Annotated in this window: 62 protein-coding genes and 1 pseudogene (1 of these 63 cut by a window edge); 45 read left to right on the top strand and 18 right to left on the bottom strand. The window is 67.3% G+C overall.

Translation table 11 applies throughout. The features are described from left to right. The 10 genes and pseudogenes from H629_RS0104890 to H629_RS0104850 form a co-directional block, all read left to right on the top strand. On the top strand, nt 1–512 hold the 3' end of the coding sequence (locus tag H629_RS0104890) for a pyridoxal phosphate-dependent aminotransferase (RefSeq protein ID WP_024356185.1). The gene continues 715 nt to the left of window position 1, outside the view; the window shows 512 of its 1,227 coding nt (coding positions 716–1,227); its start codon lies beyond the left edge, outside the window; the stop codon is at nt 510–512. Beyond that, entirely contained in the window at nt 509–967 is a 459-nt protein-coding gene (gene rlmH, locus H629_RS0104885; protein ID WP_024356184.1) for a 23S rRNA (pseudouridine(1915)-N(3))-methyltransferase RlmH, read from the top strand. Before H629_RS0104890 ends, rlmH begins: the two co-directional genes overlap by 4 nt. 102 nt (nt 968–1,069) lie before the next feature. After that, the gene (locus tag H629_RS0104880; RefSeq protein ID WP_152485644.1) at nt 1,070–1,450 is read left to right on the top strand and encodes a hypothetical protein; all 381 of its coding nucleotides are present in this window, start codon (nt 1,070–1,072) and stop codon (nt 1,448–1,450) included. A 296-nt stretch (nt 1,451–1,746) separates the two neighbouring features. Further along, a complete protein-coding gene (gene nrdH / locus H629_RS0104875; RefSeq protein ID WP_024356182.1) occupies nt 1,747–1,980 on the top strand; it encodes a glutaredoxin-like protein NrdH in 234 nt (77 codons plus the stop codon). Between the two features lie 171 nt (nt 1,981–2,151). Beyond that, nucleotides 2,152–2,580 carry a class Ib ribonucleoside-diphosphate reductase assembly flavoprotein NrdI gene (gene nrdI, locus H629_RS0104870; RefSeq protein ID WP_024356181.1) on the top strand — a complete coding sequence of 143 codons (429 nt, stop codon included), beginning with the start codon at nt 2,152–2,154 and terminating at the stop codon, nt 2,578–2,580. Then, nucleotides 2,580–4,721 (top strand): class 1b ribonucleoside-diphosphate reductase subunit alpha, encoded by a 2,142-nt coding sequence (nrdE, locus tag H629_RS0104865; RefSeq protein ID WP_024356180.1) that lies wholly within the window; start codon nt 2,580–2,582, stop codon nt 4,719–4,721. Before nrdI ends, nrdE begins: the two co-directional genes overlap by 1 nt. A gap of 126 nt (nt 4,722–4,847) precedes the next feature. After that, nucleotides 4,848–5,816: a class 1b ribonucleoside-diphosphate reductase subunit beta gene (gene nrdF, locus H629_RS0104860; RefSeq protein ID WP_024356179.1), complete on the top strand. Its 969-nt coding sequence runs from the start codon at nt 4,848–4,850 to the stop codon at nt 5,814–5,816. A 361-nt stretch (nt 5,817–6,177) separates the two neighbouring features. Then, nucleotides 6,178–6,378 (top strand): annotated as a pseudogene (locus H629_RS15800) (hypothetical protein); the annotation flags it as partial. A gap of 120 nt (nt 6,379–6,498) precedes the next feature. Next, entirely contained in the window at nt 6,499–7,491 is a 993-nt protein-coding gene (locus H629_RS13975) for a tyrosine-type recombinase/integrase (RefSeq protein WP_017883934.1), read from the top strand. Nucleotides 7,492–7,543: 52 nt separating this feature from the next. Further along, on the top strand, nt 7,544–7,750 hold the full coding sequence (locus H629_RS0104850) for a helix-turn-helix domain-containing protein (protein WP_051066173.1): 207 nt from the start codon (nt 7,544–7,546) through the stop codon (nt 7,748–7,750). An 82-nt stretch (nt 7,751–7,832) separates the two neighbouring features. Here the strand turns inward: H629_RS0104850 and H629_RS0104845 are convergent, their stop codons facing one another. From H629_RS0104845 to H629_RS0104820, 6 genes are all read right to left on the bottom strand, one after another. Continuing rightward, nucleotides 7,833–8,426: a hypothetical protein gene (locus tag H629_RS0104845; RefSeq protein WP_024356177.1), complete on the bottom strand. Its 594-nt coding sequence runs from the start codon at nt 8,424–8,426 to the stop codon at nt 7,833–7,835. A 20-nt stretch (nt 8,427–8,446) separates the two neighbouring features. After that, the gene (locus H629_RS0104840) at nt 8,447–8,890 is read right to left on the bottom strand and encodes a single-stranded DNA-binding protein (RefSeq protein WP_024356176.1); all 444 of its coding nucleotides are present in this window, start codon (nt 8,888–8,890) and stop codon (nt 8,447–8,449) included. Between the two features lie 39 nt (nt 8,891–8,929). Further along, nucleotides 8,930–10,762, bottom strand: a complete 1,833-nt coding sequence (locus tag H629_RS0104835; protein ID WP_017883930.1) for a TraM recognition domain-containing protein — start codon at nt 10,760–10,762, stop codon at nt 8,930–8,932. Further along, complete coding sequence (locus H629_RS0104830) at nt 10,759–11,292, bottom strand: hypothetical protein (protein WP_017883929.1); 534 nt, start codon at nt 11,290–11,292, stop codon at nt 10,759–10,761. The genes H629_RS0104835 and H629_RS0104830 overlap by 4 nt, the downstream gene beginning before the upstream one ends. A gap of 119 nt (nt 11,293–11,411) precedes the next feature. Beyond that, nucleotides 11,412–12,419: a DNA-processing protein DprA gene (locus H629_RS0104825; RefSeq protein ID WP_017883928.1), complete on the bottom strand. Its 1,008-nt coding sequence runs from the start codon at nt 12,417–12,419 to the stop codon at nt 11,412–11,414. A 120-nt stretch (nt 12,420–12,539) separates the two neighbouring features. After that, a complete protein-coding gene (locus H629_RS0104820; protein WP_240471042.1) occupies nt 12,540–15,092 on the bottom strand; it encodes a hypothetical protein in 2,553 nt (850 codons plus the stop codon). 871 nt (nt 15,093–15,963) lie between these two features. On the opposite strand from H629_RS0104820, the gene H629_RS15360 reads away from it, so the two are divergent. Continuing rightward, a complete protein-coding gene (locus tag H629_RS15360) occupies nt 15,964–16,119 on the top strand; it encodes a hypothetical protein (RefSeq protein ID WP_017883926.1) in 156 nt (51 codons plus the stop codon). 86 nt (nt 16,120–16,205) lie between these two features. Here the strand turns inward: H629_RS15360 and H629_RS15550 are convergent, their stop codons facing one another. Beyond that, nucleotides 16,206–16,607 carry a hypothetical protein gene (locus H629_RS15550; protein WP_152424243.1) on the bottom strand — a complete coding sequence of 134 codons (402 nt, stop codon included), beginning with the start codon at nt 16,605–16,607 and terminating at the stop codon, nt 16,206–16,208. A 568-nt stretch (nt 16,608–17,175) separates the two neighbouring features. Here H629_RS15550 and H629_RS0104805 point away from each other — a divergent pair. The 17 genes from H629_RS0104805 to H629_RS0104720 all read left to right on the top strand — a co-directional run bounded on the left by H629_RS0104805 (nt 17,176) and on the right by H629_RS0104720 (nt 32,021). After that, nucleotides 17,176–17,604, top strand: a complete 429-nt coding sequence (locus H629_RS0104805; RefSeq protein ID WP_024356174.1) for a hypothetical protein — start codon at nt 17,176–17,178, stop codon at nt 17,602–17,604. Between the two features lie 439 nt (nt 17,605–18,043). Then, nucleotides 18,044–18,817 (top strand): M23 family metallopeptidase, encoded by a 774-nt coding sequence (locus H629_RS0104795; protein ID WP_017883923.1) that lies wholly within the window; start codon nt 18,044–18,046, stop codon nt 18,815–18,817. 62 nt (nt 18,818–18,879) lie between these two features. Next, the gene (locus tag H629_RS0104790; protein ID WP_233615402.1) at nt 18,880–19,788 is read left to right on the top strand and encodes a cytochrome c oxidase assembly protein; all 909 of its coding nucleotides are present in this window, start codon (nt 18,880–18,882) and stop codon (nt 19,786–19,788) included. After that, the gene (locus tag H629_RS0104785) at nt 19,788–20,165 is read left to right on the top strand and encodes a hypothetical protein (protein WP_024356173.1); all 378 of its coding nucleotides are present in this window, start codon (nt 19,788–19,790) and stop codon (nt 20,163–20,165) included. Before H629_RS0104790 ends, H629_RS0104785 begins: the two co-directional genes overlap by 1 nt. 116 nt (nt 20,166–20,281) lie before the next feature. Beyond that, on the top strand, nt 20,282–20,671 hold the full coding sequence (locus tag H629_RS0104780) for a hypothetical protein (protein ID WP_017883920.1): 390 nt from the start codon (nt 20,282–20,284) through the stop codon (nt 20,669–20,671). A 187-nt stretch (nt 20,672–20,858) separates the two neighbouring features. After that, a complete protein-coding gene (locus tag H629_RS0104775) occupies nt 20,859–21,374 on the top strand; it encodes a TlpA family protein disulfide reductase (RefSeq protein ID WP_017883919.1) in 516 nt (171 codons plus the stop codon). Beyond that, nucleotides 21,371–22,135, top strand: coding sequence for a cytochrome c biogenesis CcdA family protein (locus tag H629_RS0104770; protein ID WP_017883918.1), 765 nt, complete (start codon nt 21,371–21,373; stop codon nt 22,133–22,135). Before H629_RS0104775 ends, H629_RS0104770 begins: the two co-directional genes overlap by 4 nt. 118 nt (nt 22,136–22,253) lie before the next feature. Beyond that, nucleotides 22,254–23,837, top strand: coding sequence for a cytochrome c biogenesis protein ResB (gene resB / locus H629_RS0104765; protein ID WP_338034113.1), 1,584 nt, complete (start codon nt 22,254–22,256; stop codon nt 23,835–23,837). Next, entirely contained in the window at nt 23,834–24,574 is a 741-nt protein-coding gene (locus H629_RS0104760) for a DsbA family protein (protein ID WP_017883916.1), read from the top strand. Before resB ends, H629_RS0104760 begins: the two co-directional genes overlap by 4 nt. A 2-nt stretch (nt 24,575–24,576) precedes the next feature. Further along, complete coding sequence (gene ccsB, locus H629_RS0104755; RefSeq protein ID WP_017883915.1) at nt 24,577–25,584, top strand: c-type cytochrome biogenesis protein CcsB; 1,008 nt, start codon at nt 24,577–24,579, stop codon at nt 25,582–25,584. Between the two features lie 48 nt (nt 25,585–25,632). Further along, a complete protein-coding gene (gene lnt, locus H629_RS0104750; protein ID WP_017883914.1) occupies nt 25,633–27,294 on the top strand; it encodes an apolipoprotein N-acyltransferase in 1,662 nt (553 codons plus the stop codon). Next, nucleotides 27,291–27,932: a signal peptidase II gene (locus tag H629_RS0104745; RefSeq protein ID WP_017883913.1), complete on the top strand. Its 642-nt coding sequence runs from the start codon at nt 27,291–27,293 to the stop codon at nt 27,930–27,932. Before lnt ends, H629_RS0104745 begins: the two co-directional genes overlap by 4 nt. Next, the gene (locus H629_RS0104740) at nt 27,929–28,261 is read left to right on the top strand and encodes a DUF6804 family protein (RefSeq protein ID WP_017883912.1); all 333 of its coding nucleotides are present in this window, start codon (nt 27,929–27,931) and stop codon (nt 28,259–28,261) included. Before H629_RS0104745 ends, H629_RS0104740 begins: the two co-directional genes overlap by 4 nt. A gap of 49 nt (nt 28,262–28,310) precedes the next feature. Next, nucleotides 28,311–29,513 (top strand): M23 family metallopeptidase, encoded by a 1,203-nt coding sequence (locus tag H629_RS0104735; RefSeq protein ID WP_024356171.1) that lies wholly within the window; start codon nt 28,311–28,313, stop codon nt 29,511–29,513. Nucleotides 29,514–29,663: 150 nt separating this feature from the next. Then, nucleotides 29,664–30,704, top strand: a complete 1,041-nt coding sequence (locus H629_RS0104730) for a zinc-binding alcohol dehydrogenase family protein (protein WP_024356170.1) — start codon at nt 29,664–29,666, stop codon at nt 30,702–30,704. Nucleotides 30,705–30,812: 108 nt separating this feature from the next. After that, the gene (locus tag H629_RS0104725) at nt 30,813–31,742 is read left to right on the top strand and encodes an SURF1 family cytochrome oxidase biogenesis protein (RefSeq protein ID WP_017883908.1); all 930 of its coding nucleotides are present in this window, start codon (nt 30,813–30,815) and stop codon (nt 31,740–31,742) included. Between the two features lie 63 nt (nt 31,743–31,805). After that, nucleotides 31,806–32,021, top strand: coding sequence for a hypothetical protein (locus H629_RS0104720; RefSeq protein WP_017883907.1), 216 nt, complete (start codon nt 31,806–31,808; stop codon nt 32,019–32,021). Between the two features lie 118 nt (nt 32,022–32,139). On the opposite strand, the gene H629_RS0104715 is transcribed toward H629_RS0104720, so the two are convergent. The 4 genes from H629_RS0104715 to H629_RS0104700 form a co-directional block, all read right to left on the bottom strand. After that, nucleotides 32,140–32,832 (bottom strand): hypothetical protein, encoded by a 693-nt coding sequence (locus tag H629_RS0104715; protein WP_152485643.1) that lies wholly within the window; start codon nt 32,830–32,832, stop codon nt 32,140–32,142. Between the two features lie 78 nt (nt 32,833–32,910). Continuing rightward, nucleotides 32,911–33,267, bottom strand: coding sequence for a hypothetical protein (locus tag H629_RS0104710; protein ID WP_017883905.1), 357 nt, complete (start codon nt 33,265–33,267; stop codon nt 32,911–32,913). 22 nt (nt 33,268–33,289) lie between these two features. After that, entirely contained in the window at nt 33,290–34,447 is a 1,158-nt protein-coding gene (locus tag H629_RS0104705) for a heparan-alpha-glucosaminide N-acetyltransferase domain-containing protein (protein WP_024356168.1), read from the bottom strand. A 28-nt stretch (nt 34,448–34,475) separates the two neighbouring features. Further along, a complete protein-coding gene (locus tag H629_RS0104700; protein WP_024356167.1) occupies nt 34,476–35,417 on the bottom strand; it encodes a cation diffusion facilitator family transporter in 942 nt (313 codons plus the stop codon). 143 nt (nt 35,418–35,560) lie between these two features. On the opposite strand from H629_RS0104700, the gene H629_RS0104695 reads away from it, so the two are divergent. Beyond that, a complete protein-coding gene (locus tag H629_RS0104695; protein ID WP_017883902.1) occupies nt 35,561–35,941 on the top strand; it encodes an ArsR/SmtB family transcription factor in 381 nt (126 codons plus the stop codon). A 13-nt stretch (nt 35,942–35,954) separates the two neighbouring features. Here the strand turns inward: H629_RS0104695 and H629_RS0104690 are convergent, their stop codons facing one another. Then, nucleotides 35,955–36,188 (bottom strand): hypothetical protein, encoded by a 234-nt coding sequence (locus H629_RS0104690; RefSeq protein ID WP_017883901.1) that lies wholly within the window; start codon nt 36,186–36,188, stop codon nt 35,955–35,957. Nucleotides 36,189–36,275: 87 nt separating this feature from the next. Here H629_RS0104690 and H629_RS0104685 point away from each other — a divergent pair, with 87 nt between their 5' ends. The 6 genes from H629_RS0104685 (at nt 36,276) to H629_RS0104660 (ending at nt 42,920) form a co-directional block, all read left to right on the top strand. Beyond that, nucleotides 36,276–36,653, top strand: coding sequence for a BlaI/MecI/CopY family transcriptional regulator (locus tag H629_RS0104685; protein WP_017883900.1), 378 nt, complete (start codon nt 36,276–36,278; stop codon nt 36,651–36,653). A 6-nt stretch (nt 36,654–36,659) separates the two neighbouring features. Further along, nucleotides 36,660–37,475, top strand: a complete 816-nt coding sequence (locus tag H629_RS0104680; protein ID WP_017883899.1) for a M56 family metallopeptidase — start codon at nt 36,660–36,662, stop codon at nt 37,473–37,475. Between the two features lie 87 nt (nt 37,476–37,562). Continuing rightward, on the top strand, nt 37,563–37,796 hold the full coding sequence (locus H629_RS0104675) for a heavy-metal-associated domain-containing protein (protein ID WP_017883898.1): 234 nt from the start codon (nt 37,563–37,565) through the stop codon (nt 37,794–37,796). Further along, on the top strand, nt 37,793–39,853 hold the full coding sequence (locus H629_RS0104670) for a cytochrome c oxidase assembly protein (RefSeq protein WP_017883897.1): 2,061 nt from the start codon (nt 37,793–37,795) through the stop codon (nt 39,851–39,853). The genes H629_RS0104675 and H629_RS0104670 overlap by 4 nt, the downstream gene beginning before the upstream one ends. Further along, the gene (locus H629_RS0104665) at nt 39,850–42,090 is read left to right on the top strand and encodes a heavy metal translocating P-type ATPase (RefSeq protein WP_024356165.1); all 2,241 of its coding nucleotides are present in this window, start codon (nt 39,850–39,852) and stop codon (nt 42,088–42,090) included. Before H629_RS0104670 ends, H629_RS0104665 begins: the two co-directional genes overlap by 4 nt. 14 nt (nt 42,091–42,104) lie before the next feature. Continuing rightward, the gene (locus tag H629_RS0104660; protein ID WP_017883895.1) at nt 42,105–42,920 is read left to right on the top strand and encodes a CPBP family intramembrane glutamic endopeptidase; all 816 of its coding nucleotides are present in this window, start codon (nt 42,105–42,107) and stop codon (nt 42,918–42,920) included. Nucleotides 42,921–42,928: 8 nt separating this feature from the next. On the opposite strand, the gene H629_RS0104655 is transcribed toward H629_RS0104660, so the two are convergent. Further along, nucleotides 42,929–43,537, bottom strand: coding sequence for a DUF5134 domain-containing protein (locus H629_RS0104655; protein ID WP_024356164.1), 609 nt, complete (start codon nt 43,535–43,537; stop codon nt 42,929–42,931). 147 nt (nt 43,538–43,684) lie between these two features. On the opposite strand from H629_RS0104655, the gene H629_RS0104650 reads away from it, so the two are divergent. From H629_RS0104650 to H629_RS0104630, 5 genes are all read left to right on the top strand, one after another. Continuing rightward, nucleotides 43,685–44,074, top strand: coding sequence for a hypothetical protein (locus H629_RS0104650; RefSeq protein WP_024356163.1), 390 nt, complete (start codon nt 43,685–43,687; stop codon nt 44,072–44,074). Between the two features lie 21 nt (nt 44,075–44,095). Continuing rightward, on the top strand, nt 44,096–45,154 hold the full coding sequence (locus H629_RS0104645) for a CPBP family intramembrane glutamic endopeptidase (RefSeq protein WP_024356162.1): 1,059 nt from the start codon (nt 44,096–44,098) through the stop codon (nt 45,152–45,154). Between the two features lie 82 nt (nt 45,155–45,236). Beyond that, nucleotides 45,237–45,617, top strand: coding sequence for a cupredoxin domain-containing protein (locus tag H629_RS15710; RefSeq protein ID WP_017883892.1), 381 nt, complete (start codon nt 45,237–45,239; stop codon nt 45,615–45,617). Nucleotides 45,618–45,718: 101 nt separating this feature from the next. Beyond that, nucleotides 45,719–46,333 (top strand): vitamin K epoxide reductase family protein, encoded by a 615-nt coding sequence (locus tag H629_RS0104635; protein ID WP_024356161.1) that lies wholly within the window; start codon nt 45,719–45,721, stop codon nt 46,331–46,333. A gap of 82 nt (nt 46,334–46,415) precedes the next feature. Further along, the gene (locus tag H629_RS0104630; RefSeq protein ID WP_024356160.1) at nt 46,416–46,775 is read left to right on the top strand and encodes a TFIIB-type zinc ribbon-containing protein; all 360 of its coding nucleotides are present in this window, start codon (nt 46,416–46,418) and stop codon (nt 46,773–46,775) included. A gap of 39 nt (nt 46,776–46,814) precedes the next feature. Here H629_RS0104630 and H629_RS0104625 read toward each other — a convergent pair whose 3' ends face one another. Further along, nucleotides 46,815–47,831, bottom strand: a complete 1,017-nt coding sequence (locus H629_RS0104625; protein ID WP_017883889.1) for a DinB/UmuC family translesion DNA polymerase — start codon at nt 47,829–47,831, stop codon at nt 46,815–46,817. A 174-nt stretch (nt 47,832–48,005) separates the two neighbouring features. Here H629_RS0104625 and trxB point away from each other — a divergent pair, with 174 nt between their 5' ends. Genes trxB through H629_RS0104600 form a run of 5 tightly spaced genes read left to right on the top strand, consistent with a single transcriptional unit; the run spans nt 48,006 to nt 51,810 of the window. Further along, nucleotides 48,006–48,980, top strand: a complete 975-nt coding sequence (trxB, locus tag H629_RS0104620; protein WP_024356159.1) for a thioredoxin-disulfide reductase — start codon at nt 48,006–48,008, stop codon at nt 48,978–48,980. Continuing rightward, a complete protein-coding gene (gene trxA / locus H629_RS0104615) occupies nt 48,977–49,303 on the top strand; it encodes a thioredoxin (RefSeq protein ID WP_024356158.1) in 327 nt (108 codons plus the stop codon). Before trxB ends, trxA begins: the two co-directional genes overlap by 4 nt. Next, a complete protein-coding gene (gene arsB, locus H629_RS0104610; RefSeq protein WP_024356157.1) occupies nt 49,300–50,388 on the top strand; it encodes an ACR3 family arsenite efflux transporter in 1,089 nt (362 codons plus the stop codon). Before trxA ends, arsB begins: the two co-directional genes overlap by 4 nt. Then, nucleotides 50,385–51,389, top strand: coding sequence for a metalloregulator ArsR/SmtB family transcription factor (locus H629_RS0104605; RefSeq protein WP_024356156.1), 1,005 nt, complete (start codon nt 50,385–50,387; stop codon nt 51,387–51,389). Before arsB ends, H629_RS0104605 begins: the two co-directional genes overlap by 4 nt. Before the next feature lie 16 nt (nt 51,390–51,405). Then, nucleotides 51,406–51,810, top strand: coding sequence for an arsenate reductase ArsC (locus H629_RS0104600; RefSeq protein WP_024356155.1), 405 nt, complete (start codon nt 51,406–51,408; stop codon nt 51,808–51,810). Nucleotides 51,811–51,946: 136 nt separating this feature from the next. Here the strand turns inward: H629_RS0104600 and H629_RS0104595 are convergent, their stop codons facing one another. From H629_RS0104595 to cmtR, 4 genes are read right to left on the bottom strand one after another with little or no spacing between them, the layout of a single operon-like run. After that, nucleotides 51,947–52,255: a hypothetical protein gene (locus tag H629_RS0104595; RefSeq protein ID WP_010157044.1), complete on the bottom strand. Its 309-nt coding sequence runs from the start codon at nt 52,253–52,255 to the stop codon at nt 51,947–51,949. Continuing rightward, the gene (gene lspA, locus H629_RS0104590) at nt 52,252–52,806 is read right to left on the bottom strand and encodes a signal peptidase II (protein WP_024356154.1); all 555 of its coding nucleotides are present in this window, start codon (nt 52,804–52,806) and stop codon (nt 52,252–52,254) included. Before lspA ends, H629_RS0104595 begins: the two co-directional genes overlap by 4 nt. Further along, nucleotides 52,803–54,716 carry a heavy metal translocating P-type ATPase gene (locus H629_RS0104585; RefSeq protein ID WP_024356153.1) on the bottom strand — a complete coding sequence of 638 codons (1,914 nt, stop codon included), beginning with the start codon at nt 54,714–54,716 and terminating at the stop codon, nt 52,803–52,805. The genes lspA and H629_RS0104585 overlap by 4 nt, the downstream gene beginning before the upstream one ends. After that, complete coding sequence (gene cmtR / locus H629_RS0104580) at nt 54,713–55,072, bottom strand: Cd(II)/Pb(II)-sensing metalloregulatory transcriptional regulator CmtR (protein WP_024356152.1); 360 nt, start codon at nt 55,070–55,072, stop codon at nt 54,713–54,715. The genes H629_RS0104585 and cmtR overlap by 4 nt, the downstream gene beginning before the upstream one ends. Nucleotides 55,073–55,122: the final 50 nt, after the last annotated feature.

Raw genomic sequence — 55,122 nt, 5'->3', positions numbered from 1 at the left:
CGAAGGCGCAGCGCATCGCGGGCTACCGCTCGGGCTGGGTGGCCGTCTCAGGCGACCGCACGGCCGCGCACGATTTCCTCGAGGGGCTCACCCTGCTCGCGAACATGCGCATGTGCGCGAGCGTGCCCGCGCAGCACGCGATCCCGATCGCGCTCGCGGCCGAGTCGAACTGGTCGGGCGTCGCCGAGCTCTGCGCGCCCGGGGGTCGGCTCAGGGAGCAGCGCGATGTCGCTCATCGGCTGCTGACGGAGATCCCCGGTGTGAGCTGCGAGCGGCCGGGCGGCGCGCTCTATCTCTTCCCCCGACTCGACCCCGAGGTGTATCCGATCGATGACGACCAGCAGTTCGTGATCGAGCTGCTGCGCGCAACCCGGGTGCTCGTCACCAACGGGCGCGGCTTCAACCTGCCCACTCCCGATCACCTGCGCTTCGTGACGCTGCCGCCGGTGCCGGTGCTCACCGAGGCGATCGGGCGCATCGCCGATCATCTCGAGACGAGGCGCGCACGATGACGGTGCGGGTGCTCGCGGTGGGCAAGAAGCACGAGGCGTGGGTCGCGGAGGGCATTGACCGCTACGAGAAGCGCCTCCGCAAGCCCTTCGATGTGAGCTGGCAGCTGCTGCCCCATTCCTCGCGCGAGGGGGATGCGGCGCGGGCCGAGGAATCGGAGCGCATCCTCGCGAAGGTGGATCGCGACGCGTTCCTCGTGCTGCTCGATGAGCGCGGCCGCAACGTCGACTCGCCGGCGCTCGCCGCGACGCTGCAGGGCGCGTTCGCGGCGGGCCGGCCGGTGACGGTGGCGATCGGGGGCGCGTACGGGGTGGCGGATCGCGTGCGTGAGCGCGCCGACTTCGTGTGGAGCCTGTCGAAGCTCGTCTTCCCGCATCAGCTCGTGCGCCTGATCCTCGCCGAGCAGGTCTATCGCGCACAGGAGATCGCCGCCGGAAGGCCCTACCACCACGTGTAAGCGGATCGGTGCCGTCGGGGGAGAGGGCGCGGGCGAGGTCATCGAGGCGTGGCACCACGCGCGCAGTCCGTCAATGTCAGTGGTACGGCCTAGCGTGAGGACATGACCCCCTTCCGTTTGAGCACCCGGCTGCAGCCGCCCCCTCGGGGTCGGCCGTCGTCGACTCGGCACGCCGTGCCGACGGTGCGCGCAGAGGCGGGCGGCGCCGTCGAGGTGCCGTGGCGGGTGATCGCGCGTTCGGTGAGCGGGGTGATCGAGGTCGAGCAGTGCGGTCACGGGCCGCTGCATTCGGTGCGCTTCGCTCTCGCGGGCGACGGCATGCTGGGGCTGTCGCTGCCTCGCACCGTCTACCCGGAGGAGCGGCTGCGGGTCGTGGTGCGCGGCGCGACCGGATCCGCGGCTGCCGCGTCGGCCGACGCGATGCTGGTGCTGCGCTGGTTCCAGCCCGACGGAAGGGAGCTGCTGTGGCCGATCGCACTCTGAATCGAAGCCCGCCGGGGCGGTCGTGCGACGGCTCCGGGAGGCGGTCGCGAGGGTGCGGTGCGACACGCCGGGGCGGGGGTGTGTGGGAAAAAACTTCCGCGCCTCGCGGCTTGTGGATAACCGCCTGAGAGGGGCGGAACTCCGCCGAAAGTTCTCCCCAGATGCGCTGGCGCTCGGTGGAAATAAAGTGGAAAACTACAGCGTTGTAACTACTGCATCTTGTGGTCGGCGCGGGTGTGGTTCACTATATGTAGTGCCCCGGATGGGGCGACTGAGTTTTGGAAGAGGGGCGTGAAATGGCCATCACGGTGTACACCAAGCCGTCGTGCGTGCAGTGCACGGCGACCTACCGGGCGCTCGACAGCAAGGGGATCGAGTACGACGTGCTCGACCTCTCGCAGGACGAGGCCGCGCTGGAAACGGTGAAGGAGCTCGGCTACCTGCAGGCTCCCGTGGTGGTGACCGACGACGAGCACTGGTCGGGCTTCCGCCCCGACAAGATCTCGGAGCTCGCCGGCCGCCTCGCGTAGGCGATCCGGGCCGAGTCGGCATCGAGCGGGGGAGTGCTCGTGATCGGCTCGACCGCACTGACATCATTTCGAACCGCTGCGGCGGGCGGGGCCCGTAGGCCCGGCCCGCGGCGGCGGTTCAGCAGCGAGGGGGCTTCACAGCCCACGGGGGTTCGCGCGGAGGTGACGAGCATGACCGACCTGGTGTACTTCTCCAGCGTGTCGGGCAATACGCACCGCTTCGTGCAGAAGCTCGGACGCCCGGCACTGCGCATCCCCCTCCATTCGCGCGACGAACCGCTCGTGGCCACCGAGCCCTACGTGCTGCTCGTCCCCACCTATGGCGGCGGCCCCGAGACGCGGGCCGTTCCCAAGCAGGTGATCCGCTTTCTGAACGACGAGCGCAACCGCAAGCTGCTGCGGGGCGTGATGGCGGCGGGCAACACCAACTTCGGTGAGGCCTACGGAATCGCGGGCGACATCATCGCCCGGAAGTGCCACGTGCCTTTCCTCTATCGATTCGAACTCTTTGGAACCCCGGACGACGTCACCGCCGTCCACGAAGGATTGGAAAAGTTTTGGGCTCTGCAGGAACAGCCACTGCCGCCGGAGGCGCAGTGATGGAAGCCGGTCACGAGTCGTCGAAGATCAGCGAGATGGATTACCACTCGCTCAACGCGATGCTCAACCTCTACGACGCCGACGGCAAGATCCAGTTCGACAAGGATCGGGAAGCCGCGCGCCAGTACTTCCTGCAGCACGTGAACCAGAACACGGTGTTCTTCCACTCCTTCGAGGAGCGGATGCGCTACCTCCTCGACAACGACTACTACGAGCGCGAGCTCATCGAGCAGTACTCGCTCGACTTCATCGAGGCGCTGCGCGACGAGGCCTACGGCATGAAGTTCCGCTTCCCGACCTTCCTCGGGGCGTTCAAGTTCTTCACCTCGTACGCACTGAAGACGTTCGACGGCAAGCGCTACCTGGAGCGCTTCGAGGATCGCGTCGTGATGGTCGCCCTCGGCCTCGCCCGCGGCGACGAGGAGCTGGCGCGCGGCATCGTGCGCGAGATCATCTCCGGTCGCTTCCAGCCGGCGACCCCGACCTTCCTCAACCTCGGCAAGGCGCAGCGAGGCGAACTCGTCTCCTGCTTCCTCCTCCGCATCGAGGACAACATGGAGTCGATCTCACGCGGCATCAACTCCTCGCTGCAGCTCTCCAAGCGAGGCGGCGGAGTCGCGCTCCTCCTCTCGAACATCCGCGAGGCCGGCGCCCCGATCAAGAAGATCGAGAACCAGTCCTCCGGCATCATCCCCGTGATGAAGCTCCTCGAAGACAGCTTCAGCTACGCGAATCAGCTCGGCGCGCGTCAGGGCGCGGGTGCGGTGTACCTCTCGGCGCACCACCCCGACATCATGAAGTTCCTCGACACGAAGCGCGAGAACGCCGACGAGAAGATCCGCATCAAGACCCTCTCCCTCGGCGTCGTCATCCCCGACATCACCTTCGAGCTCGCGAAGAAGAACGAGGACATGTACCTCTTCTCGCCCTACGACGTCGAGAAGGTCTACGGTGTGCCCTTCGGCGACATCTCCGTCTCGGAGAAGTACCACGAGATGGTCGACGACGCGCGCATCAAGAAGACGAAGATCAGCGCACGCCACTTCTTCCAGACCATCGCCGAGCTGCAGTTCGAGTCGGGCTACCCCTACATCGTGTTCGAGGACACGGTGAACCGGGCGAACCCGATCAAGGGCCGCATCAACATGTCGAACCTCTGCTCGGAGATCCTCCAGGTCAACACCCCGACCACTTACAACGAGGATCTCAGCTACGACCACATCGGCAAGGACATCAGCTGCAACCTCGGCTCGATGAACATCGCGAAGATGATGGACGGCGAGAACTTCGGCGAGAGCGTCGAGCTCGCGATCCGCGCCCTCTCCGCGGTGAGCGACATGAGCCACATCACCTCGGTGCGCTCCGTCGAGGACGGCAATGACAAGTCGCACGCCATCGGCCTCGGCCAGATGAACCTCCACGGCTACCTCGCGCGCGAGCACGTGCACTACGGCAGCGAAGAGGGCATCGACTTCACGAACATCTACTTCTACACGATCCTGTTCCATGCGCTGCGCGCCTCGAACGCCATCGCGATCGAGCGCGGCACCACCTTCGAGGGCTTCGCCGACTCGAAGTACGCGTCGGGCGAGTTCTTCGACAAGTACACCGACGCCGTGTGGGCGCCCGAGACCGAGCGCGTGCGCGCGCTCTTCGCCGACGCCGGCGTGACGATCCCCACGCAGGACGACTGGCGCGAGCTCAAGGCGAGCGTGCAGCAGCACGGCATCTACAACCAGAACCTCCAGGCGGTGCCGCCGACCGGCTCGATCTCCTACATCAACAACTCCACCTCGTCGATCCACCCGATCGCGTCGAAGATCGAGATCCGCAAGGAAGGCAAGCTGGGCCGCGTGTACTACCCGGCTCCGTACCTCACGAACGAGAACCTCGAATACTACGAGGACGCCTACGAGATCGGCGCCGAGAAGATCATCGACACCTACGCCGCGGCCACGCAGCACGTCGATCAGGGCCTGTCGCTCACCCTGTTCTTCAAGGACACCGCGTCGACGCGCGACATCAACAAGGCGCAGATCTACGCGTGGCGCAAGGGCATCAAGACGATCTACTACATCCGCTTGCGTCAGCTCGCGCTCGAGGGCACCGAGCTCGAGCAGTGCGTGAGCTGCATGCTGTGATCGTTCGGAGGCCCGCGTGACGCGGGCCTCCGGTATCCTGCGGGTGATGCGAGCCGCGGGATCCGCACCCTTGGATCGAAGAGATCCTGCAACTCTCGGCAGGATGACGGAGAAGAAAGAACACCGATGAACTTCAAGCTGGGCCACGCAGTGCAGGCAATCAACTGGAACCGCATCGAGGACGAGAAAGACCTCGAGGTCTGGAACCGTCTCGTCAACAACTTCTGGCTTCCCGAGAAGGTGCCGCTCTCGAACGATGTGCAGTCGTGGGCGACGCTCACGGCCGAGGAGCAGCTGCTCACCATGCGCGTGTTCACCGGTCTGACGCTGCTCGACACGATCCAGGGCACAGTCGGCGCGGTCTCGCTCATCCCCGATGCGATCACCCCGCACGAGGAGGCCGTCTACACGAACATCGCGTTCATGGAGTCGGTGCACGCGAAGAGCTACTCGTCGATCTTCTCGACGCTCTGCTCGACGCAGGAGATCGACGACGCGTTCCGCTGGTCGCTCGAGAACCCGTATCTGCAGAAGAAGGCGCAGATCATCGTCGACTACTACGAGGGCGACGACCCGCTCAAGCGCAAGATCGCGTCGACCCTGCTCGAGTCGTTCCTCTTCTACTCCGGTTTCTACCTGCCGATCTACTGGTCGTCGAAGGCGAAGCTCACGAACACCGCCGACCTCATCCGCCTCATCATCCGAGACGAGGCCGTGCACGGCTACTACATCGGCTACAAGTTCCAGAAGGGGCTCGAAGCCGAGACCGAAGAGCGCCGCCAGGAGCTCAAGGACTACACCTTCGCGCTGCTCTACGACCTCTACGAGAACGAGGTGCTCTACACGCAGGACCTCTACGACGGGGTCGGCCTCACCGAAGACGTCAAGAAGTTCCTGCACTACAACGCGAACAAGGCGCTCATGAACCTCGGCTTCGAGCCGATGTTCCCCAAGGAGATGACCGACGTGAACCCGGCGATCCTGTCGTCGCTCTCCCCGAACGCCGACGAGAACCATGACTTCTTCTCGGGCTCCGGCTCGAGCTACGTCATCGGCAAGGCCGTCGCCACCGAAGACGAGGACTGGGACTTCTGAGTCGTTGATGTAGCCCCAGGCCCGTGAGGGCTGATGAGAGGCCCGGAACTGCAGGATTCTGCAGTTCCGGGCCTCTTTTCATGCCACCTCCTGATGAACAGAGGAGGACGGAAATGCACATCAGTATCCAGTCGGAGTGGCACGGAGGTGGCACGGGCGCACCTGCCAGACCAGAGCGGGGTGGGTTCCCGGACGGAAAGCAGGTTCGAGAGGTCACCGAGGCCGTGCCACAACGTGCCAGCGAGGACGTTTCAGGCTCGCTCGGAACCGCAGAATCATGCGGATCTGGGCTGATCCAGGTGCCTAGTGGCACGAAGTGGCACGACCGTCCGCAACAGTCCGTTTGCGGCCACGGGAGGGCATGATGAGCGTCACGGAGCAGAAGAGGCCAACTACAAAGCGTGAGACCTGGGGAAGCCTGCGAAAGCTCCCTTCGGGGCGATGGCAGGCTCGCTATCCGGCGCCTGACGGGGAGATTTACACTGCGCGAACCGACGACGACAAACCGCTGACGTTCCTTACCAAGACGGATGCTCGCACCTGGCTCGCAGGCGCTCACACGAAGATTGCTCGCGGCGACTGGCAGCCTCCGTCCGCAGTGGCTGCACGTCGTCGCGCGGAAGCAGCTGCGGATCAGGCGCGCGCGGTCGGGTTCTCGGAGTACTCGGAGCGTTGGCTTGCAATGATCCGCACGGAGCCGAACCGCAGCGGTAAGAAGCGTGCCGTCGGCACCGTCCGCTCTTACCAGAGCAAAGTCACGGGCTATCTGGTGCCAGAGTTCGAGAACACTCCAATCCGTGACATCGACGAGGCCCGGATTCGCGTCATGACAGAACGCCTCGACAAGATCCCATCGCCGTTGAATCCGAGGTCGAAGTTCAACGGCGTCACGCGTCCGGTCTTGATCGTATTGATGATGATCTTGCGACAGGCGGCACGGGACGGCATCACTCCTGCGGCTCCGAACGTCTCGATTCCACGTCAAGAGCCGGTGCGACACGATGCCGACCACGATGCCAGCGAGGACGTGATCGCACCCGAACAGGTTGAAGCTTTGTATGCGGCGGCACCCCCTGAGTGGTCGATCATGGTGCTGCTGGCCGCGTGGTGCCAGTTGCGGCGAGGCGAGTGCCTCGGACTCCAACGCCGAGACGTTGAATGGTACCCAGACGGGAGCGCCACGCTGCACGTACGTCGACAGCTGAACGCGAACACCGGGGACTACACAGATCTGAAGAGCGACGCAGGCAAGCGATCGCTCAGCGTCCCAGATCTGATGGTTGATCGCCTGCGCGAGCACCTTCTGTCGCGCGTCGCGCCGGAGGCCAAAGCGCCCTTGGTGCCGGCAAGCCCTCGCGGAAGCATGCCCCTTTCCAACACTCGCTGGGGGTTCATCTGGGGTGACGTCCGTGACAACGTCGCTGGGCTGCCCCCAAGGTTTCGCTTCCACGATCTGCGCCACACCGGTCTGACGCTGTTCGCTCAAGAGGGTGCCACGTTGGCTGAGCTGATGCGTCGGGGCGGGCACTCGGATATGAGGATCGTGTTGCGATACCAGCACGCCACGATGACGAGAGATCGAGAACTCGCCTGTCGAATGAGTCGCCGTGTCGAGGCTGCCATCACCTCCGCACTGCCTGAGAACGGTAGTAGCGGTGCGGCCCGGGATTCGTGAAGGGCACCTATGGGATGAACCCATGTGACGACAGAGAAGGAGAGGTGTTGACATGGTTCGTCAATCTCGAACAAAAGTGCCCGTCGAGAACCTGGTCCCGTTGGCAGAGGCCGCGGTGAGATTCGGGGTGTCCGTGAAGACGCTACGCCGGCGGATCTCGGACGGCACGGTTACTGGGTACCGTGTGGGACGCCTGATCCGAGTCGACATGAAGGAGCTGGAAGAACGATTGCTGGTCGAGATTCCATCGACGCGATAGAAGTGAAAAGGGAGGAACGGTCCTGGCGGACGTTCCTCCCTTTCGTGTTGGCCGGGAGTCCAACCACGGGTGCCGGCCGGGATCATTGAGACTTCGAACCCTTTGCGGCCGCGACCGCGGCGGCGATCGTTTCCTCTTCGATCTGGGCGCGACGGGCGGCGTCGGCAGAGACGAACGTGATGAAGTCAGCGTCCCGATCCGGGATTACCTCATCCTCAATCGGTGCCTGCGCAACCTCACCAGGCCAGGTGGTCTGCCGAGTTGGCCGGTCGCGATCCAGGCGGGTGCCGCAGGTGGCCACCCATTCGCGGAGCCGTTCGCGGGCGAGCGCGAAATCGGTGTGCCACGCGATCGGCCCCGACCCGTCCTGTTCGGGGTCGTAGCTGCACAGCCAATGCGTGTGCAGCGCAGAGAGCTCCCAGACGAGTTCGGGATGCCGATGCCAGAACGGCGGCACTACCGACGCGGGCAGCCCATAGGTCTCGCGGAGCTGGTTCACCCACTGGTTCAGATCGAGCCATTCTTGTTCGGCTTCGTGCGAGCGCAGGAGATGCCAGTTGATCGGCTTCGGGGTGATCGGCAGAGAGACAGTGCTGAGCGGGTCAGTGCCGTCGTCCTCCTCCTCGAGTTCTTCGGGGTCGAAGCCTTCCTCGTCGGCGGGCGCGTCGATGTTCATGGCGGGGTCCCCTTCCCGGTTCACATGGCCCTGGCGAACACCGGCGACGTGCTCCGCTCAGTGCCTCGGGCAGCGGTGCTGGTGCGTTCGACGGTTCGGCTGGCGCGCTGGCTGCGATCCATCGTGAAGGTGGTGCGGGCGGCGTCGGGGCCGATCTTCGAGACGATGAACTGCTCGATCTCGGTCGGCACACCGTCTCGCTCGATGGTTCGGCGATTCACGCGCCCCTCGGCGACGAAGTTGTCGTGCTTCTGCAGCGTCGACAGTGCGCGCACGGCGCTCTCCCCGAACGCGACGAGGTCATGGAACGAGGGTTCGAGCTCCGTGAATGTGCCGTCCTCCTCACGCCGGTAGCGGGGCTTGCCCACGCGGGCGAACATGCGCGGCACCCCGCTCTTCGTGGAAGAGGGATGCGGGGTGGTTGCGATGAACCCTGACAACGAGGTCTTGGTCGGGATCGACACGATTTCGCCTCCTGCTTCACGGCCGCGCCCATCACGGCTCTACGAAACAGGTGCACCTTCTCTGCCTGACGGATCGTCCGCGCCCGGCTGGGTGTTGGCCTGCCGGTAATGGAGTTTTGCTTCGACCGCGCGGCGGTCGGCTACGAGTTGTTTCCCGTCGGCGCGCTGGTTCCAGGAGCGCAGGCGTGCCACGATCGGCGGTGCCGCGCGCAGCAGCACGAGGCCGGTGCCGAACGGGAGTCGGCGGATCGCGTCGGGCGGCATGATCGGTACGCGGCGGATCGAGCGTTGCGCGGAGCGGGTGCCGTGGTCGCCGACGGTGGTGGAGTCGGTGATCTCATCGCGTTCCCCAATCAGGGTTGAGAGGTCTTGGAGGTCGCGGCTGTTGGAGGCGCCGCCGAGGACGATCTTCACGATCGCGGCATCCCAGATCGCGGAGGCCGCGTGCTCCGACCACTGCTCCCGCGCCTGCGCAAGCGACTGCAAGACCGGCATGGTCGTGATCCCTGTGCCGCCGCCTTCGGCCATGAGCGTCGGCAACGACGGCAACGGGCTGAGGTTCGCGACCTCGTCCAAGCAGAGCAGCAGGGGCGGATCGAGTCGTGCGCCTGCGGAGCGTGCGGCGAGGCGGCGGGCTGCCTCGACTACGTCTTCGATGAGCGCTGCGACCAGCGGGGCGCTGTTGTTCGCCCCGGCCGCGGTCGCCAGCAGGTACAGGGTGCCCTTCTTCGCGAGGAAGTCTTCGGGGTTGAATACCTCGTCGGGGCCGGGGGTGACGGCATCGAGCACGCGGGGGTCGGCGAGGGCGGCGAGGGCGAGGGAGACGCCCTGCCAGATCGAATCCCTGGTACGCGGGTCCGCGTCGATCATCGCCTGCAACGCCTCCGCCCACCCGCCCGCGGCTTGCGGGTGGGTGGCGAGGATCGATACGGCGTCGCCGGCGGCTGCGGGGTCGAGCGTCCACCGGAACAGGTCGGCGGGCTGCCGCTGGTCGAGGGCGGCGGCGTGGAGCAGACATTGGAGCGCAACACGGGTTTTCGCTTCCCAGAAGTCTCCGCCCTCGACCCCGCCTTTCCCGAGCCCGGTGGCGGAGGCGAGCCCTGCGGCGCGAATCATCGCGGTGAGGGGATCGGTGCAGCCTCTGACGGGCGACCAGCGGAGCCCGGCGGGGATGCCGTCGGCGAGGTGCTGCGGATCGAACACCGCCACCGGCCCCACCTTCTCCCTGGCCCGGATCGTGGCGGTCACGTTGTCCGGACGAGTGGACGTGGTGACGACCGCGCCGGGGGCGGTGAGGATCGAGTTGATGACGATGTGCACGCCCTTCCCGGAGCGGGGCGGCCCGATCAGCAGGATCGAGTCTTCGACCGACGCCCACACCTCGACCCCGCGCGACACCCCGAGCCGGTACCCGACCTCTGAAGGCTCAGGGTTCTCGAGCGACGGGCGCAGGTTCCCCGCCCGAGCCAGGAGCGCGCGCGGAGATCCCGCTTTCGCGACTTCGGCGCGGGTGGCGATCCCGGCGATCCGGTACGGGTCCATCGCCTGCCGGCGGCCGTGCTGCCGGATCGCCGTCCACCCCCGCCAGGCCGCAGCCCCGGCGGTGAAGATCATGGTGCCGGCGATGACCCAGTACACGACCGGGTTCAGGCCCGGCGCGCCGAGTGCGGCGCCAGGGGCGCCGGGGTGCAGGAGCACCCCGGCCCCGGCGCCGAACCCGGTATCGGGTTGCGGGGTGCCGGTGAGGAACGCGGTGACACTGCCCGCAGCCCGGAGGATCACCGCGATGACGGCGAGGGTGGCGAGCCCTACGAGGGCGGCGTTGGTGAGTTCGTCGCCGAGGCTCCCCGTCGGGCGGATCGGGGAGGTCACTGCGGTGCCCCGATGCAGACGGTGGCAGAGATCCGGCCGAGGAGAATCACTTCATTGGTGGGCGCGTGGTCGAGGTAGCGGGAATCGATCAGGGCGCGGGCGATGCCGTCGGGCCCTGTCTCGGTGTGCGCGATGACGATCGCGACCGCGACATCCTCGCCCGGCACCATCCCCGACCCCGCGAACTGCACCAGACGCGGCACCACCGGCACCGGCACCGCGGCCACGGGCGGAACCTGTTGCACCGGCTGCGCCTCTGGTTGTGGGGTGCGGCGCGGGCGCGGGGTGTAGAAGTCGGTCATCGTGCGGCCGTCGGTTTCGATGACGTCGACGCGGATCGTGCAGTCGGTCTGCTCGCGGATCGCGTCCACGATCGCCGGGAACGATCCCCGCCGCCACGGCGGGGAGAACTCCGGCGGCAGAAACGGCGCCCCGTCGACCGTGACGGCCAGGGTGCCGTCCTCGGCGACGACGATGCGCACCATCACCACGGACGGATCAGCAGGGTTCGAGCGATCACGCTTCGACATACAGGGTCTCCTTCATAAGACGGGCAGGCAGAGATCGGCCCGAGGCAAGGGGTGCCATCGGGCCGGAAGACACACACCCAGGACGGCGCGACGTGGATGGCAGTGATGAGCGCCGGGGTTCAGAGCGCTGGCCGGCCCGCGCCGCGGCCTGGGTCTGGGGCGGTGCGGCGGGCGGCCGACTGATATGCCGGCGGGAGCTGGTACGCCGCTGGCGTCGGGTCGAGCATCGCTTCGACATCTCCGACGCTCGTGGTGACTTCTGCGAGGCCTTCGGCGAGGAGCCGGTGGCAGCCGGCTGAGTTCGCGGAGGTGATCGGCCCAGGGATCGCGCCGAGCTGGCGGCCGAGTTCGTAGGCGGCGACCGCGACCCGGAGGCTTCCCGACCGTGCCCCGGCTTCCGGGATCACCGTCGCGGCGGAGAGGGCAGCGAGCAGACGCGAACGTGCCTCGAACCGGCCCTTCGTCGGCGCATATCCTGGCGCGGCCTCGGAAAGGAGGAGGCCACCCTGATCGGTGATGCGGCGGAACAGGTCATCGTGCGCCTGCGGATACGGCCGATCCAGGCCACCCGCGAGCACCGCGATCGTAGATGCCGAACGCGCAGTGAGGGCGGCGCGGTGGGCTTCGGCGTCGATGCCGTAGGCGCCGCCCGAGACGAGGATGCGCGGCGACGCTGCGAGCTGCCACGCGAACTCACGAGTGACCTGCACCCCATAGCCGGTGGCGGCGCGGGCGCCGGTGATCGTCACCCGGGACGAGAGCGAGGCGGTGAGCAGTTCCGGGTTGCCCTTCGCCCACAGCGCCAGCGGTGCGGCGTGGCCGAGGTCTGCGAGGGCTGTGGGCCAGCCGGGGCGGTGCGGGGTGAGGATGCGCAGGCCGTGGCGCTCGGTCAGGCCGATCAACTCATCGGTGAGCGCGTCCTTCTGCAACGAGGCGGCCTGCTGCCGCCACCTCACCCCGGCCACAGGGTCGACCTGTGACGGGATCGCTGCGCCTGGGTCGCGGATCAACGCGAGCGTCTCCGTGACGCCGATGGCCTGCACGAGCTGCCCGGTGACCGGATCACCGGGCTCGGTGAGCACGGCGAGCGTGATCCGCGCGATCGTGTCTGCCGTGTACTCGCTCATTACCGCCTCCTGCACCGCCGTCACTGTCAGAGGACAGGTGCGCCAGGCGGACACGCGAAAAGGGCGGGGCGCAGACCCTGGGGAATGGTCTGCGCCCCGCCCAGCATGGGGGTGCTGGGGTTACTGGTTCATGAGGTCTTCGATACCGGTGTCCTCCTCTCCGCTGTCTCCGCCTCGCTCCCGGTGGAGCGCGAGCCTGCGCCCGAACCACAGCGTCACTCCGGCCGCGAGGAGCGCGACCAGGCCGCCGGCGGCGATCAGCCACGGGAACCCGCCCCCAGTCGTAGCCAGCTCGGACGGCGTCTCCGGAAGCTCCGGCTGCTCCGGCGTCGGCGGCACCTCTTGCGGCGTCTCGGTCACGACCGTCGTCTCACCCGGTGCACCGCATTTCCCTTCCGCGATGACCTTGCCCGTGGCGTCGTAGAGGGTTTCGACCCAGTAGACGTGCCCGGCACGGTCGACGCTCGTCTTCCCGGAGCGGTAGATGCCAGCCTGGGTGACGGCGATCTTCTCGGAGGTGAAGAACGGCACCTCGCAGACCGGCTCGGCGTCGGGGTCGTGGGGGCCGTAGGCGCGGAACACGAGGTACGCGCCGTCGGGGATCTTCGTCCCCTGCACGAGTGCGGTATCGTCGAACTCCTCACCGACCCCCGCGACGGGGGTGGCCTGCGTGATGACCGACACCGGCTGCTCGTCATCGGGAACGTAGAACCGCTCCCAGATATCCGTCGGCGAGCTCGTGAAGGGCTGCACGCGGTCGTCGCCCGCGAACCGCGTGACGATGACGTAGTAGCCGGCCTCGGTCGGCTGGATGCGGTCCTCATTGGTGTAGCCGATGTCGTAGACCCCGTTCTTCGCGGGCGTCGTGATCCGCGTGAGCACCGGGGCATCCGACAGATCGAGATCGTCGGTGAGCTCCGCATCGGTCTGGAAGGGGCCGTAGACGGTGTGCTCGATCTCCTGCTCGTCGGGCCCCCAGTAGCCGTCACCTGTGAACTCGGGGTGATTCTCCGGGAACCCAGAGACGGTGATCCGGTCGAACGCGCGCCCGTTCTTGTGGACGTTGTATTCGCGGACTTCCGAGGTGATCGTGAGCGGCCACCTGACGGAGTGCGATTCGATGTTGATGCCGTACTCGTCCTGCCAATCGGCGGCGATGTACGGGCGCACCCACTCCGGCTGCGACGCCTTCTTCACCTGCCACACCCAGGCCACGAACCCCGCATCCGGCAACTCCACCTCGGGCGACTCGTACTCACCGGGCCCGGGCGCGGTTACCGTGACGGTGCCGATCGGCACCGCACCCGCCGGCGCCTCCGCACCCTGCACCGGCGGGAGGGTTCCGGGTGCCTGGTAGGCGGTGCCCTCGAAGACGACCGGGATCGGCTCGCCGTTGTGCTTCAGCCAGGCGCCATTGGTCGAGGAGACCGTGATCGTATCCGTCACCCGGTCGCCGGGCTTCACGAGCTTGCCGTTCGCCTTCGATACCGCCTCCGGCTGGAACGGCGTGACCGAGGTCTCGGCCACCCGCCCGAACCGATCCGTGAAGGAATCGGTGAGGTACTTCGCGTTCGCACCCTGCTTGGTCTTGTCGATCCTCCACACCCACGTGTAGAACCCCGACTCCGGGGCCGTGAGCGTGCCCGGCGACACGTAGTTCCCGGGGTGCGTGAGCGTCAGCGACTCGGTCCCGAGCACGGGCGCGCCCTCTGGCGGTGCGTTCGCTTCGACCGGCTGCGCGTCGAACGGCCCGTAGAGGGTGCCTTCGGCGAGCACCGGCACCGGGATACCGTTCACCTTGATCCAGGAGTGCTTCGTCACCGTGACGTTCAGCTTGTCGGAGAATACGTCGCCTGCCTGCACGAACTTCGCATCCACGACCGTCTCGATCACCGGCCGGAAGTCCAACGGAATCACCGCTGACTGCGCAGAGGCGAACAGCGGCTCGAACGAGGCCGCGCCGAGGATGCGTTGCTCGCCCGGAGTGTAGAACAGGTCCACGCCAGCCCCGTACCCAAGCGACGGAGCCTTGAGGCTCGCGGTGATCTGATAGTCCGGTGCGCCCTCGGGTGGGATACCGACGATCTCATGTGTCCCGACACCGAGTGTCGCGGAGGTGCTGCCGTTCGTGAAGTTGGCGTTGGTGAGCGTAACGGTGCCGGTTGCGCTCGTGGGGTTCGCCTGGACTTTGAGCTGCCCCTGGTACTGGTCGGTCATCGTGATCGACATCGACACCGACGGGTTCGCGACGGCGTTCGCCGCCGACTCGCTCCGCATCGTGGTGAGGTGCGACAGGATCGTGGCCTGCATGTTCCCGGGTGCCCGGGTGACGAACTGCCCGTCTCCGCCGGGTGCGGAGTAGTTGCCGCGGTCGGCGATATCCCAGACGTATAGCTGGACGGCGGAGGTGATGTTTGGATCGTTGCTCTCACCCCACCGCCCGAGTACGTAGTTCAGGCGGGCGAGCTCGGTCGCGCTGAGGCTGTCGAGCGTGGTCTTCAGCTCCGGGTGTTGCGTGTTGCCCCACGGGGCGAGCGCGTCGAGATCCATGCAGTACGCCTGACGGCCATGCGACGAGAAGGAACCGAGCCAGAGATCCTGATTGCCATACCCGACGCCCAGGGTCGCGGCCTGCGCCGGGGCTGCCGGGAAGAACAGGCTGCCAAGTAACATCAGCAGGATTGTGAGGGTCGTCGCAACGCTTGAGACAACGCGGCCGGGCAGCGGTGATTTGTCGGGTGGTACGAGAATGTGAGCAGACAAGTGGGATCTCCTTATTGATTGTGTCCGCCGTCGTCAGAACGGCAACAGCTACTAGTCAGGTGCGCACACTGCACCGGTAGGACTTGGACGAGCACTACATAGGTCTCTCCGGTTGCTCAGTGCAGCGCGACGGGGCTGCCGGGAATGCCGCGCCATAGTAGAAGTACCCCGCTTCATGGAATCTCGTGTCAAAGCAGGTCGCTGCCCGGCTCCGGCAGCGGGTGCCGTCGACGATCGCAACGAGGTCGAAGCCCTCGGTTCCGTACTCGGTGGTGATCCGAAGGCTGCCGTTCGGGTCGATCCGCGCGGCTGCGCCATACTGTACGGTGCCAGGACGAAGCAGATTGGTGAGTACTCGGTGCTGGTCGGTGCGGAGGGCGCTGCGCAGCGATGCGACCGAGGATTGGGGTTCGGTGAGTAACCAAATGCCCGAGGGCTTGCGCTACCCGGCGCCTTGACGCGATCTATCCACTCGATTCTGAACTGACCGCATTACCCAGACCAGAGCGTCGAGTGCTTGGAACGTGTTCCCGAAGAGCATCAGCGCTGCAACGTCGGGATCTTCATCATCAAGGCTCGAGAAGGAGACGCCATCGGCGGTACTGCTTTCGACGGCACATTCAGTATCGACGCCTCTGCTATCACGAGGGAGTCCATCCCGGTCTGGGGGAGGGGATGTGGCTACGGCAATCGCTGTCGACAGGTCCTGCGTGCTGTTCATCAAGTCCACCGCCTATGGCCGAGAAGACTCGCTCACGCACATCGGACCCTTATCGACCGAATGCACGCCCACGAGTGGGAACGTGCCAAGCTCACCGACCGAGGCGCCAAGCTGCTCGTGCCGACCGTACTCATCATCGCCGCTTCTCCGTGGGCGCCTGTGAACACCGTCTCCGCCACCGTGAAGGGCGCGATCGGCTCCGCCTCCAAGCACTGAAATGTGCCCAAGCTCCGTCAGGAGTTCGAAGAGCTGGGTACGATCCGCACCGTGGCCCTCAACGGTAAAGGCGCACTTACCCGCAACTAACCCCAAGTCGTCGAAGTCGTGAGCTTCGAATGCGCCGAACGCGAGGTGATCGGCTTCGCCAACGCACTCGAATCATCCAGCATGCACCCGCCGTCGTGACCGTGCCCGATGCGGCGACCAGGCGAGATGCTTAGTAGGATGAGCCGTAGCGCGGAATCACCGGCACCGCCTCCTGCCAGAGGATCCGAATCAGTATTGTCCGCTGGGTTGATCCCGGTAAGGACCGACTCGCCACCGAGTAGCTTGCCGAGCAGGGTATGATCATCGTCGTGATCGAAGCCGATTGGGAACTCCCCAATCTCATCGAGGTTCGCGACGAGTTGCGTGCGCGGGATTGGCTGAGACGATCCAAATGCTGCAGGAGACGGGATCTCTCGATCATGCTCACCGGTGGCCACGATTGCACTGCACAGGCTCTGGCGGCCGACTCCGGCATCTTGAGTATGCACGCCGGGCGGTCCCCGCAGACAAGGCCATGCCATCAGCGCCCTCGTCGCCGCTGATCCCACGGTGATAGTCGGCGATGGTTTTTACGACGTCCCGGCGCTCGCTCCGGTGACCGTCGCGATGAGCGTCAAGGTTCCGCGGCTGCCATTGAGTCTGCTGGCGTTGCCAATAGCCGTCACGATTCAGTCTTCATTCCGCAGAACCTTGTGCCAGCTCAGCGGGGCCGGCGCATCGTTATCCGGAATATAGCCCTAGCCCTCTACATCGTGATTGTCCCCTCGTGCTGTTCTGTGCACTCGGGTAACCCGGAGTCGTGCACGTTCTCAAACTCGCGTAGCGCTCGTGATCCTCAACGGCGTCCCTGCCCCATACCAGTGGGTGCGGCAGGATCAGCCCTGGCATGCGGAGCCGCGCCGACACTGGCAAAAGCGCCGACGTACGCCCACACGCAGTAGCATCCCCTGGCTGACCTCAGGTTCCGATGCTAAATTGTTACATGACAATGGAGGTTATGGAGTGATGAGTGCACGCGTTGCATCGCGACGACCGCTATCGCGGCGTGCGATCCTGACCCTCGTCTGGGTCGGCGCCTTCGTCATCCTCGGTCTCGTCGGACTGCGCGCGCACAGCGCCGAACTCAGCAGCGTGCCGGTAATCGCCGAGGCCTCGGCGAGCACCAGTGCGACCACCCCCTCAACAGCCTCGACCGTCACGCTCGTCGAGGGGGGCGAGCACGCCGCCCACGGCAGCGTGCAGAGCTGGCACCTCGATCTCATCGCGATCTGCATGCTCACCATGCTCGCCACTCTGATGCTGGTCGTGCTCTTCACCCGGCGACCGTGGCTACAGCTGCGGCTCGGCAGGATCCGCGAATGGGCGGTCGCCCTGCCGCGCGCACCCGCCCGCCCGCAGCCATTGCTGCTCCTTCACTCGATCTCGCGAACCTGATCTCCACCGGGAAACCCGTGCACGGGGATAGCCCGCGAAGCTCCGTGTGCCTCCAACCGGCACCACGTTCCCTCTGAGAGCTTCGCCGGCCCCTGCAAAAGCGCTGACATCGGCACGCCTTCCGGCATTGCGCACTCTCGAACATCACTCGGGCGCACGAGCGCCCCCGATCAGGAGCCAGCAGTTTGAACTCCACAGATTCACCGATCAAAGCTAAACACTTCCTCTTCGTCTTCGGCACCGTGCTCCTGAGCATCTGTTTCGCCGTCGTCTCGTTCTTCGTCCTCGGAGTCGTCTTTTGAGGCGGCGTCGGCACGCCGAGGAATCGGCGGGGCCGAGGCGGAGCACCTGGATCGAACCCACTGATACAGACGAACGCTCGACCGACGACTCGGCTCGGCCCCGCCGATCCAAGCATGCAGCCGCAGCACCGTCCACGGTGCCATACACCGATCTCCCGGCGCAGCCCGTCAGCGAGCGGCCTGCCGCCGAGGAGACGCCGACCGGGGGCGGAACGGAACCCGAGACCGGCACGGCACGGCGACGCTCACAACTGCGCAGCTTCGTCGCTGGCAGTACGGCGCTCGCGAGCGTCACCGTACTCGTGGCGGGTACCGTCTTCCCTGCGACCAGCGCCGCGACCGCCGATACCCCCGTCTTCGCGAGCCGACAGCAGGCCTTCGTCACGGGAGGCACAACCGACACTCCGACGCTGCTCGACGAGCTCTCGGTCTCCCCGACTGCGATCGCGCCCGAGATCGGGCTGAGCGGTGGGGCAGTGACCGTCAGCGGCCTCACCGACACCACATTGCAGTACCCCTTCGCCCAAGAGGTGCCGCTCACCGATGGCTTCGGATACCGCTCCGCACCAGTCGCAGGCTTCCACGACGCACAAGACATGGCCGCTGCCGGCGGCACTCCGATCCGCATCGTCGGTGACGGCGTGATCACTGAGGCTGGCTGGGCCTCCGACGGCTGCGGCTTCTCGCTGAAAGTCCAGCACCAGGTTGCCGGTCAAGAGGTCATCAGCCGGTACTGCCATATGCAGGAGAACTCCCACTCCTGGCAGGTTGGCCAAACCGTTCAGGGAGACGACCAAGCCGGACTCGTCGGAACCACCGGGATGTCCTTCGGCAACCACCTGCACCTGGTGGTGCGCGTCGAAGATGAGCCCGTCGACCCGCTGCCGTTCATCGCCGCGAACTCGAAGTAGCCCCCTCCCCGGCGAGCACTCGCCAGCGTCAGTAAGGACAACCCCCGACCGTGTACCCCGCGATGGCCAGCCTCGAGCTCGGCGACCTCTTCCAGTTCGATTTGCGCAGCATGTCGCCGCTCGCCTGGCTCGCCGTCGTCTGCCTCTCCATCTACCTGACCGGGGCGATCTCCCTCTGGGTACGGGGAAAACGATGGGGCGTCGGTTCGACGCTGCTGTTCACCGTCGGCTGCCTCCTCTGGTTCGCGGCCACCGGACTGCGCGCGAACGCCTACGCCGAGGAACTCGTCTCGGTGCTGCTCTTCCAGCAGATCACGCTCATGGTCGTCGCACCCCCGTTCCTGCTCATGGGCTCTCCCGGCCGTCTGCTCCTGCGCGCGACGCCGCGCCGGGGACTCGGGCGGCCGGTGATGCGCGCCGCGCTCAGCGCCTACCGCTCGCGCACCGCCCAGGTGCTCCTGCACCCGGCCACCGTGATCGTCATCGCCGTCGTCGCCTTCCCCACCCTGTACTTCACCGACACCCTGAGCTGGTTCCTCGAGCTCCCGTCCGGGCATCTCATCCTGCTCACCCTGTTCCTCGCCTTCGGCATGATCGGTGGCGCTCCGCTGTGGTCACTCGACCCGTTGCCGCGCGCCCCATCGTTCGTGGTACGCATCGTCGACGTGCTCCTCGAGATCCAGATCCACGCGATCTTCGGGCTCGTGCTGCTGCGCAGCACCGAGCCCATGTTCCGCTGGTACGCCACCGACCCCGAAGCGTGGGGGATCAGCCGCGCTCTCGACCAGGCCATCGCTGGCGGCCTGATCTGGTCATACGGCGAGCTGCCGCTGATCATCGTGCTCATCGTCACCATTTCCAAGTGGCGCACGAGCGATCTGCGGCAAGCGAAACGTCGAGAAGCTCAAGAGGACGCGGAACTCGACGCCTACAACGCCTACCTCGCCGCGAAGTTCGGAAAGGAGCAGTGATGGCGACGATCCTGATCTTCGCGCTCACCGCGATGCTCGGCGTGCTGGCCATCTTCCAGATCGCCCTGGCTGCCGGTGCACCGCTCGGCAAGTACGCGTGGGGCGGGGAACACATCACGCTCCCGCTCAACCTCCGCCTCGGCGCGATCTCCGCTGTGCTCCGCTACGCCTTCATCGCTTTCATCGCCCTCGATCGCAGCGGCACCATCGCTGTGCTGCCCGGGGAGTTCAGCTTCTGGGTGATGTGGCTCATCGTCGCTCACCTCGGGTTCAGTGTGATCCTCAGCCTGCTCTCCAAGAGCAAAGACGAGAAGATGACGCTCGCTCCCTACACCTTCGTGATGGGCCTGCTCAGCCTGCTCATCGCTCTTCAATAGGGTGCAGTATGCCGTGCGCGTCAGTCCACTCCCATGATCGCCTTGAACCCGCTCGGTATAATCGGGGTGTGTCCTCAGTTCCCCGCAGTGCCCGCATCACGCGGCGACGATTCACGATGAGAGCCGCGACGCTGCTCCTCGCCGCAATCGTCACCGTCGTGGGCTTGTGGGGCGTCTCCCACGCCGATGATGTCGGCTTCTCCGCGCCGGCGGCCGCCTCGAACACGGTCGCAGCCACCTCCTTCGACGCCGCAGTGGGACACTTCGCCGACACCGTGGGGGAGACCACCGCCAGCGACGACATCCTGATCGGTGTTGTCACCTGCCTGCTCGGGATACTCTGCGGCTTTGCCTTGGCGATCCTGATCGTCTTCGCGCTCCGCTGCAGGCAGATGCGGTTCCAACGCCAGCGCCCCCAGATCGCTCCGATCGCCGCAACTGCAGCGTTCAATCATCGCGGCAGGCATCGCTTCGGCCTGCACGACCTCAGCCTCCTGCGCATTTAAGCGCCCCTCACGCTGCCCCCTGAGGCAGGAACGGGCCGGCACGTCCGCCATGCCCGCGACCACGCGTTGAGGAATGAGGAGAACCAGGAACTTGAGGACGTCCAAACCGACGTACCTGCTGCTGACCGCACTCGTAGCGACCGCCGCAATCAGCATTGGGCTGATCGGCTGCACAGCCGCCGCGCCGATGTCGGAACAGTACCAGCAGGGCAGTGAACGAAGCGGCACTTCTGATGGCCGCATCGTCGAGATTCCGGTCGACGAGCGTGGCGCCGCCGTGAGCTTCAGCGGCACCACCGAATACGGCGACCCGGTTTCCAGCGACGACTACGCCGGAGAGGTGTACGTCGTGAACTTCTGGTACGCCGCCTGCGGCCCCTGCATCATCGAGGCCCCCATGCTCGAGGAGGTCTGGCTGAACTACCAGGATGAGGGCGTCGGGTTCCTCGGTGTGAACATCTACGACCAGCCCGCAACCGCCGTCGCCTTCGCCGAAGAGAACGGCATCACCTACCCGAGCATCATCGATGTGAACGACGGCCGCGTCAAGCAGGCCTTCGCCGGCGTCACCCCGATCCAGGCCACGCCCACCACGCTCGTGCTCGACCGCGAGGGGCGCGTCGCGGCCCGCATCATCGGGCAACTCGAGTCCGCCTCCATCCTCGACACGCTCGTCGCCGACGCACTCGCGGAGACGCCATGAACCCGAGCGATCTCGTTTTCGACGGCGCACTCTGGGCGGGTGTGCTCATCGCCGCACTCGCCGGCTTCGTCTCCTTCGCCTCCCCCTGCGTGCTTCCGCTCGTACCCGGTTACTTCGGCTACCTTGGCTCCGCCGTCGCCCCCGTCGAGCCGAGCTTTGCACCTGCCCGCGGCACCACCGCACAGCGCCGCCGCCTGCTCCTGGGTGTTCTCCTGTTCATCGCCGGATTCTCCATCGTGTTCGTCACTGTCACCGTGCTCGGAGGTGTCTTCGGCCAGGTCTTCCTCGCCTATGCCGACATCGCCACCCGTATCCTCGGCGTCGTCGTGATCGTCATGGGGCTCGCCTTCGTCGGGGTCTTCCGCAAGATGCAGCGCACTGTCCGACCCCGCTTCCGCTCACGCCTGGGCCTCGCCGGGGCGCCACTGCTCGGTCTCGCCCTCGGTATCGGCTGGACACCGTGCATCGGGCCCACCCTCGCCGCGATCATCTCCGTGTCGTGGAACCTCGGCGACCCCGTCCGTGCGGGGCTGCTCGGCGTCGCCTACTCGCTCGGCCTCGGTATCCCGTTCCTGCTGCTCGCCCTCGGGCTCGGCTGGGCCACCCGCTCGATGTCGTTCCTGCGGCGTCACATCCGCGCCATCAACATCGCCGGCGGAGTTGTCCTCGTCGTGCTCGGCCTGCTCATGGTAAGCGGGCTCTGGACGCGCCTCATGTCCTCCCTGCAGGGGGTGATGGCGAATGTCCAGCTCCCGCTCTGAGAACGATACACTCCCCGCACGCCCAAGCGATCACGTCGACTCCACCGAACGCGGCAGCGGCGACGTCGGCCTCGGGTGGCAGGGCTGGCTCCGATGGGGGTGGCGGCAGCTCACGAGCATGCGCACCGCGCTCATCCTGCTCCTGCTCATGGCGATTGCCGCGATCCCCGGCTCGCTCTTCCCACAGCGCCAAGCCGACCCCAACGGCGTCGTGAAGTACTTCGACGACAACCCCGAGCTCGCCCCCACCATCGACAAACTGCAGCTGTTCGACGTCTACAGCTCGGCCTGGTTCTCGGCCATCTACCTGCTGCTGTTCGTCTCCCTCATCGGCTGCATCATCCCGCGGATCAAGCATCATGCGAAAGCGCTCCGCGCGCCGGCGCCGAAGACCCCGGCCCGGCTGCAGCGCATGGTCGGCTATTCCTCCAACGATCTGCAACTCGTCGATGATCGCACCTCCGAAGCCGACGTCGCCCAGGCCATCGCGATCGCCGAGAGCGAGCTGCGACGCCGCGGATACCGCACCGCCCGCTACGACAGCGCGACTTCCTGGTCGGTATCCGCCGAACGCGGTTACCTGCGCGAAACCGGCAACCTCGTCTTCCACTCGGCACTCGTCGGGATCCTCGTGACCGTGCTGCTGAGCACCGGCCTCAACTACACCGGCGATCGCGTCATCGTCCAAGGCACCACCTTCGTGAACAGCGAGAGCGCCTACTCCTCGTTCTCGCCAGGACGGTACTTCGACCGAAGCTCACTCACCCCCTACGCACTGAGCCTCGACAGCTTCGACGTCGAGTACGTCGACCCTGGGAAGCCCGGTGCGGGGCAGGCAGGCAACTTCGCTGCCCACCTCTCCATCCGAGAGGCCGGGGACGACGACACCCGTGCCGAGACCGTGCGGGTGAACGCACCGATCGAGGTGAACGGCGACCGCATCTACCTCCTCGGTAACGGCTACGCGCCGATGATCACGATCCGCAACGCCGCCGGAGACGTCGTCTACCAGGAACCCCAGCCCTTCCTCCCGCAGGATTCCGCGATGACCTCGCTCGGCGTGATCAAAGTCCCCGACGGTCTGCCTGAGCAGGTCGGGCTCATCGGCTTCCTGTACCCGACGCAGAGCACCTTGGACACCGGCGCCTACTACTCGGTGTTCCCCGACCTCTACAACCCGATGATGACGTTCAACGTGTTCACAGGAGACCTCGGCATTGACGACGGCACTCCGCGCTCGGTGTACCAGCTCGACACCCAATCGATGACCCAGATCACCGGCGGCGACACCGGTATCGACTCGATCGAGCTCACCCCCGGCGACACCGCCGACCTCCCGAACGGGATGGGAACTATCACCTTCGAGGATCTCACCGTCACCGAGGGCGCCGAAGAGTCGATCAAGCGCTTCGTCTCGCTGCAGATCCAGCGCGACACCGGCGCCACCTGGGTGCTTGTCTTCTCCATCCTCGCCACGGTCGGCCTCATCACCGGCCTCCTCGTGCCGCGCCGTCGGCTCTGGGTGAAAGCCACCCTCACCCGACCAGTCGTCGGCGGCCGCAAGGTCAAGATCGAGTACGCCGGCCTCGCCCGCGGTGAGGATCCAGGCCTCGAGCGCGCCGTCGAACAGTTCCGCACCAGCCACCTCTCGGCCATCGCCGAGCAACTACCGTCACCGCTTTTCAAGAAGGGAACCCCATGAACTGGCCCCCGCACACCGTGCAGAAACCGAACAAGAAGCTGAGCACCTCGCAGAAGGCGGCACTCATCGCCATTCCCGCCGTGCTGCTCATCGCGCTCATCCTGATCCTCATCTCGGTGCTCAACCGGCCCGAAGTCCAGGCGCCCGGCGAGGCGTCGAACAGCGGCGGAACGGGCGGCGGAACCCCCACGCAGAGCGAAGTGCCGCTCGTGCAGGAGAACTCGCACGTCCTCGACGACGCCGGCGAGGGTGCACCCGTGCTCGTCGAGTTCCTCGACTTCGAATGCGAGGCCTGCGGCGCCGTCTACCCGGTGATCGAGGAGATCCGCAAACAGTACGACGGGCAGATCACCTATGTCGCCCGCTACTTCATCACCAACCACACGAACTCCATGAACGCCGCCATCGCGGTCGAGGCCGCGTCGCAGCAGGGCAAGTTCGAGGAGATGTACCAGAAGCTCTTCGAGTCGCAGTCCGAATGGGCGGAGCAGCAAGACTCGCAGGCCGACAAGATCCGCGGCTACGCCGAGGAGCTCGGACTCGACATGGACGCCTTCGATGCGGCCGTCGCCGACCCTGCAACCCAAGCGAGGGTCGAAGAAGACCACAACGCCGGCATGTCGCTCGGCGTGCGCGGCACCCCGACGTTCTTCCTGAACGGTGAGCTGCTGCAACCCCAGACCGTCACCGACATCACCGACGCCCTCGACGCGGCGATCGCGGAGAGCAAGGAGTAGCCATGGATCTGCAACTGCAGGCCGCGCTCGACGAGTTCTCCGTGCTCGCCGTCTGGTCAGCGATCACGATCTACGTCCTTGCGTTCCTCGCCTTCGCCTACGACCTCTCGCAGCGCGCCTCGGCCGCACCCATCAAACAGCGGGAGGCCGCGCTCGTCGGCGCGGCCGGAGGCCCCGCAGCCTCCCCGCAGAACGGGGGAGGGGAGGGGAGCCTCCGCGTGCCCGGTGCCGAACGGTCACGGCGCTACTTCGCGCGCCTCGGTATCGCGTTCACCGCCCTCGGCTTCGCGCTCCATCTCGCCGCCACGGTCACGCGCGGGATCGCGGCCGAACGGGTGCCGTGGGCGAATATGTACGAGTTCGCCCTCATCGGCACCCTGCTGATCGTCGCCGTCTACCTCGCCGCCTTGCGCTGGTACGACCTCCGGTTCCTCGGCGTCTTCATCGTCGGCATGGTGGTGTTCTTCCTCGGTGGATCGACGATCTCCTTCTACGTCGAAGTGACCCCGCTGATGGATCCGCTCAAGAGCATCTGGCTCATCATCCACGTCTTCGTCGCCTCGCTCGCCACCGCGCTGCTCGCGATCGCGGCGGGCCTATCGACGATGCAGCTGCTGCAGGCACGCCGCGAGCGGATCAAGGCCACCGGGGGCGAAGAGGTTGCCCCGGATCGCGGCTACCTGCGCACGCTCCCGAAGGCCGAGGTGCTCGAGACGCTCGCCTACCGCTTCGCGATTCTCGGCTTCATCTTCTGGACGTTCACGCTCATCGCCGGAGCGATCTGGGCGAACGAATCCTGGGGCCGCTATTGGGGCTTCGACGTCAAGGAGGTGTGGACGTTCGTGATCTGGGTGATCTACGCCGGGTACATCCACGCCCGCGCCACCCGCGGCTGGCGCGGCACGAAGTCGGCGTGGCTGTCGCTCATCGGCTTCGCCACGGTGATCTTCAACTTCACCATCGTCAACCTCTACTTCCAGGGCCTGCACGCCTACTCCGGCGTCAGCTGAGCCGCCCCCGACCACACCCGCGATTCGAGCACCAGGAAGGAGGCCGCTGTGACGACCACGGACACGCTCCCGCTGCGCGACGACCCCGACGTGCCCCGCACGGCACTCGGGCGCGGTGCGCGCGAGCAGCGCACCACCACCACGGTGCGTCGCCTGCCGTGGGGCGCGGCGATCCCGATCGCCGCCGTCTCGGGCCTGCTGCTCGACGCCGCGTTCCCGAGCCTCGGCTGGTGGCCGCTCGCCTTCCTCAGCATCGCCGGCGGGCTCTGGACGCTCATGGGCCGCAGCATCGGGGGAGCGTTTCTCGTGGGTCTCGCCTACGGCGCCGCGTTCTACTTCACGCACCTCATGTGGGTCGTGCAGTTCCTCGGCCCGATCCCGTGGGTCGCGCTCGCCGGGGTCGAATCGCTGCTCTTCGCGCTCGGCGCGATCCCGATCGCCCTCGCCTACCGCTGGGGCGCTCTCCTCGAACGCCGCGCCACCCGCCGATTCCTACTCCCGGTGCTCATCGCGGTGCTGTGGGCCGCACGCGAGCTCCTCCTCGGAACCTGGCCCTACAGCGGGTTCCCGTGGGGCAGAATCGGCATGTCCCAGGCTGGTGGCCCCTTCGCCGAAGCCGCTTCCTGGGTCGGCGTCGCCGGCCTCACCCTGCTCATCGTCTGGCTCTGCGCGTGCGTCGTCGACTGGGCCGCCCGGCCCGCACCCCGGAGACGCGCCGAGCTGCTGCCCGCAGCGGTGATCCTCGCCCTGCTGCTCGTGCCGGCGTTCCCCACGACTGCAGCGGGCAGCCTCCGCGTCGGTTGGGTGCAGGGTGATGGGCCTGCCGGCTACTTCGACACGCGCAGCCCCGGCGATGTGCTCGCCGCCCAGCGGCAAGCGAGCGACGCACTCCTCGGTGAACCGATGGATCTGCTCGTGTGGCCCGAGGGTGGGGTCGATTCCGATCCACTGAACACCCCGGCCACCGCCCGCATCCTCGACGAGCTCGTCGCAAACGCCGAGGCCCCGCTCCTCATGAATGCGGCCACCGCGCGAGGCGAGGACACCTACAACACGTCGATGCTCTGGGAGGCCGGCAGCGCCGAGCAGATGCATGACAAGGTGAACCCGGTGCCCTTTGGCGAATATGTGCCCGACCGGTGGTTCTACGAACGCATCGTCCCCGACCTGGTCGGCCTCATCCAGCGCGAGTACACGCCGGGTACGAACCCGCCGCTCGTCTCCGTCGACGGCATCCAAGTCGGGCTCGCAATCTGCTTCGATGTCATCTACGACTCGGTGATCTGGGACGGGGTGCGAGGCGGTGCGCAGTTCTACGCCTTCCAGACCAACAACGCCGACTTCCGGGGCACTGACGAGAACCTGCAGCAGCTCGAGTTCGCGCGTATGCGCGCCATCGAGACCGGACGTGCCGTCGTGAACGTATCGACCGTGGGCACCAGCCAGATCATCGCCCCCGACGGCACCATCATCGACGGCGCACCCGCCGATTCTCCGGCGGCCGCCGTCACCGCCGTACCACTGCGCACCGGGCTCACCCCGGCCGTGCTCGTCGGCCCGACCCTCACCCTCATCATCCCCATCGCCGCGCTCGGCGGGCTCCTCGCACTGGGCCTGCTCGAGCGACGGAGCCGCACGACCTCCCTCCCGCCCGCGCCTGCCTCCGCAAAGGGCGGCGCAGCAGCCGAACTCCCGCCGAAAGCATCATGACCTACGAACTCCCGCACGACCCGCCCGCCGATGAGCGCACCGGCCCGTCGGCGCAGCCCCGAAGCCGCCGTCCCTCCCGCCGACTGCTGTTCGTCTACAGCTGCGCCATCGCCGCCCTCACGATCGCTGTCGACGTGATCAGCAAACAACTCGCCTTGCACTTCCTCGACACGGAGAACCGCATCCCCGTGCTCGGCGACCTCTTCGGGCTGCAGCTCGCCTTCAACACCGGGGCCGCGTTCTCGATCGGTGCCCAGCTCACCCCCTTCATCACGCTGCTCGGCATCGTCGCCTCCGTGCTCCTTATCCGGGCCGCCCTCCGCACGAAGTACCGCATCTACGCCGCCTCGATCGGGCTGATCCTTGGCGGTGCCCTCGGCAACCTCGCCGATCGCATCTTCGCCCCGCCAGGATTCGGCAGCGGTGCGGTCACCGATTTCCTCGCCTACGGTCACCTGTTCATCGGCAACCTCGCCGACGTCGCGATCGGGGCCGGCGTCGTGCTCTATGCCCTCGGTGCTTGGCGCCTCCACGCAGCCTCCCGCGCTCGAGATACCGACGATTCGGTCGAGAGCGCCGAGGCCGAACTGCCGACCAGTAGTCCCGTAACCACCCGAGCAGAAACGACGGACTCATGAGTCAGAAACAGCAGCCCCCGTCCTACCAGCGCAACGCGCTGCTCCCGGGATTCATCGCACTCGCCCTACTCATCGTCGCGGTCGCCTTCATCGGCACCGACTGGTTCACCGTCTTCCGCTTCATCATCGCTATCCTCGCGCTCATCGTCGCCTGGTTCGCGGTGCAAGCCCGCCACTGGTGGTGGGTGCCAGTCTTCGTCGCGATCGCCGTGCTCTGGAACCCCGTCTATCCGTTCAACTTCAGCGGCATCTTCTGGATCCTCGCCCAGCCCATCGCCGGCAGCGTCTTCCTGATCGCCGGAGCACTCATCAAACGGCCTCGCGACTAGAGACCCAGGATCCGACCGTTCACACTCCGCAGACAGGAGGAGCAGACAGATGAATATCACCTCAAGCGTTCGGAGACGCCGGCTCGTCGGCGCTCTCGCGGCCGCCCTGGTCGGCCTCGCCCTCTTCCTCTCGGGAGGGGCGACGCCCGCCCACGGGGTCGAGCTGCCCACCTGGGACGACGTGCAGGCCGCGAAGCGGAACGAGGCGGCCGCCGCCGCGAAAGTCACGGAGATCGAAGGACTGCTCGAGCAGAGCCTGGCGGAGCTCGAGCTGCTCCGGGTCGCGACCGAACAAGCGAACGCGAGCTGGCAGGACGCCGAGACCGCAGCAGCCGACGCCGCGCTCCGCGCTGAGACGCTCCAAGCGAAGGCCGACAAGAGCCGTGAGGAAGCCAACGTCGCCGCAGACCAAGCGGGGGTCGTCGTCGGCCAGATGTATCGCTCCGGCGGTATCGACCGCAGTGCCGACATGTTCTTCGAGGCCGACGCAGCGACCACCGACGCCCTGCTGAACCGCCTCGCGATGATGGAGCAAGCCACCCGGCGCAACACCACCATCGCCGCGAGTGCTGAGCTCGCCCGCAACACGGCTTCCTCGCTGGGCGAGCAAGCCGACGCCGCGAGCACGGAGCGCGATCAGTTGCGAGCCGATGCCGAACAGCTGGCCCAGACCGCCGCTGAGAACCTCGACGCACAGCGCACTACGTTCCTCGCGCAAGAAGCGCAGCAGCGTGAGCTCGAGGCGCAGCTCGCCGCTCTGAAAGACGCGACCACCGACACGGTCGCCGGTTACGAGGAACGCCTCCGCGCCGAAGAGGAGGAGCGCAGAAAGCAACAGAGCGGCGGAGGTGGCGGCGGTGGGGGTGGCGGCGGTACCCCCGGCGGTGCCGGCTGGTACCAGCCGGTGCCGATCTCCTGGATCTCCACCTATTTCCGGCAACCACCGAGTCACACCGGGCTCGATCTCCCAGCCGGCTGCGGCACCCCCATCGTCGCGCCCTCCTCCGGCACCGTCGCCGTCGCCGGTTGGGTCGACAACTTCGGCGGATACATGACCTACCTCAACCAGGACAACGGCTATCAGACCCGTTTCGCGCATCAGATCGGCACACCGCCGGTGGTCTCCGGCCAATGGGTGCCCGCCGGAGCTGTCATCGGCTACGTCGGCAACACCGGGATGAGCTTCGGCTGCCATGTCCACTACGAAGTGCTCTCCGGCGGCAACTTCATCGATCCGACCCCGTTCATCTAGCACGATGTCACCTCTAGACACCGCATCCGCTCAAGACCCGCCTCTGGCACGCCGACGCCCCATGCCGTGCCGCGCGCAGAGGCCGCAACCGGTGACGCCGCACTCGTGCCGGAGCCCACGACTCATCTACATGCAGGAAAGGGGACAAACATGAAGGCCGTTGGATATACCCACCCAGGCCCCCTCGACGAAGACGGGGCTCTCCGCGACGTCGAGCTGCCGATACCCGAAGCCGAGGAACACGATCTGCTGGTGCAGGTGCACGCTGTCTCCGTGAACCCGGTGGACTGTGCGATTCGCGCCACCGAGCAACCCCGCGCCGGGCAGCCTCGCGTTCTCGGCTACGACGCCGTTGGCACAATCGTCGGACTCGGCGCGTCCGTCGAGGACGAACCGCTGCTTGAACACTTCGCCGTTGGCGACCGCGTCTTCTACGCGGGAGCGATCGACCGGCCGGGCAGCAACGCCGAATACCAGATCGTCGATGCCCACCTCGCTGCTCACGCTCCGGCCTCGCTGAGCGACACGCACGCGGCGGCGCTGCCGCTGACAGCGCTCACCGCGTGGGAGCTGCTCTTTGACCGGCTCGAGGTGACGCGGCCCGTCCCGGGAGCCGCATCCGCAGTCGTCATCATCGGCGGGGGCGGGGGAGTCGGGTCGATGGCCATTCAGCTGCTGCGCGCCCTCACCAACGTCACCGTGATCGCCACCGCCAGCCGCCCAGTCACGAAGGCGTGGTGTGCGAACCTTGGCGCCCACCACGTCCTCGACCACCGCCGGCCGCTCACCCCACAGGTGGCCGAGCTCGGCCTCGGGGCGCCCGGCTTCGTGCTCTCCACCGCGGGATCCGAGGAGAGACAGGGCGACATCCTCGAACTGCTCGCCCCGCAGGGGCGCTTCGGGTACACCGATCACCCCGAGCTCGACGTGCAGCCGTTCCAGTCGAAGTGCATCTCACTGCACCCCGAAGACGTGTTCATGCGCTCTCGCTTGCAGACCCTCGACCTGGCCGAGCAGGGCGAGATCCTCCGACAGGTCGGCGAGCTCGTCGACGCCGGGAAGCTCCGCAGCACGCTGACCAGCACGCTCGGCGAGATCGACGCCGCGACCGTCGCCGAAGCCCATCGCCTCATCGAGAGCGGCACGGCGGTCGGGAAGATCACACTCGAAGGCTTCAGCTCCCTGCCGTAGCAGCGAGGCCGCCCAGCTGCGGGCGGCTCAGGAAAGGATGACCGGCATGATGCTTGCCGCCCTCACACTCCGTGTCGACTCCGGCATGCTGCGCACCCCTTGAGCGGCATGACGACACACACCGCCACCTCCGGGCAGGGCCCAGTCCACGGAGGACATGAGCGACCCCAGGAGCCGCCCCAATCGCAACCGGGCTGGTCGTTCCTGCGATCGCGCCGCTGGCTCGGGTACTACGTCCTCCTCGTCATCTTCTGCATCGTCTGCGTCTGGCTCGCTGACTGGCAGTTCGACCGGCGAGCCGATGCCCGAGCGGAGATCGCGCGCATTGAGCAGAACTACGACGCCGCAGCTATCCCGCTCGATGACGCTGTGCCCGACCCTGCTGGCTTCGACGAAGACACACTGAAATGGCAGACCGCCACCGTGCGCGGCGAGTACCTCGGCAACCCCTTCCTCGCCCGCAACCGACCCGGCCCCGAAGGGGTCGGCTCACATCTCCTCCAAGCTCTGCGCACCGATCAGGGGTTGATGTTCATCGTCGACCGCGGCTGGGTGCCGGTCAATGGCAACGAGGCGAATGCGGGCGACGCCTGGCTCGACAGCATTCCTGCAGCCCCAACCGGGCCGGTCGAGGTCGACGTGCGACTTCGGGCGAGTGAACCGCAGATCGCCGGGCGCCTCGCTCAGGGCAGCACGGTCGCCAGTATCAACTTGCCCGAGATCGCCCGGATCGGCGGTTTCGATGAGGCCTACACCGGGGCGTACGGCATGCTCATCGGGGAAACCCCCAAGGCCGAAACCGGGGTGCTCCCCGAGCCACCGGAGCGCGATGAAGGCCCGCACCTCTCTTACGCGCTGCAATGGTATGTGTTCATCCTCATCGCCGCCTTCGGCGTCGTCTACGCCGCCCGGCAGGAGCATCGCGGTCTGAATGCGGGCAGCGAAGCCGTGCTGCGGCAGCAGCGACGAGCCGCAGCGCGCAAGGCCCGGCGCGGCACGACCGACGCCGAAGAGGAAGACGCCTTCCTCGAGCAGTAGCGGTCGCCACCGGCCGCATGCGCCGGAGCGTCTTCCCGACCCGGGCCATCGAAAGGAGCAGGCGTGGAGATCGCCCTCTGGATCACGCAGCTGCTCATCATGTCCGCCCTGATCGCCGTCATCGGTGTCGCCGGCGCACCCCCGCGCGACAGCCGCGAGGATCCGACCGTTCGCGAGGAGCTCGACGACTTCGTCTACCGCTCGCGTCGGCTCGGCTCACGGCTCAAGCGCCGATGGCAGCAGCGCGGCAGGCGGAAGAAACGCCCTCCGCGTCGCTGATCTGTCGTCTTGCCGGGTCTTGCCTACACTGGACGATGCGGCTACACTAGTGAGTGCAAACCGGAGCATTCCAGCCCAGCGCTCGATAGCTCCGGCGGCCCCCGGTCTCTTGCTTCGGCTACCGGGGGTTGCTTTTTTCCACGGGCACGACCCGCAGCAGCGGCGCCAGCGGCACGGCATAGCCCGCGTCGCTCCCACGCTCAAGGTGGCTCTGCGCGAACGCCACGATGTCGGGCACCCACAGCAGCGGCTCCACTGACGGTGAGGTGAAGGTCACCTGCATCTGGCCGATCACCTGCGCCTGTCGCATCGTCTTGATCGTCCGCAGATCACGGGCCCGCTGTCCTTGGTGGCGTCGCTCCTCGGCCACGACGAGCGACGGCCGAGGCGTCAGCTGCCCCTCGTGCAGGTTCCCCAGCAGTGCCGTCAAGCATGCCTCGCGAGCGAGTTCATCGCCGCCAGGAGCATCTTCGATCGGCGACTGCACCGCCAACAGGAACGCTTCGTCCTCCTCGGCTGCGGCGAGGTAGCGGCAGAGCTCGTGGATCGTCTCCGCATCGCCCGCCGCGTGTGCCTCGCTCGTATGCCAGTAGCTTCCGCCGACGATCGACCCGAGATCGTCACGCACCGGCTGATGGAGTCGAACCGGCGACACATACGCGGTCGCGATGTAGAACGTGCGTGCACCGTGTGCGACCTCGGGGACGACGTAGCTCTCATCGACGAACGCCACATGCGCATCCGGTCGGAGACGACGGTAGGACTCGGAGAGCAGCCGACGCCGAGTCTCATCCGTGTGCGAAGCTGCCATTCCGCCATTCTCTCAAACCTCAGCCGGGCGGCGGGCGATGTCACCGCGGCGCGGCGTGCCGGTCAGCGTCGAACTCACTCATCCCCAGATCACCATCATGCGGTAGAGCATGACGGCGACGGCGAAGTTCACGACGACCAGCACGAGGTTCGCCGTGCGGCGACGGTCGACGAGCGCCCAGAACGCCGCACCGAACGGGATGAGTAGCGCGACGATGAGATACATCCAGAACTCGAGCGGATCCCCCACGACGGGATTGCCTGCGACAGGCTGCACGATGCCGACGACTACCTGCGCGATGAGCAGCACCCCGACAAGCAGGGTCGCGCCGAGGGTGTAGTCGTTGGGGCCTCGCTTGCGGGAGAACTCAAGGATGCAGACGAGCGCCGCGAGCAGGGCGAGGACGATCTGGGCAATGCCGAACCAGACGATCATGCGGCGAGAGCGGGGTCGACAGTCACGGCTCAAGGATATGCTGGCGCCGCTGCGCATTGCCCCCGGAGGAGCCAGGCGGCCCGCCGAACGACGAGAGCCGACCGATCAGAGCTTCCAGCGGCCCTTGCCCGACCAGCAGACTCCACACCACGGAGAGCACAATCGTGGCGAGCGTCATCGGGAGAAACGGGTCGAGATCGCGGAACGCATGCTCATGCGCGGAGCCGAGCAGGATCGTCGAGGCGAGGGCCCAGCCCACGATCTGCAGCACATAGGCCGTCAACGGCATCGACCCTACCGCCCGGAGCGGGAAGGTGAGCCACGGCAGCCGTCCGGCAGAGCACAGCAGCAGGCACACGCCGATCACCGCGATCGCGAAGCCGCCGCTCCCGATCGCCTCGAGCACGCCGCTCGAGTGCGGATCCGCCGTCCACCAGGCCTCAAGGAACGGTCGATCAGCCGACTCCTCCGACGACTCCGCGCCGGGGGAGAGACTGTATCCGGCTACCGCCAGCAACATGCCAAGGCCGAGTGCCGCCCACTGCACCCGCCGCGACCACATCCCCGCGCGCGCCAGACCGAGGCCCGCGAGGGTGAACGCGACCCACAGCGGAAACGGATAGTTCCATCCGATGTAGAGCCCGGTGAGCCAGCCTTCGTAGCTCTCCCACCACGGCGAGGCATTCGCCCACACCACCACGGGCGAAGCCACGAGCACGACGATCGCGGCTGCGAGGAACAGCCGTGAGGCGCGCTGCGCGAGCAGGGGGAGCGCCAGGACGAAGATGACCGCATAAGTCGGCAAGATGATCGCCGCCGGTACGTCGAGGCTGATGAGCAGCACGCCGATAAGCCAGATCAACAGCGCCCGGATCACCACCCGCAGCCTCGCCCGGCCGAGCCCGGCACCGCTCGGAGGCCTCGGGCCGCCCGTGGAGAGGCCGAGCGAGACGCCAGCGAGCGTGGCGAAGAGGATCGAGGAGCGACCGTTCACGATCGCCCCCCATGTCGACGGCTCCGTCCACGACAGCGAGCCGAGCCAGAGCAGATGCGCCGCCAACATGCCCAGCACCGCGAGCCCGCGAGCGAGGTCGACCCCCGCGACCCGGGCGGGGCCGTTCAGCCGCCGCCAGTTTCGTTCGATGCGGCGGCGCAGCGGAGTCGTGGGGGCGCTCGTCATGCTCCGCCGCCGATCCCGCGCCACTCGCTCATGGGTGCTTGACGCCCACCGGCTCGTCGTCGCTGATGTGCGCCGTCTCGATCTGGAAGGTCGAGTGGTTGACCGACACCTCGAAGTGCTCCGCTACGCACTCCTTCACCGCATGGAGCACTTCGGCAGCATGCCCGTCGGTGAAGCATTCATCCTCGACGACGACATGCGCGGTGATCGTCGGCAGACCGGTCGCGACCGTCGAAGCGTGCAGGTCGTGCACATCCTTGACGTGCTCGAGCTCGAGGATGTGCGCACGCACCTCGTCGAGATTGAGGCCCTTGGGGGTGAACTCCATGAGCACGCTCGTCGTCTCGCGCATCAGCTTGAAGGCGCGGGGCACGATGAGCGCGGCGATGAAGAGGCCGGCGAGGGCGTCGGCGCGCTGGAAGCCCGTGGTGGCGATCACGATGGCGGCGACGATCACGCCCAGGGAGCCGAGCGCGTCGTTGAGCACCTCGAGGAATGCGGCGCGCATATTGAAGTTTGCGCCTCGGCTCGAGGAGAGAATGAGGATGGCGGTGATGTTCGCGGCGAGGCCGACGATACCGAAGACCAGCAGCTCGGTCGCAGGCACCTCCGGCGGTTCGAATAGGCGCCGGATGCCCTCGATGGCGGTGTAAAAGCCGACCACGAGCAGTAGCGTCGCCTGCCCGAGCGCGGCGATCACCTCGATCCGGCGGAACCCCCAGGTGCGCGTCGACGTCGCCGGCCGCAGCATCAGTGTCGCCGCGATCAGCGCGACCAGCAGCCCCGAGGCGTCGGTGATGGCATGCGCGGTGTCAGTGAGCAGTGCGAGGCTTCCGGTGACGACGGAACCCACGGCCTGCGCGACGACGATCGTTGCGGTGATGCCGAAGGCGATCCAGAGCTTACGGCGATAGTCGCCGGGCTGTCCCGCCTCGGCCACGCCCGGGCCGTGATCATGTCCTGCGCCCATTCGAGATCTCCGTTCTCATTCGGTACTGGTCAATACACTTCACTATATAGATAACATCGTCGTTTGGCGATGTTATCTTTCGCCAATAAGTCGCGGCTGCCTCCGACCTAGAGTGATTGCCGATTCGGAGATAACATCGTGATATGACGATGCAAGCCGAACGTTCTCATGAGCTGCCGACGATTGCCGAAGCCGAGGCGCTGACCTCTGCGGCAGCCCTCTTCCATAGCCTCGGCGATCCTTCCCGACTGGTGATCCTGCAGCATCTGCAACTCGGGGAGCACCGCGTGGTCGACCTGGTGAAGCACCTCGGTCTCTCCCAGAGCACCGTCTCCAAGCATCTCGCCTGCTTGAAAGACACCGGCATGGTCGTCTCGCGAGCCGAGGGGCGGGCCTCGATGTACTCGCTCGCGCATCCCGACGCCGTCGTTGCGATCCTCGCAGCAGCCGAGAAGATGCTAGCTCTCACCGGGGACGCCGTCCGCTTGTGCCCCATGCATCATGAGGGCATCACCGCTGACTGACCGGCCAGCGTGCTCACTCCGGCGTCTCTTCGACAGGCGCGGGCTCGGCAGCCGCCGGCGACTGCGCGGGAGGCTGCTGTTTCGGCGGGAGACCAGCTTTCGCGCGCTCCTCGGCCTCGATCTGCTTATAGACCCGGCGCTCCGTGCGATCGGCCCGAGAGATCGCGCGGATCACGAACCAGAAGAAGGCGCCGATGATCACCGACGGGGTGAGCGACCAGAGCGCGTTCGCCCACCAGTTCTCCATGCGCAGAGGCTACTGTTGCATGCTGTGAGAACAATGCAATAACTCGACGAGATGTAGAGTAAAAATCATCGACGAGGAGGGTACGACATGGCCGGGGTGCGCAAACGCGAATGGGGCGGTCTCGAAGACGAGGTCATGCAACGACTCCACGAACAGGAGCGCGCCGTGAGCGCGCGCGAACTGCAGACCATGTTCAGCGAACCCGTGCCGGCCTACACGACGCTCATGACGGCACTTACCCGCTTGGAAGGGAAAGGCCGCGTCGAACGGATCGGCGACTCGCCCCGGAAGATCAGCTTCCGACCGCTGCGATCAAGTGAGAAGGAGGCGAGCGAGACGATGACCTCCGCGCTCGAGCAGGCCGCCGACCGGCGGGCCGCCCTGCTCGCCTTCGCCGGGAATCTCGCCGAAGACGACGTCGCCGCGCTCATGGACGCCTTCGGCGAGGCGAAGCCCGAAGGATAACCGACCGTGCTGCTCCTTGCCCTAGTTCTCCTGGGCACGGCCCTCGCGCTCGCCGTGCTCTGCCCGCGCGTGCTCACCGCAGGACGCTGGCACCTCTTCCACCCGAGAGCCGCGCTGACGGTCTGGTTCGGGTCGTTCGGCGTGGGCATCGCGACCGCCCTCGCCGGCATCGCCCTCGGCATCGTCGCGGTCGAGTCGCTGCGGCACACCATCCCGCACACCACCAGCGTGACCGTATCAGCGGTGATCTGGGTCGCCGCCGGGATCTCCGGCGTCTTCCTCGTCTTCGCCTTCACCTTCGCCGGCTCGCTGCAGTCCCTGCGCCCGGCCTCCCACTCCCACGCTGTCGCCTATGCGAGAGACGAGCACATCGGATTCACCCTCGTCCGCTTCCACTCGGAGACGCCCGAAGCCTATGCTGTCCCCGGCAGACGTCCCGAGATCTTCGTCTCCTCAGCCATGGAGCAGCTCCTCACCCCGCCGCAGTTGCAAGCCGTGCTCGCCCACGAGTTCGCCCATCTGCGCCACCAGCACGGACTCGCCATCCGCATTGCCCAGCTCAACACGCTCGTCCTGCCGGGTACCCGAGCCAGCCGAGCGCTCGAACGCGCCACCCGCCTGCAGATTGAGCTCGCTGCCGACGATGCCGCCGCCCGTCAAGTCGGGGCCGCACACCTCGCGAATGCACTCATCGTCCTCGCAGCCGCGACGCACGATGTCGGCATGACCCTCCGAGCCGAGCGCCTCACCCGGAAACGCTGGCCTACCCCGCAGCGACGCCGCATCCCGCAGGGCCTGCACGCCGCCGCACAGTTGCGCTGACCTCGTCGCGCCGGCTGCCCGCGCCAAGCTCGCGTACGTCTACATCTTGTAGTCTTAAGCGAGTATCCCGAGGAGAGGACGACGGCGATGGACGTGACCAGCAAGCAGGAGCTCACCGTCAACGGCATGACCTGCAGCCACTGCGCTCAGACGTTGACCACGGTGCTCAGCGCGCTCAGCGGCGTCGAGAACGTCGACGTCGACGTGACCTCCGGCCGGGTGATCCTCGACGTCGCCCACCCCCTCAGCACCAACGCCCTCACGCAGGCCGTCAGCGAGGCCGGCTTCGAACTCACCGCCATCCGCGAGCGGGCACGATGAGCAGCAGCGCGGCCACGACCACGCCCGCTCAGGCCTCACGGGAGCGCTCGCCACGTCGCACCGCCGTCGCTCTGGCGATCGCGGCATTCGGTCTCCTTGCGATCATCGTCCCCCCGATCGTCGCCACGCTCCGCATCGGGCCGGCCGCCTATGAACAGATCTACCTCACCTTCCCTGGCTTCGACGTCGCCGTGCCGACCGCGCTCGGGCAGGGACTCGGCGATCTCGCCGCCATGCTCACCCTCGGCGCCCTGCTGTACCTCCTGTTCTTCCGTGACGCTCGCGGCAAACAGGCCAAACGGATCGAGCCATGCCTCGAACTCGCCCTGCTGCGTATCGCCTCGGTCGCCTGGGCGATGGTGTCGGCAGGCATGGTGGTCTTCGAATCGCTCGACAGCAGCGGCATGCCCCTCGCGCGTCTCACGGAGCCGGGCGCATTCGCCTTCCTCTACGAGACGAGCGCCTTCCCGCGAGCCTGGACGGTGTCGCTGGTCGCCGCCGTCATCACCTCACTCGTCTGCCAGTTCGTCACCCGGTGGACAGGACTCCTCATCCCGCTCTGGGTGACCTGCTTCGGCATCCTCGCCCCCGTGGTCGTCGGGCAGATCCTCGTCGGCCCGAATCACGACCTCGGCAGCGACGCCGGCACCTATCAAACCCTCGCCACCGGAGCAGTCTTCGGCGTCATCCTCATCGCCGCCATCCGCGCCGCGAGCGGCCGCACCCTCGACCCGGTCATCGTCACCCGCCTCACCAGCTTCGTGCTCGCGGGCATTGCGCTCATCATCGCCACCGACCTCGTTCTGACCTGGTTCAAGCTTGCCGGATCGAGCCTCCTCGAGTCCGAGACGGGCTGGCAGATCCTCGCACGCTGGGCATGCCTGGCACTCCTCACCGTCGCCCTGCTCGGCTGGCGCGCGGCCCAGCGCGCAAACCCGGCACAGCCCGCTGCCCTGCCGCCCGCCATCGCGACCCTAGCGATCACCGGATGGATCGGGATCACCGCGGCGATGACGAGGATCCCGCCACCCCACTACTTCCAGCCCACCAGCATCTCCCAGGTGTTCCTCGGCTTCGACGTCGACGAGGCACCCTCGATGCTCGTGTGGTTGACGCACTGGCGGCCCAATCTCCTCTTCATCGTGCTCGCGATCGCCGCCATCGCCGCCTACCTCTGGGCGGTGCGCGTGCTACGCACGCGCGGCGACCGGTGGCCGATCGGCCGCACGGTCTCCTGGATCGGCGGGTGGTGCGTCATCGTCTTCGCCACGAGCTCGGGCTTCGGCAAGTACTCCGCCCCCGACTTCGGCACGCACATGATCGTGCACATGAGCCTGAACATGCTCGCCCCGATCCTCCTGGTGATGGGCGGCATCATCACCCTGCTGCTGCGGGCGACCCGCGCAGACCCCACCAGACCAGCAGGCCTGCACCTCTGGATCACCTGGATGCTGCACTGGAAGGCGCTCCGCCTCGTCTACAACCCGCTGTTCGTGTTCGTGCTCTTCGTCGGCTCCTACTACGGGCTGTACTTCACCGGGATCTTCGAAGAGGGCATGCGGTTCCACTGGGCGCACCAGCTCATGAACGTCCACTTCATCATCGCCGGGTACCTCTTCTACGGGCTCGTAATCGGGGTCGACCGACCGCCGCGCCCCCTCCCGCACATCGGCAAGCTCGGCTTCGTGCTCGCCGCGATGCCGTTCCACGCGTTCTTCGGCGTGATCCTGATGATGGCTGATGGCGAGTGGATCGCGGAGAACTTCTACCTCTACTTCGGGCTGCCCTGGACAAACCTCCAAGCCTCCCAATACCTCGGCGGCGGCGTCGCCTGGGCTGGCGGCGAGCTGCCGCTGCTGCTCGTCATCATCGCGCTCGGCATCCAATGGTCGCGGCAGGACGCGAAAGAGGCCCGCCGCAAGGATCGACACCTGGACTCCGGCCGCGATGAGGAGTTCGACGACTACAACAAGATGCTCGAAACTCTCGCCAATCGACGGCAAGCCGCAGGCCCTGGACGACCCGCGCCCCGGAGCGAAGAGGAGCCCCAGTCGTGACCCTCGCCCCCGACGTCGTCGAGCCGTTGCAGCTCGACGTCTCAGGCATGACCTGCGCCGCCTGCGCGGGACGCGTCGAGCGCGCCCTGAACAAGATCGAGGGTGTCACCGCGAGCGTGAACTACGCGACCGAGCGCGCCATCGTCTCTGGCCTCGGCGCCGCTCGCGCGAGCGAAGCACTCGAGCGCGTCGAGAAAGCCGGCTACGGGGCGCGCATCCACGACGACGCCGACGACGCCTGGTCAAAGCGCGCTACCGAAGTGCGCATCACCTCGCTGCGCAGACGGCTCATCCTCGCCGCCGTGCTCACCGTGCCGCTCATGGATCTCACGATCGTGCTCGCCCTCGTCCCCGAGTGGCGCTTCCCCGGCTGGGAATGGCTCTGCGTCGCCCTCGCCGTGCCGATCGTCACCTGGGCGGCCTGGCCGTTCCACAAGGCCACCCTCAGAAACCTCCGCCACGGCGACGTCAGCATGGATACCCTCGTCTCCCTCGGCATCGCCGCGTCCTTCGGCTGGTCGGTTGTGACGCTGCTACTCGGTATCGAGGGGAGCGGGGCCGGATACTGGCTTGGCATCGGCGCCACTCCCGAGGGGGCAAACGCCATCTATCTGGACGTCGCCGCCGGCATGACCACCTTTCAGCTCGCCGGCCGCTACTTCGAAACCCGCTCACGCCGCAAAGCCGGCGACGTGCTCGGCGCTCTCAGCGAGCTTGCCGCCACGCACGTCCGCATCCAGCGCGACGGCACCGAGGAGATCAGGCCCGCCACGGAACTCCGCGTCGACGACGTGTTCGTCGTGCTCCCCGGCGAAACTCTCCCCGCCGACGGCACCATCATCGTCGGTAGCGCCGACATCGACGCCAGCATGCTCACCGGCGAACCGCTCCCCGTCACTGCCTCGAGCGGCGATGCGGTGATCGGCGGCACGATCAGCACCAACGGCCGCCTCGAAGTGCGCACGAGCTCGGTCGGCGCACACACCCAGCTCGCGCAGATGACCGCCCTCGCCGAACAAGCCCAGGCCCGCAAAGCCCGCGTGCAGACCCTCGTCGACCGCGTCACCCGCTACTTCGTACCCGGAGTGATCGTTCTCGCCATCCTCGTCACCACTGGGTGGATGCTCGCCGGCCGCTCCTTTGAAGAGGCCTTCGGGATCGGGATCTCCACCCTCATCATTGCCTGCCCATGCGCCCTCGGGCTCGCCACTCCGACCGCGCTCATGGTCGGCATCGGCCGGGGCGCCAGCCTCGGCATCCTCGTGAAGGGGCAGGACGCGCTCGAGGCGAGCGGCACGATCACCACCGTGGTGCTCGACAAGACCGGTACCCTCACCACCGGCGAGATGACCGTGCGCAGCATCGCCACCGTTCCCGGCGTCGCCGAGCACGAGCTGCTACGCGTCGCCGCCTCCGTGGAGCAGGGATCGGAGCACCTCATCGCCCGTGCCATCGTCGCGGCCGCGAAGCAGCAGATCGCCGACCTCGACCCCGTCAGAGACTTCATCGCCGTGCCCGGCCGGGGCGCCTCCGGCACCGTCGCCGGCGACACCGTCCACATCGGCAGCCTCGCCTACCTGGACGAGCAGGGCGTCTCGACCGGTGCCGCCCGCGTCTACCTCACCGAGGCCGACGCCACGGAATCGACCGTGTTCGTCTCCCAGGCAGGACGCCTGATCGGGCGCTTCGGACTCGCCGACACCATCAAGCCGAACGCCCGTGCTGCAATCCAAGCGCTGCAGCAACAGGGCCTCACCACCGTGCTGCTCACCGGCGACTCCCGAACGGCCGCAGAGGAGATCGCCGACACCCTCGGCATCGACCGCGTCTCCGCAGAAGTGCTGCCCGCCGAGAAAGGCGATGCGATTCGCGAGCTGCAAGCGGCGGGAGAGCGGGTCGCGATGGTCGGCGACGGCATCAACGACGCCGTCGCCCTCGCCGCCGCCGACCTCGGCCTCGCCGTCGTCTCCGGCACCGACATCGCCCTCAAATCGGCCGACGTCATCCTCGTTCGGGAAGACCTCGCCGTGATCCCCGAGGCGATCGAGCTCTCCCGTCGCACCCTTCGCACCATCCGCGTGAACCTCGGCTGGGCGTTCGGCTACAACCTCGCCGCGATCCCGATCGCCGCTGCCGGCTTACTGAATCCCCTCATCGCCGCCGGCGCCATGGCACTCTCCTCGGTGCTCGTCGTCTTCAACAGCCTTCGGCTGCAGAACTACCGCCGCCAGATATAGACGGGCTCTCAAAGGTGCGACCACCCCAATACGCGCGCTTCGACGTTGCCCCGATCTCGAAGCGTCGACTGCGCTGGGAGCTCGCGATCGTGCTCGCACTGTCTTTCGGCTACGCGGGCGTGCAGTCGATCATCACGATCCTGCGCCGCCTCAGCCAGGAGACCGCGCTCGCCTCCCAGACCGCCACCATCAACCGGCCGCTGGCCGAGCAGCCCCTCTTCGACCTCGCCTACCAGCTGCTCGGCTTCGTGGGGGAACTCGCACCCGTCGCGCTCGTGGCGTATCTGCTCTGGCGCACAGCGGCCCCGCACCTGGGAAACCTCGGCCTCGGACGGCTCCCCGGCAGGGGCGGCCGGTGGTGGCTGGCAGACACCGGCTGGGGTGTCGTGCTCGCGGCTGCGATCGGGATCCCGGGGCTCGCGTTCTACCTCTTCTCGCGCATCATCGGGATCAACGCGAACGTCGTACCGACCGCCCTCGACGCCTACTGGTGGACGGTGCCCGTGCTGATCCTCTCCGCCCTGCGTGCAGCTCTCGGCGAGGAACTCATCGTCGTCGCCTACTTCTTCGACCGTATGCGACGCCTCGGGGTCGGCCCGATCTCCACCATCGTCTCAAGCGCACTGCTGCGCGGCAGCTACCACCTCTACCAGGGCATCGGCGCATTCATCGGCAACGTGGTCATGGGGCTCCTCTTCGGCTGGGTCTACCACCGCTGGGGGAGGTCGTTGCCGCTCATCGTCGCGCACTGGCTGCTCAACATCGTCAGCTTCGTCGGCTACCCGCTCGCGCTGCTGCTCTGGCCCACTCTCTTCCAAGTCGCGCCATAGCAGGCCGACTACCCGTTCATGAGCAGCAGCATCGCCGTCATCCCCGCCGCCATCAGGCAGTGGCAGAGCGCGTGCAACCGATCCCCGCGAACCGTCGCCGCGCGGAAGGCCCACCACAGTGCGACCGCTGCGCTTCCAGCCACAAACACCACGTTGACGACGTCCACCCACACCGGGGTGGTCATCGCCAACATCATCGCCTCATCAGCGGCCTCTCCGTGGCCGCCACCGTGCTCCCCGCCGCCCATGTCCGCCATGAGCAGCGGCATCGCCGCGATCATCCACACCATCGCGCCAGCGAGCCAGATATGCCCGGCGAGATCGACGCGGCGGGCCGGCAACGGCGCCTTCCAGAGCCCCGGCACTAGGGCGAGCGCAAGTACGGTGAAGACCACGATCTGCGCCCAGTTCGACGCCGCCGGAATCGACATCATCCAGCACATCGCGATCATCCCGGCGCTCATCACCAGGTGCATGAGATGGATCGCCATCGACTCGAGCACCGGGCCGCGCCGCGCGCCGGGAGGGGGCCGGTGCGCGATGAGGCGCACGAGGCAGTACACCCCGGTGAACGCGAAGACGACGGTGAGAATCAGATTCCACGGGGAAGCCAGCATACCCACGAGCTTACATCTACATCATGTAGAGTACGGGCCAAGGCCCGCATCCCTCGAGGTTCCCCGAACCCGGGGGAGGGGAGGAGACATCCCGGGCGCCCGGCGCGGCCCAGAACCCCTGCGGCGTCTGCGAAAGGAATACTGACCATGACCGGACTCACCTTCGCCGTCGGCGGCATCCTCACCGCCACCGGCGTCGTCGCCTACTTCGCGTCCGACGCGAGCAGCATGACCGCACTCATCCCCTCCGCACTCGGCGTGCTCATCCTCGTCGCAGCCGTCATCTCACGCGCGCCGAAAGCCCGCCGCCACGCGATCCACGCCGCCCTCGCGATCGCCCTCCTCGGCATCGCCGGCACCGCGATGAACGTGATGAAGATCGGGGAACTCTTCGCCGGCACCGCCGAGCGACCGAACGCCGTGATCGCGAGCACCGTCACCTTCGTCGTGCTCCTCGTATTCCTCGCCGTCGGCATCGCCTCCTTCGTCCGCGCCCGCCGCTACCGCGCGCAGCAGCCGACGAACGCCCCCGCCTGAGCCGCAACCGCAGTTCCCCGCATGTCCAGCCCCGAGTCCGAGCCCCACGCGCCGTCTGCAGTGTCGCCGTCCTGGGGCTGGGCACGGGGCACGCCGCCGCAGCTGCGCATCATGGAGACCGAACCGCTCGACTACCACAGCCTGCTGCGCGGCACCTCCGCCTACCGATGGTGGAAACCGCTCGCCCTGCTCCTGCTGTCAGGGGCCTTCTTCGGCATCCTCACCGTGGTAGTCACCGTGGCCGTCATCCCAGTGCTCCTGCTCACGGATCCCGACTATCCGGCGCAGGTCGCCGCCGGCACTGCCGCGGCGCTCGACACCCAACGGCCCGTCTCGGTACTCGTGAGCATGGTGTCGATCATCATCATGCTCCCGGCGGTGCTGCTCGCGATGCTCGTCCTCGGCATGCGGCCCATCGGCCTGATCTGGTCAGTCGCGGCCCGCATGCGCTGGGGGCTGCTCGGGCGACTGTTCGTCATCTCCGTGCTCGCGATCGCCGTGATGAACCTCGTCGGTATCGCCGCAGGCGTGCTCCTCGAGCCCGCCACCGACCCTGCAGCGGCTGCGAACGAGACTGCCTTCGATGCACGCGCCGCGCTGCTATCGATGCTGCTCGTGCTGCTCCTGGTGCCGCTGCAATCCACTGCCGAAGAGATCGTCTTCCGGGGACTCTTCATGCAGGTGCTGGGAGCCTGGCTCAGAAACCCCTGGTTCGCGATCCTGATCCCCTCGATCGGCTTCGCGTCCCTCCACATCTACGACATCTGGGGACTCCTCGCCGTCGGGTTGCTTGGCGCAGTATCCGCCTGGCTCACCTGGCGCACCGGCGGCCTCGAGGCAGCGATCGCGATCCACGTCGTCAACAACTACGTCGCTTTCGGCATCATGGCGTCGGGCCTCACCGGGGAAACCGCGCAGACCACAGGCGACGGCAGCGCCGCCGGACTGATCGGCCAGATCGCCGGTCTTGCGCTCTTCGCCTGGCTCACGCTGCGCGTCTTCACACGGGGCGGGTACGGCCGGCAGCGCATCGACCTCATCCAGCACACCTCCGCGCCGAAGGAGCGGGGAACCCGGTAGAGCGCCGCCGAGTCGACACCGGGAGAGCAGTCCCGCGTCGCACGCCCACACTAACCCAGAAATCGAGAGTAAGAGAGACACCATGGACGCCGACACTCGCCGCATCCTCGTGCACGCCCTCGGAGCCGTCCTAACAGTCGGCCTGCTCGGAGGACTCGCCGCCTGTGCCGCCACGAAGCCCGAGGTCACCCCCTCTGCCGAGGACGCCGCCCCCGCCGTCACGGTACGGGCCTACGACAACGCCTACGACATAGCCGAGGTCGAGGTTGCCGAGGGCGAAGCGGTGCGCTGGGTGTTCGAGGGACAGAACGAGCACGATGTCGTCGCCCAGGATGCGAGCTTCGTGAGCGATCTCATGCGACAGGGCAGCTTCACCCATGTCTTCGACCAGGCCGGCAGCTACGAATACGACTGTTCCATTCACGCGGAGATGAAAGGCGTCGTCAACGTGACGGCCGACTGACCCGTGCCCAGGATCCCGCATGCAGAGCGCCTCTGCCCGGCCGCTGCATTCGTATCGAGCAGCCGTCATCCGTTCAGCCTCCCCTTGTGTAGATTCGAACCATGACCACGAGCGCTGAGACACCGCTACGCCGACGACGCATCGGCTTCGCCTGGTTCTCGATCGTGGCCGGCATCGTCGGCTGGTTCGCCTCCTTCGAACTGCTCACCGAGTACATCAAGACCCTGCAGGAACCCACCCACGCGCCCAACTGCAACATCTCGAAGCTCGTCACCTGCGGGCCGAACATGGACTCCTGGCAGGGTTCCCTCTTCGGGTTCTCCAACACCATCATCGGCGTCACCGCCTTCACCGCGCCGATCCTCGTCGGGGCCGCGATCCTCGCCGGAGCACACTTCGCCCAATGGTTCTGGCGGCTCTACTGCCTCGGCCTCCTCGGAGGCATCGTCTTCATCACCTGGCTGCAGCACCAGAGCTTCTACTCTCTCGGCACCCTCTGCCCCTGGTGCATGGTCGTCTGGACGGCCATGATCCCGCTCTGGTGGGTCACCGTCGCGAAAGCCGGCGCCGACGGCCTCCTCCTCCCGGGCGACTCCGCCATGCGCGCGCTCAAAGGATTCGCGTCCTGGGCATGGGTCGCGATCCTCCTCCACTTCGTCATTGTCGCCACCGTCGCGCAGCTCGCCGTCGACTGGCTCTTGGAGTTCCGACTCTGACTCGGCAACGCGCGACGAACTCCCAGGCTGCGGCAGTCAACTTCACAGCCAGGGAGCGACCCGGCTGCTTTACGCTGACATCATGAACTGCCCCAGCGATGGAACCACCCTGTTGATGAGCGAGCGACAGGGAGTCGAAGTCGACTACTGCCCGCAGTGCCGGGGCATCTGGCTCGACCGGGGCGAGCTAGACAAGATCCTCGAGCGTATGCAGGCCGAAAGCGACGCGGCGCCAGGCTCGCAGTATGCAGAACCCCGCTATGACGACTACGAGGCACCCCGGTACGACGATCGACGTCGCGACAGTCATCACGACGACCGCCGACGAGAAGGCCACCACGGTGACCGACGCGGCGGCTACTCCGACGATCGCCAACGCGACCCCCGCTACCGCAAAAAGAAGAGTCCCTTCGAGTTCCTCGGAGACATCTTCGACTCCTGAGAGCTTCAGCACAGTCGTAGCTGCAGACGGTAGTCGGCCCTACGCCCGGACGATCATGAGCTCGTCCCAATGAGTTGTCGCCCTGGGCGTCAGCAGTCCACGCTTCATCTGCCAGGCCGGGCCGGGCCGGAGACCGCCATAGCCGAGCCCGAGCACCTCTCGGCCGGCCTTCTTCTGCACCGCGTCCACGAGCGTCGCGATACTCGCATCCTCGTGGACGTGCCTGAACAACTCGAGGGCCTGGTGCGCCTCAGCCGCGTGCAGATCCGTAAGCAGGAGCCCGGCCCGCGCATACCGCGTTCCCTCCTGAATCTGCGGGAGCAGCAGATGTGCCGCTCGCGTCAGCATGACCGGATCGGCCGTCGGATAGGGGAGCGGCACCCGGACAGCCGGATAGTGCTGCTGCTCGTGCCAGTGACTCGTGCCGGCGAACGCCTGCACCGACTTCGCCACCTGCCGGTGCTTCACCAGGCGCGCCGCGGCCTGCTGCGCATAGATCGAGAGCGCCTGCCGCATCCCCTCAATCGTGGACACCTTCTCTGAGAAGGAACGCGACACGATCAGCTCGTCTTTCTTCCCCGTGCGATCCTCCTCCGGGCCGATGCACGCGACCCCGCGCAGCTCGAGCGCGGTACGCATGACGACCACGGAAAAGCAGCGTCGGATCTGCGCAGGATCCGCGGTGGCGAGATCCCACACGGAGGTGATGCCGTACCCTGCGAGCCGCCGCTCGAGGCGCCGCGCGATCCCCCAGACCTCCGAGACCGGCAGTCGGCGCATCAGCTGCTCGCGCCACGCCTCCCGCGTCGCCGGCCACACGCACACCCCTTCGAAGACCGGGATCTTCTTGGCCGCGCGGTTCGCGAGCTTCGCGAGGGTGCGGGTCGGCGCGATCCCGACGCAGACGGGCACGCCGACGAGCCGGCGCACCTCGTCTCTGATTGTGCGCCCGAGCACCGACATGGCCTCGGGATCGGCCGAAGTCCGACGATCCACCGCGGCGAACGCCTCGTCGATCGAATACACGTCGAGCTCGTGCGTGAAGCGCTCGAGCACCTCTACTGGTAGGTCCGATTGTTGAAGAGTGCACTTTTCATGCACTGTTCGTCGATGATGCGGAGGTCACGCGCGAAGGGCGTTGGCAGCCCTGCCTGAGCACGGTAGGTGAACATCCGGTGACAAAGCCGGCATGGGCTCGCGAACTGATTCGATAGATGTCAATATAGAAGTATGTCGAATCAAGAAGTCGAACTGGTCATCGTCGGGTCCGGTCCCGCCGGATACACCGCGGCGGTCTACGCGGCCCGCGCGGGTCTTGCGCCGAACGTGATCGCGGGCTCGGTCACCGCGGGCGGTGCGCTGATGACGACGACCGAGGTGGAGAACTTCCCCGGCTTCGTCGATGGCGTGCAGGGGCCGGAGCTGATGGAGTCGATGCGGGCGCAGGCTGAGCGGTTCGGCGCTCGGATCGTCTACGACGACGCGATTCGCCTCGAGCTCGACGGCGACGTGAAGACCCTCGAGACGGGTGCCGGGATGACGTACCGGGCGCGGGCGGTGATCCTGACGATGGGTTCCGCGTACCGCAAGCTCGGCCTCCCCGAGGAAGAGCGCCTGTCGGGGCACGGAGTGTCCTGGTGCGCGACCTGCGACGGGTTCTTCTTCCGCGACAAGGAGATCGCCGTGATCGGTGGCGGGGATTCCGCGATGGAGGAGGCGCTGTTCCTCACCCGGTTCGCATCGAAAGTCACCGTCGTGCACCGCCGGGACGAGTTCCGAGCGTCGAGAATCATGGCACAGCGCGTGCTGGACGATCCGAAGATCGAGGTCGCCTGGAACAGCGAGGTCGCCGCGATCCTCGGCGACGAGCAGGTCACCGGGCTCACGCTGCGCGACACGATCACCGGGGCCGAGCGGAGGCTCGACGCGACGGGGGTGTTCGTCGCGATCGGGCACGACCCGCGCTCCGAGCTCGTGACTGGGCAGGTCGACACCGACGCGGACGGGTACGTGCGGGTCGCGCACCCGTCGACGCGGACGAATCTGGCCGGGGTGTTCGCGGCCGGGGATCTCGTCGACCACACGTATCGGCAGGCGATCACCGCCGCGGGCACCGGCTGCGCGGCCGCGCAGGACGCCCAGCACTACCTGTCGCACCTCGCACCCGCCACCGTTTCCGAGCCTGTTCTGGAGGTCTCCGTATGAGCACCGTCACCCCCGTCACCGACGCCACCTTCCAGGCCGAGGTGCTCGAGTCCGAGCTGCCCGTCGTGGTCGACATCTGGGCGACCTGGTGCGGCCCGTGCAGGGCGATCGCCCCGATCCTGGACCAGCTCGCCGGCGAGTACGAGGGCCGGGTGAAGATCGTGAAGATCGACGCCGACCAGAACCCCGAGACCGTGACCGCGGCCGGCGTGACCTCGATCCCGACCCTCGGCTTCTACCGGAACGGGGAGCGCGTGGACGTGCTGATCGGCGCGCACCCGAAACCCGTCTACGCGGCGAAGATCGAGGAGCTAATCGCATGACCGACACCCTGACCCGCACCGCCCCGAGGCGGCTCTCCACGCTCGACAAGTGGCTGCCGCTCTGGATCGGCCTCGCGATGGTCGCGGGCCTCCTGCTCGGCCGTTTCGTGCCCGCCCTGTCGGACGCGCTCTCTGCGATGGAGGTCGGCGGGATCTCGATCCCGATCGGGCTGGGCCTGCTGGTGATGATGTACCCGGTGCTCGCGAAGGTCCGCTACGACAAGGTCGCAGCCGTCACCGGCGACAAGAAGCTCCTGGTCTCCTCGCTCGTGCTGAACTGGCTCGTGGGGCCCGCGGTCATGTTCGCGCTCGCGTGGATCTTCCTGCCCGACCTGCCGGAGTACCGGACCGGGCTGATCATCGTCGGGCTCGCCCGCTGCATCGCGATGGTGGTGATCTGGAACGATCTCGCCTGCGGTGACCGGGAGGCTACCGCGGTGCTGGTCGCGATCAACTCGGTCTTCCAGGTCGTGATGTTCTCGGTGCTGGGCTGGTTCTACCTGACCGTGCTGCCGGGCTGGCTCGGACTGGATGCGCAGGGGCTGGAGATCTCGGTCTGGCAGATCGCATTGAACGTGCTCGTGTTCCTCGGCATCCCGCTCGTCGCGGGCTTCGCGTCCCGGTTCATCGGCGAGAAGCGCAAGGGGCGCGACTGGTACGAGGAGAAGTTCCTTTCGAGGATCGGGCCGTGGGCGCTGTACGGTCTGCTGTTCACGATCGTGCTGCTGTTCGCCCTGCAGGGCGAACAGGTCACCTCCCACCCAATGGACGTCGCCCGTATCGCGCTGCCGCTGCTGGTCTACTTCGCGCTGATGTGGTTCGCCGGCATCCTGCTGGGCAAGGCTCTCGGCCTGGGCTACGCGCGGTCCACGACGCTCGCGTTCACCGCCGCGGGCAACAACTTCGAGCTCGCCATCGCGGTCGCGATCGGCACCTTCGGCGCGGCATCCGGCCAGGCCTTGGCCGGGGTCGTCGGCCCGCTCATCGAAGTGCCCGTGCTCGTGGGCTTGGTCTACGTCTCACTCTGGGCCGCGAAGGCCTGGTTCCACACCGATCCCTACGCCACCGAATCGAGGACATCATGACCGACACGACCGTCATCTCTGACGCCGACACGTGCGCACCGTCCACGGCGCACGCGATCGGCACCGAGGCCGCCACGACCGTGGCCGGGGCACTGAAAGCGCTCGCTGACCCGCTGCGGCTGCGGATGCTCTCCGCGATCGCGACCGACCCGCGCGGCGAGTCCTGCGTGTGCGACCTCGCGGACCTCGCCGAGGTGTCGCAGCCGACCGTTTCGCACCACTTGAAGGTGTTGAAGGAGACCGGGATGCTGCTGTCCGAGCGGCGCGGCACCTGGGTGTACTACCGCATCGCACCGGGCAAGCAGCGCGCCGTCGCGGCCCTCCTCGACGCGTTCGCTCCCGCCGCGGCCGTCACCGACGAGCCCGAAGACACCGCAGCACGGGCCCAGGCCCTGCAGCAGATGGACGCCCGCGTGACCCGCCTCGCCGATGAGCTCGCGGACGAGCTGACCCGGCTGAACCGGGACCTCGTGATCGCGATCGTGCGCGAGTCCTACGCCGGCCTCGTGCGTTCGGCGAAGCTGACGGCGCACATGATCCCGCTGACCGAACGGTTCGCCCGGCAGCGCCTCGCCGACCTGACGCGGGACCGCTCGGCCGGGGTGCCGCAGGTGTTGTTCGTCTGCGTGCAGAACGCGGGCCGCTCCCAGCTCGCCGCCGCGATCGTCAACCAGCTCGCCGACGGCCGCGTCGTCGCACGCTCCGCAGGATCCACCCCTGCGTCGGACGTGCACCCGCACGTGCGCTCGCTGCTCACCGAGATCGAGGGCGAGCAGGAGGCCGAGACGGCGTTCCCGAAGCCGCTCACCGATGACGCCGTGCGCGCGGCCGACGTGGTGGTCACGATGGGCTGCGGCGACGTCTGCCCGATCATCCCCGGCGTCCGCTACGAGGACTGGGCCGTGGGCGACCCGGCTCTCGCTTCCCCGGACGGGGTCGACGCGATCCGCCACGATATCGAGGGCCGCGTCCGCGAGCTCCTCGCCACGCTCACCGACTGAACGAAAGCGAACAACAATGACTGACCAGAAGCCTTCCGTCCTCTTCGTCTGCGTCCACAACGCCGGGCGCTCCCAGATGGCCGCCGGCTGGCTCCGCGAGCTCGCAGGCGACCGCGTCGAGGTCCGCTCCGCCGGATCCATACCCGCCGACCAGATCAACTCCGTCGCCGTCGAGGCGATGCGCGAAGTCGGCATCGACATCACCGCCGAACAGCCGAAAGTGCTCACCACCGAAGCGGTGCAGGACTCCGACATGGTGATCACCATGGGCTGCGGCGACGCGTGCCCGTTCTTCCCCGGCAAGCGCTACGAGGACTGGAAGCTCGACGACCCGGCCGGACAGGGCATCGATGCCGTGCGCCCGATCCGGGACGAGATCAAAGGTCGCGTCGAAACGCTGCTGGCGGAACTGCTCGTCTGAGGGACTGCGAGCACGGGAGGGGCAGCGGCCAATGGCCCTGCCTCTCCGCTGTGTTTCCGGGTTTCCTGGTCCCTGCGGCGAACACCGATGTGCCGTGAGGCGTGCGCCATCGATCGCGCTACAGCCCGTTCTTGCTCTACCGGGACGCGCCTCGCAGCGCTGCTTCGATCTGCTCCTGCGTAGGCGCTCCGGCGAACCCGTTCCTCGTCGCATAGACGCGGCACGCGAGCGAGCGGACCGGTGCTGTCGGGAACAGGTCGACGCCGTCGACGAGGATCGTGGGCGAGCCTCCGAACCGGGTGCTTACCGCCTCGGCCTCGGTCCGGATCGTGACCAGCTCGACAGGCACGGCCCTGAATCCAAGAGCGTCCAGTGCTGCGCGCGCGTTGGCTTCGGCCACGTCCGTGTTCGGGCAACCGACAATGTGCAGCAACTCGACCTTCATGCGGCATCCTCGAATCGCGCGTCGTTCGACGCCCGGTCCGGGCCTGGCGGGAGAAGGTTCAGGCAGACCAGGCCGACACCGGCGACGACGAAGACATCGGCGACGTTCCCGACGAACAGGTCGCCGTAGGCGAGGAAGTCCGTGACCTGCCCCTGTCCGAAGGAGGGCGGGTTCAGGAGCCGGTCGACGAGGTTGCCGACCGCGCCGCCGAGGACCAGGCCCAACGCGGCACCCCACCGCGCGCCACGCAGCCGCACAGCGAACACAACTACCGCGATGGCGGCGAGGAGGCCGACGAGGGTGAAGATCCAGGTGGACCCGGAGCCGAGCGAGAACGCGGCTCCGGGGTTGTAGACCAGGGACAGGCCGAACAGGTCGCCGACCAGCGGAACCCGCTCGCCAGAAGTCAACTGCGCCACAGCGAGGGCCTTCGACCCCTGATCGAGGGCCACGGCGAGCACGGCGACCGCGAGGGCGACGCCGAGTGCCCTCCGACCTTTCGGGGAGGGCGGGCTCGTCCCTTCGGCGACGACGGTGCCCTGCGCGGTCACGCGATCGACTTCCTGGTGCGCGCGGCGCGCAGCCCGTTGAGGATCACGATCACCTCGGCGATCTCGTGCACGAGCACCACGGCCGCGAGGCCTAGGACGCCGAACAGGGCCAGCGGCAGCAGGACGGTGATGATCAGCAGCGACAGGATGATGTTCTGGTTGATGATGTGCCGTCCCCGGCGGGCGTGGTCGAACGCGCGCGGGAGCAGGCGCAGGTCGTGGCCGGTGAAGGCGACGTCGGCGGACTCGATCGCGGCGTCGGAGCCGGTCGCGCCCATCGCGATCCCGATGTCCGCCGCGGCGAGGGCGGGGGCGTCGTTGATGCCGTCGCCGATCATCGCGACCGACCCGTGCTTCTCGCCGAGCTTGGCGATCGCTGAGGCCTTGTCCTCCGGGCGCAGCTCGGCGCGCACGTCCTCGATCCCGGCCTGCGCGGCCAGGGCGCGGGCGGTGCGGGCGTTGTCGCCGGTGAGCATGGTCGTCCCGATGCTCTGGGCGGCAAGCGTACGGACGACCTCGGGGACTTCGGGGCGCAGCTCGTCGCGGACGCCGGTCGCGGCGACCGCGGCGCTGTCGCGGTGCACGATCACGACGGTCATGCCCTGCTCCTCCAGGCCCGCGACCCGGTCCTTGAGCGGGCCGGCGTCGAGCCAGCGCGGGCTGCCGACCGTGATCCGCGCGCCGTCGAGGGTGCCCTCGATGCCGTGACCGGCCTGCTCCGTCACGGCCTCCGCCGCGGGCGCACCCGGCGCAGCGGCGGTGATCGCCGCAGCGAGCGGGTGGGTGCTGTGCTTTTCCAGCGCGGCCGCCCAGGCCAGAGCCTGCGACTCAGTGACGCCGTCGGCAGTGAGCACCGCGGTGACGGCGGGCTCGTTGCGGGTCAGGGTGCCGGTCTTGTCGACGGCGACGTGACGGATCACGCCGAACCGCTCGAACACCGCACCGGACTTGATGATCACGCCGAACTTGCTCGCCGCCCCGATCGCGGCGACCACCGTCAGGGGCACGGAGATCGCCAGCGCGCACGGCGACGCCGCGACGAGGACCACGAGGGCGCGGGTGACCCACAGCTCCGGGTCGCCGAACAGCGACCCGATGACCGCCACCAGGACGGCGAGGATCAGCACGCCGGGCACGAGCGGGCGGGCGATGCGGTCCGCGAGGCGGGCGCGGTCCCCCTTCTCCGCCTGCGCCTGCTCGACCAGCTCCACGATCGTGGTCAGCGAGTTGTCGGTGCCCGCCGCGGTCGTCTCGACCTCCAGCGCACCGGCGGTGTTGATCGCCCCGGCCGACACCGCGTCGCCGGGCTCGACCTCGACCGGGATCGACTCCCCGGTGATCGCCGACGTATCCAGGCTGGAGCGCCCCGTACGGACGATCCCGTCGGTCGCGATCCGCTCACCCGGACGCACCAGCATGACCTGGCCCACGGCGAGATCCTTGGCCGCGACCTCGACCGAGGCCCCGTCCTGGCGGATCGTCGCGGTCTCCGGGACGAGCTTGAGCAGCGCCCGCAGCCCGCCACGGGCCCGGTCCATCGCCTTGTCCTCCAGGGCCTCGGCGATCGAGTAGAGGAACGCCAGCGCGGCGGCCTCCTCGACGTAGCCGAGGATCACTGCGCCGACCGCGCTGATGGTCATCAGCAGGCCGATACCGAGCTTGCCCTGGAACAGCTTGCGGATCGCGCCGGGGGTGAACGTCGACGCGCCTAGTAACAGGCCGATCCAGAACGCCACCAGCGCCGGGAACTCGAGCCCGGACCACTCCAGGACGAGGCCGATCAGGAAGGCCACGCCGGAGAAGACCGGGACCATGATCCCGCGGTCCCGCCACCAGGGGCGCTCCGCCTCCTCGGACTCCTCGCCCACCATGCTCTCCGGCTCGTGCTCGCAGCCACACGCCGCGCTCACTCGCCCGCCCTCGTCGCGCAGCAGCCCGGCACCGTGCACTCGGCGTCCATGCACGGCGCGTGCTCGTCCACGGCCAGCGTCACGTCCACCAGCGCCGTGAGCGCCGCCGCGAGGTGCGGGTCGGCGATCTCGTAGCGCGTCTGCCGACCCTCGGGCTCGGCGACTACGATCCCGCAGTCGCGAAGACAGGTCAGATGGTTCGACACGTTGGAGCGCGTCAGCTCCAACTCGCGCGAGAGCACGGCCGGGTAGCTCGGGCCGTCCAGCAGGGTCATCAGGATCCGGGAGCGCGTCGGGTCCGCCATGGCCCGGCCCAGCCGGTTCATGACGTCGAGACGCGAAGCAATAGTCAGCATGCACTGAACTATACAGCAAGCACTGAACTATTGTCGATGATGGCGAACCA

It is taken from the genome of Leucobacter chironomi DSM 19883 (genome assembly GCF_000421845.1).
GTDB lineage: Bacteria > Actinomycetota > Actinomycetes > Actinomycetales > Microbacteriaceae > Leucobacter > Leucobacter chironomi.
Note: the sequence above shows the minus strand (reverse complement) of the source record. Positions and strands in the feature narration are given on the sequence as shown.

Excerpts from the sequence above, each read along its gene's own strand:
- rlmH (WP_024356184.1), top strand. The coding sequence starts at position 509 with ATGACGGTGCGGGTGCTCGCGGTGGGCAAGAAGCACGAGGCGTGGGTC.
- H629_RS0104880 (WP_152485644.1), top strand. The coding sequence starts at position 1,070 with ATGACCCCCTTCCGTTTGAGCACCCGGCTGCAGCCGCCCCCTCGGGGT.
- nrdH (WP_024356182.1), top strand. The coding sequence starts at position 1,747 with ATGGCCATCACGGTGTACACCAAGCCGTCGTGCGTGCAGTGCACGGCG.
- nrdI (WP_024356181.1), top strand. The coding sequence starts at position 2,152 with ATGACCGACCTGGTGTACTTCTCCAGCGTGTCGGGCAATACGCACCGC.
- nrdE (WP_024356180.1), top strand. The coding sequence starts at position 2,580 with ATGGAAGCCGGTCACGAGTCGTCGAAGATCAGCGAGATGGATTACCAC.
- nrdF (WP_024356179.1), top strand. The coding sequence starts at position 4,848 with ATGAACTTCAAGCTGGGCCACGCAGTGCAGGCAATCAACTGGAACCGC.
- H629_RS13975 (WP_017883934.1), top strand. The coding sequence starts at position 6,499 with ATGATCCGCACGGAGCCGAACCGCAGCGGTAAGAAGCGTGCCGTCGGC.
- H629_RS0104850 (WP_051066173.1), top strand. The coding sequence starts at position 7,544 with ATGGTTCGTCAATCTCGAACAAAAGTGCCCGTCGAGAACCTGGTCCCG.
- H629_RS0104845 (WP_024356177.1), bottom strand. The coding sequence starts at position 8,426 with ATGAACATCGACGCGCCCGCCGACGAGGAAGGCTTCGACCCCGAAGAA.
- H629_RS0104830 (WP_017883929.1), bottom strand. The coding sequence starts at position 11,292 with ATGTCGAAGCGTGATCGCTCGAACCCTGCTGATCCGTCCGTGGTGATG.
- H629_RS0104825 (WP_017883928.1), bottom strand. The coding sequence starts at position 12,419 with ATGAGCGAGTACACGGCAGACACGATCGCGCGGATCACGCTCGCCGTG.
- H629_RS0104820 (WP_240471042.1), bottom strand. The coding sequence starts at position 15,092 with ATGTTACTTGGCAGCCTGTTCTTCCCGGCAGCCCCGGCGCAGGCCGCG.
- H629_RS15360 (WP_017883926.1), top strand. The coding sequence starts at position 15,964 with ATGCACGCCCACGAGTGGGAACGTGCCAAGCTCACCGACCGAGGCGCC.
- H629_RS0104805 (WP_024356174.1), top strand. The coding sequence starts at position 17,176 with ATGAGTGCACGCGTTGCATCGCGACGACCGCTATCGCGGCGTGCGATC.
- H629_RS0104790 (WP_233615402.1), top strand. The coding sequence starts at position 18,880 with ATGGCCAGCCTCGAGCTCGGCGACCTCTTCCAGTTCGATTTGCGCAGC.
- H629_RS0104785 (WP_024356173.1), top strand. The coding sequence starts at position 19,788 with ATGGCGACGATCCTGATCTTCGCGCTCACCGCGATGCTCGGCGTGCTG.
- H629_RS0104780 (WP_017883920.1), top strand. The coding sequence starts at position 20,282 with ATGAGAGCCGCGACGCTGCTCCTCGCCGCAATCGTCACCGTCGTGGGC.
- H629_RS0104775 (WP_017883919.1), top strand. The coding sequence starts at position 20,859 with ATGTCGGAACAGTACCAGCAGGGCAGTGAACGAAGCGGCACTTCTGAT.
- H629_RS0104770 (WP_017883918.1), top strand. The coding sequence starts at position 21,371 with ATGAACCCGAGCGATCTCGTTTTCGACGGCGCACTCTGGGCGGGTGTG.
- resB (WP_338034113.1), top strand. The coding sequence starts at position 22,254 with ATGCGCACCGCGCTCATCCTGCTCCTGCTCATGGCGATTGCCGCGATC.
- H629_RS0104760 (WP_017883916.1), top strand. The coding sequence starts at position 23,834 with ATGAACTGGCCCCCGCACACCGTGCAGAAACCGAACAAGAAGCTGAGC.
- ccsB (WP_017883915.1), top strand. The coding sequence starts at position 24,577 with ATGGATCTGCAACTGCAGGCCGCGCTCGACGAGTTCTCCGTGCTCGCC.
- H629_RS0104745 (WP_017883913.1), top strand. The coding sequence starts at position 27,291 with ATGACCTACGAACTCCCGCACGACCCGCCCGCCGATGAGCGCACCGGC.
- H629_RS0104740 (WP_017883912.1), top strand. The coding sequence starts at position 27,929 with ATGAGTCAGAAACAGCAGCCCCCGTCCTACCAGCGCAACGCGCTGCTC.
- H629_RS0104735 (WP_024356171.1), top strand. The coding sequence starts at position 28,311 with ATGAATATCACCTCAAGCGTTCGGAGACGCCGGCTCGTCGGCGCTCTC.
- H629_RS0104730 (WP_024356170.1), top strand. The coding sequence starts at position 29,664 with ATGAAGGCCGTTGGATATACCCACCCAGGCCCCCTCGACGAAGACGGG.
- H629_RS0104725 (WP_017883908.1), top strand. The coding sequence starts at position 30,813 with ATGACGACACACACCGCCACCTCCGGGCAGGGCCCAGTCCACGGAGGA.
- H629_RS0104715 (WP_152485643.1), bottom strand. The coding sequence starts at position 32,832 with ATGGCAGCTTCGCACACGGATGAGACTCGGCGTCGGCTGCTCTCCGAG.
- H629_RS0104710 (WP_017883905.1), bottom strand. The coding sequence starts at position 33,267 with ATGATCGTCTGGTTCGGCATTGCCCAGATCGTCCTCGCCCTGCTCGCG.
- H629_RS0104705 (WP_024356168.1), bottom strand. The coding sequence starts at position 34,447 with ATGACGAGCGCCCCCACGACTCCGCTGCGCCGCCGCATCGAACGAAAC.
- H629_RS0104700 (WP_024356167.1), bottom strand. The coding sequence starts at position 35,417 with ATGGGCGCAGGACATGATCACGGCCCGGGCGTGGCCGAGGCGGGACAG.
- H629_RS0104695 (WP_017883902.1), top strand. The coding sequence starts at position 35,561 with ATGACGATGCAAGCCGAACGTTCTCATGAGCTGCCGACGATTGCCGAA.
- H629_RS0104690 (WP_017883901.1), bottom strand. The coding sequence starts at position 36,188 with ATGGAGAACTGGTGGGCGAACGCGCTCTGGTCGCTCACCCCGTCGGTG.
- H629_RS0104685 (WP_017883900.1), top strand. The coding sequence starts at position 36,276 with ATGGCCGGGGTGCGCAAACGCGAATGGGGCGGTCTCGAAGACGAGGTC.
- H629_RS0104675 (WP_017883898.1), top strand. The coding sequence starts at position 37,563 with ATGGACGTGACCAGCAAGCAGGAGCTCACCGTCAACGGCATGACCTGC.
- H629_RS0104670 (WP_017883897.1), top strand. The coding sequence starts at position 37,793 with ATGAGCAGCAGCGCGGCCACGACCACGCCCGCTCAGGCCTCACGGGAG.
- H629_RS0104655 (WP_024356164.1), bottom strand. The coding sequence starts at position 43,537 with ATGCTGGCTTCCCCGTGGAATCTGATTCTCACCGTCGTCTTCGCGTTC.
- H629_RS0104650 (WP_024356163.1), top strand. The coding sequence starts at position 43,685 with ATGACCGGACTCACCTTCGCCGTCGGCGGCATCCTCACCGCCACCGGC.
- H629_RS0104645 (WP_024356162.1), top strand. The coding sequence starts at position 44,096 with ATGTCCAGCCCCGAGTCCGAGCCCCACGCGCCGTCTGCAGTGTCGCCG.
- H629_RS15710 (WP_017883892.1), top strand. The coding sequence starts at position 45,237 with ATGGACGCCGACACTCGCCGCATCCTCGTGCACGCCCTCGGAGCCGTC.
- H629_RS0104635 (WP_024356161.1), top strand. The coding sequence starts at position 45,719 with ATGACCACGAGCGCTGAGACACCGCTACGCCGACGACGCATCGGCTTC.
- H629_RS0104630 (WP_024356160.1), top strand. The coding sequence starts at position 46,416 with ATGAACTGCCCCAGCGATGGAACCACCCTGTTGATGAGCGAGCGACAG.
- trxB (WP_024356159.1), top strand. The coding sequence starts at position 48,006 with ATGTCGAATCAAGAAGTCGAACTGGTCATCGTCGGGTCCGGTCCCGCC.
- trxA (WP_024356158.1), top strand. The coding sequence starts at position 48,977 with ATGAGCACCGTCACCCCCGTCACCGACGCCACCTTCCAGGCCGAGGTG.
- arsB (WP_024356157.1), top strand. The coding sequence starts at position 49,300 with ATGACCGACACCCTGACCCGCACCGCCCCGAGGCGGCTCTCCACGCTC.
- H629_RS0104605 (WP_024356156.1), top strand. The coding sequence starts at position 50,385 with ATGACCGACACGACCGTCATCTCTGACGCCGACACGTGCGCACCGTCC.
- H629_RS0104600 (WP_024356155.1), top strand. The coding sequence starts at position 51,406 with ATGACTGACCAGAAGCCTTCCGTCCTCTTCGTCTGCGTCCACAACGCC.
- H629_RS0104595 (WP_010157044.1), bottom strand. The coding sequence starts at position 52,255 with ATGAAGGTCGAGTTGCTGCACATTGTCGGTTGCCCGAACACGGACGTG.
- cmtR (WP_024356152.1), bottom strand. The coding sequence starts at position 55,072 with ATGCTGACTATTGCTTCGCGTCTCGACGTCATGAACCGGCTGGGCCGG.